Raw genomic sequence first — 56,451 nt, forward strand, 5'->3', positions numbered from 1 at the left:
AGGAGCGCCAGGTCTCGGCAGTCGCCTCCATGGGCGCCCGCGCGCCGGCGACGCGCACCTCGATGCTGCGCGACGGTGTCGGCATGCTCCCGCTGCTGGGCCCGGTCTTTCCGCGCGCCAACATCATGACGGAATATTCCGGCGCGGCATCGCTCGACGTTGCGGCTGCCGATCTGCGCGCGCTGCAGGCCTCGCCTGACGTGCGCCACATCCTCATGGTGATCGACAGCCCGGGCGGCGCGGTTGCGCAGGTGAACGACTTCGCACGCCTGGTCGCGGCCTCGCCGAAGCCGGTGTCGGTTCACATCACCGGCCTGTGCTGCTCGGCTGCCTATTGGATCGGGAGCTCGGCCGCCGGCGGCATGAGCCTCGACCCGACCGGCGTCGTTGGCTCGATCGGCGTGCTGATCTCCACCTCCTACCAGGTCGAGCCGGACGCCAACGGCCGGCGCGACCTCGACATTGCCAGTTCCAACGCGCCGAACAAGCGGCCCGACCTCTCGAGTGAGGAAGGCCAGGCGCAGATCCGCCAGATGCTGGACGCGATCGAGGACGTCTTCATCGCGAACGTGGCGAAGGGCCGCGGCGTGACCGAGGCCGTCGTTCGCAACGAGTTCGGCAAGGGCGGCACCCTGACCGGAAAGGCGGCCAAGGCGGCCGGCATGGTCGACCGCATCGAGCCCGACGGCCTCGATGGGGCGATCCGCCGGCTCGCCAAGTCCGGCCCGGCAACGCCTCGGCGGACGGCCGCGGCGAACACCCTGGCTCTCGCGCAGATCCGCGCGAGAAGCTGAAACCCACCAAGGAGACGTGTCCATGCGCATCACCGCGCTCAAGACCAGCCTGGCGGCCGTCGTTGCATCGATGGACGGCATTCTGGCGACTGCTGCCAACGACAATACTCGCGACCTCACCGCCGAGGAGCAGACCGCGTTCGACGCCAAGGCGGAGGAAGCCAAGGGCCTGCAGGCGAAGATCGCCCGCGAGGAAAACCTGCTGGCGCTGAAGTCGAGCGCCGCGGCGCCCGTCACGATCCCCGGCGCGACCAACACGCCTGGCACCCAGCCCGGGCGCGTGCCCGCGGCCGTTGCCGAGAAGCCGGAGCCCGGCGCGATGGTCGGCCGTGTGGCGCTCGCGATCGCGGCGACCGGCGGCGAGGACCAGCGCCGCATGGCCGACTATTCGCAGCAGGTCTGGGGTGACGAGACCGGCCAGATCGTCGCGAACATGGAGCAGGCGACCAACACCAAGGGCGGCTACCTGGTCGACACCGCGTACAGCCGCGACTTCATCGGCCTGCTGCGCCCGCGTGTCGTGATCCGCGCCGCCGGCGCGCGCTCGGTCCCGATGCCGGACGGCAACCTGACGATGCGCAAGCAGACCGGCAGCACCAACGCGGGCTATGTCGGCGAGCGCACGCCGGCGCCGACCACCGACCTGACCGTCGGCACGCTCAACATGTCGGCCAAGACGCTGCGCGCGCTGGTGCCGATCACCAACCAGCTGATCCGCCGCGCCTCGTACGGCGTCGACGCCATGGTGCGCGACGACCTGATCACCTCGGCCGCGATCAAGGAGGACATGCAGTTCCTCCGCGGCGCCGGCTCGTCGGTGGCCCCGACCGGCCTGCGCTCGCTGATCGTCGCCGGCAACGTGCTGACGATGACGGCCAACCCAACGCTGGTGACGGTGCGCTCGGACATGGCGCGCCTGAAGCTCAAGGTGGTCAACGCCAACGTGCCGCTGTCGAAGTGCGCGTACATCATGTCGCCGACCGTCAAGTCGTTCCTCGAGAACATCACCGACGGCAACGGCAACAAGGCGTTCCCGGAAGTCGCGGAGGGTCGCTTCGGCACCTACCCGATCTTCGAGACCACGTCGGTGCCGGACAATCTCGGCGCGGGCACGAACGAGTCGGAGGTCTACTTCGGCGACTTCGAGCAGTTCCTGATCGGCGACACCCAGCAGGTGACGCTCGCCGCTTCGGACAGCGCCGCCTACGACGACAACGGGACGATGCGCTCGGCGTTCTCCAACGACGAGACGGTGATCCGCCTCATCGAGGAGCACGACACCCAGCTGCGCTACGACGCCGCCTTCGCGGTGCTCACCGGCGTCACCTGGAAGCCGTAACAGCTTCGCCGCCACCCACCATCACCACCCTCGAAGGGCGTCCGTAAGCGGGCGCCCTTCGCGTTTCTGGAGAGCCATCATGGCCGTCAAATTCCTCGAAGCCTGCCAGCAGGGCTCGCTTTACAACAAGGGCGAGATCGCCGGTTTCGACAAGGAAACCGAGAAGCGCCTGATCGAGCAGAAGTTCGCCGAGCCGTACAAGGCGCCGGCGGGCAAGACCGAGCCGGCCGCCTAAGATGGCCGGCGTGGTGGGGAGCGATGGCACCGTGCTGACGCTCGCCGCCGCGCGCGAGCACCTGCGCATCGGCAGCCAGCCGCTGGACGCTGGCCTGTTCGCCGCGGCCGAAGGACGCATCGAAGCGTTTCTCGGCCGCGAGCTGGTCGGTGCTACCGGCTGGGCGACCGCCGAGGAGGTCCCGGCGCTGGTGATCCACTGCGTCAAGCTCGCGCTGTCGGATCTGTTCGTGAACCGCGAAGCGCCCGAGCTTACCGATGACCAGCTGCGCCCGATGATCGGCCGGCACATGGTGATCACGCTCGGATGATCGTCGTGCGCCCCAGCGAGCTGGACACGCCGGCGCGGCTCGAGCGGCCGATCGCCGACGATAGCTTCACCGGTGCCGGCTCCGGCGCATGGGCGCTGGTCGACGAGATCTGGATCGGGATCCGCGACCTGTTGCCAAGCCGGGGCGAGCAGACCGCCAATGGCGCTACCGTTGCCACGCGCCGTTCGCGCGTGCGCATGTATTTCCGCGACGACGTGACGCCAGACATGCGGCTGGTGACCGCCGATCGCACGATGCAGCTGGTATCCGAGCCGGCGATGCTCGGCCGGCGCTCCGGCCTCGAGCTCATGGTCGAGGATTACCGCCCGGCCGGGAACGCCGCCTGATGACCGTGACCGTCAAAGGCTTGGATCAGGTCCAGCGCTATATCAGGAATGCGCCCACCCGCATCACCCGGGTGCTGCAGGGCGCCGGTCGCATTTCAGGCAAGGTGGTCGGCCAAGAGGCGCAGGAAAACGCGCCCTCCGACGAGGTAGAGGTAACCGTCGCCGCCAAGGCCCTCGATGGCCGCATCAAGGTGCGGATCGATGTCGCCAAAGGCTGGGGCCGATCGCTCGCGATCTGGGCCGAATACGGCACCGCGGGCCACTACATCAGCGTCGACGCGCGTCAGTCGGGCGGAAGGACCGCGCGGCGCACCAATAAGCTCGAGCGCGACGGCGTGCTGGTCATCAACGGCCAGCCGGTCGGCAAAACCGTCTGGCACCCGGGCGCGAAGCAGGAAGCCTTTATGCGGCCCGCGCTCGACAAGAAGCGCGCCGAGGCGATCCGTGCCGGGCAGGCCTTCATCAACGAGCAGGTCCGCAAAGGTGCCCTGGCTGGTCGCCCGATCGACGAGGTGGACTGATGACCAGCGTCGAGATCCTCGGGTTGCTCCTGCGCGGTCATGAGCCGCTGACGGACGTGGTGCCGATCGCGCGCATCAAGGCTGGCCGGCTGCCGGAAGACGCCGCCTTGCCATCACTGCTGATCCGCGAGGTCAGCATCGTTGATCGGCACACGCTCAGGCGCACCGGCTGGTCGCGCTCGACCGCGCGCGTGTCGGTGATGGTGCGCGCCGTCTCCTACGCCGACCAGCTCGCGGTGATGAAGCTGGTCCGCGGAATCCCGACCGGCGCGATCGGCGCGGTCGGCGATGCCGGCAGCGTGGTGGTTCATCTCGCCGGCGGTGGCCCTGACGTGATCGGGCCGGCCGACACCTTCGAGAAGACGCAAGATTTCCGGGTGGCCTTCGACACCCTGGACTGACCTTCCGCCCGGCCCCTCCCGCCGTGCGGCTGTTCCCCTGGAGAAACCGCATGAACAAGAAGCATTACGCCGCGCGTGATTTCAGCGACGCGGGCACGCAGCGCAATTTCACCGCCGGCGAGCACGTCGACGTGAGCGCGGCCGAGCTGGCCAACTACCGCGCAGCCGGCCTGGTCAACACCGACGGGCCGCAGGAGCCTGAGGCTGCTGTCGCCGAGGTCACCACCACCACCGCGGCGCCGGCGAAGCCGAAGCGCACGCGCAAGTCGAGCAAGACGCTCAACTGACCCGCCTTGCCCGCATCCGCGGGTGACTGCAGCCGGCAGTTCCGGCTCGCCCACAGGGAGAAAACACCATGGGTTCCACCACCGCGGCGGGCACGGCGCTCGCCATTTCCGCCGGCGCCCCGGCCGCACAGACCGCGGCCGGCTTCGCAGCGCTCGCCTTCACCGAGATCGGCGGCATCGACAAGATCGGCACGATCGGCGCGAGCTTCGGCAAGACCGAGTTCCAGCCGCTCAAGGGGCCGAAGGACAAGCTGAAGGGGGCGGTCGATTACGGCCAGCTCTCGCCGTCGGCCGCTTACGACGAGGCCGACGCTGGTCAGACCCTGCTGCGCACCGCCGCTGAGGACGAGACCAACAAGCTCTACGCCTTCAAGGTCACGTATCCGACCGGCGCAGTCCGCTACTGCCAGGGCCGCGTGTTCGGTGCGCCCGAAAGCGTCGATGGTGCGGAATCGGTGCTGATGATCAACGCCGACATCGGCATCTGCACCAAGCCCATCAAGGCCTGATCCCAACCCCATTCCGGCCCCTAGCCGGATCATGAGCATCGGCCCGCCCTGCGCTTCGCGGGACGGGGCGGGCCGGTGCATCCCGCGAAACTTCCCGCGAAGGAAACATTTGCCATGAAGATTGCCTTGCTCGCCTCGGTTGCGACCGCCTTTTGCCACCTCAAGGGTCCCGACGGGGTCCCGCTCTTCGACGCCGGCGAGAAGGTCGGCATCGACCTGTTCGGCCCGGGCTCGGCCGAGCACGGCCAGATCGAGGAGCGTCAGTCGGCGCGCGTCGTGAAGCGCATGGCCGACAACGAGAACAAGATCGCGCACGTGCCGCTGGCCACCCGCCGCGTCGAGGCGGCCGAGGATCTGGCTACGCTGACCGCCGGCTTCCGCCACATCGAGCATGATGGGCCCGACGGCACCCCGCTTTCCGGCACGGCGCTCTACCACGCGGTCTATTCCGACCCGGCGCTCGGCTGGATCAAGGAGCAGGTCGTCAAGTTCGTTGGTGACTGGGGAAAGTTCACGCCCGGCTCGCCGACGAGCTGATCCTCTGGGTGCGGCAGATGGCGTGGCTCAATGCCACGCCGAAGCCGCCCACCGGATCCAGGCGAGCCGATCCGGAGCGTCAGGTCAGCCGCCTGACGCGGATCGACCAGCTGAAACGGGACAAGCTGCCGATCCCGATGCCGCCGAACCCGGCGCCGCACATCACCGGCTGGCTGATCGCCATGGGCATCGTCCAGCCGACCGGCATGGGGATCGCGGCGCTGGGATGGGCGGAGATCGCCGGCTGGCAGCAGTCGATGTGCATCCGCCTGTCGCCCTGGGAAGCCAACCTGCTGCGCACGCTGTCCTCGGCCTACGTGGCCGAGAGCCGCCGGGCCGAGAGCGAATTGTGCTCCGCCCCGCATCAGGTCGCGGTCACGCAACGCGAAATCGACGTCGAAGTAGCGCGGCTCGAGCAGCTGCTGGGATGAGGAGGTCCGCATGGACGAAGACGGCTCCCCCGGCTTTGGCGTCGGTTTCGACATCGACTTCGGCGACAGCTTCGGCGGGCTCAAGACGCTCGACGATCTGATCGGCTCGACGGCTGCCAACGCGGTGCGCGAATTCCAGCGCATCCAGGGCGCGGTGGTGAGCGGCACCGACCTCAAGCGCGCGGCCGACGAGTTCCGCTCGCTTGGCCGCGAGACCCGCAGCGCCGCGCAGGACTTCGCCCGGGTCGAGCGCGAGACCGAAAGCCTGGTGCGTCAGCTCGAGCGGCAGAACGCCACCTTCGGCATGTCGCGCCAGGAGCTGCAATCGCTCAAGATCGCGACAGCGGCCAAGGCGGCCGAAGACCGCGGCATGGTCGAGCTGGTCGGCCGCCTGCGCACCGAGGAAGCGCTCCTCAACGATCAGCGCGCCAAGGCCGCCGCGGCAACCGCGGCCGAGGCGCAGGCGACGCGCGAGGCAGCGCAGGCCTATCACATGTTCGAGGCGGCCGCCCGGAAGGGCGCCGAGGCGATGCGTGAGGCGGCCGCGGCCGAGAAGGCGTTGGACGCCGAGCGCCATGCGCAGGGGATCCGCTCGGCCGCGCTCGCCTATGAGATGTTCGAGGCCCGGGCCCGGGCAGGCGCGCGGGCGATGCGCGAGGCCGATGCCGAAGCGCGTAAGCTGTCGCTCGAGCAGACCGCCCAGGAGGCGCGCAGCGCTGCGCTCGGCTTCCAGCTCTTCGAGACGCACGCCCGCCAGATGGCGCAGGCCGCGCGCGATGCCGCCCAGGCGGAGGCCACGCTCGCGCGCGAGACTTCCGCGGTTCGTGCGTCGCTCGACCCGATGTTCGCTGCGCAGCGCCGTTTCGACGACGAGATGGATCGCGCCGATCGGCTGCTGGCCGCCGGCGCGATCAGGCAGCACGAATATGCCGCCGAGACGAACCGCGCGCGTGAGGCGCTGGCAGCGCACGCGCGCCAAGTCGCCGGCACCGGCGACGTCGTTGCAACCGGCTCGAAGAAGTTCGCCGCCGGCGTCGACGAGGTCGAGAAGTCGGTTCGTCGGCAGGGCTTCGCCGTCCAGCAGCTCGCGCTGCAGTCGCCCGACATCATCCAGGGCCTGCTCACCGGGCAGAAGCCGCTGACGGTCCTGATCCAGCAGGGCGGCCAGCTCGTGCAGGTGGCAATGATGGCGCAGGGCGGGATCCGCGGCTTTGCCGCCGAGATCGGCATGTTCGCGCTGCGCTTCGCGCCGCTGATCGGCCTCGTCGGCGCCGCGACTGCTGGCTTTGCGCTGTTCAACCGCTGGATCAACCAGGGCGTCACCAACGACGATCTGACCCGTAACCTCGGCAAGATCACCGGCGGCGCGAACGCGACCAAGGCCGAGCTGTTCAAGCTGAAGGACGAGACGGTCACCTGGGCCGACACGTCCAAGGCCATGTTCGATGTGGTTGGCAAGGACGTGATGGCCGTCTTCGTCAACGACGTGAAGTCGATGGGCAAGGACGTGAAGACGCTGCTCGACGATCTCACCTCCTACGGGCGGCAGGCATTGGCAGGCCTGTACGCCGGTCTCGCGGGCACGAAGTCCTATCTCGGCGAGATCGAGAAGGGTGGCTTCCTGGGGCTGGGCAAGATGCTCGTCGGACAGGGCGATCCCAAGCTGCTCGAAAAGACCTATGGCGCTGCGTACAACGCGGCCGATAGCTATCTGACGAAGCTGGGCGGCCGGATCCGCAAGGCGGCCGTTGACAATGCTCGCGACCGGCTCGCCGACAAGATTGGCTTCAATGATCCAAAGTCGCCGAAGGTAGACCGCCACGCCGAGCAGCTCGCGCGCCTGGCCGCGGCCGAAGAGGCGCAGATCGCCGGCCAGTACAAGATCGCGGCTGCGTACCGGGTATCGGGCGCCGCAGCGCTGATCGCCGAGGCCGAGGTGAAGGCTGAGACCGCGGCAATCCTCAAGCGCGGCGAGGCCGAGGCGTTCATCTCGCGCCAGATCCGGCTTGCGGTCGCGCAGCGCGTCGCGGATTCCGCGCGAAGCTCGGCCGCCATGCGGGAGCAGGCCGCGCAGCAGCAGCTGGTCAACGACGACGTTGCCGCCGGCGTCATCCCGGCCGAGCGCGCCGCGGAGCTGCTGAAGGACCGCATGGCGGATCTTCCGCTGCTCGCCGCGCTCGAGGCCGCGCGCACCATCAAGGGCAAGGAGGGCACGCGCGCCGTCGAGGAGGCCAACAAGGCGCTCGCCGACGCTCGCGCGGCACGCGACGCGCTCACCGATGCCGAGCGCCGCGCCGCACTGCAGGCCGCGCAGGGCGGTGCCAACGATCGGCTCGAGCAGCTCCAGGAAGAGATCCGCCTGATCGGTGCGACTGACGCGGCGCGCGCGCGATCGATGGCGATCCTCACCGCGACCCAGGAGGCCGCGCGCCGGCAGTGGACCGGGCCCGATGCGGCGAAATACATCGAGACGCAGGCGAAGATCGCCGAGGGCGAGGTGCAGCGCCAGCTGCTCACCGACGCGCTCAACAACAGCCTCAACCATCAATCCGAGCTGCTCGACGGCATCGCCACCAACGTCACCAACGCTGCGCGCGGCATGGCCGACGCGTTCGGCGACGTCGGGCGTGCGATCGGCGATACCGCCGCGATCTTCGCGCAGTTCCGTGCCGACCAGCAGCGCCTGACCGACGTCTATCGCCAGCAGCTGAAGATCGCGAACCAGCTGCCGGCAGGTGAGGCGAAGACGGCCGCGCTGCGCCGCGCCAACGCGCAGTATGAGGTGCGAACCGCGACCGCCCAGATCGGGCTCTACGGCGACATGACCTCGGCCGCGAAGGGCCTCTTCGATGAGAAGAGCCGCGGCTATGCCGCCCTCATGGCGGCCGAGAAGGTCTACCGCGCCTTCGAGTTCGCCATGTCGGTCCGCGCGATGGTCCAGGACGTCAGCGAGACGATCGCGTCGGTCGCGAACAGCGGCGCCCGTGCTGCGGCGAACGGCGCCGAGGGCGTGTCGGCGCAGGCCAAGCTGCCCTTCCCGTTCAACCTGGCCGCCATGGCAGCGACCGCGGCCGCGCTTGTTGCCGCCGGCGTCACGATCTTCTCGTCGCGCAGCAGCGGCGCGAGCGCGCCGGTGACCAACACCGGCACCGGTACCGTGCTCGGCGATCCCGCCAAGCAGTCGGAGAGCCTCAAGCGCTCGGTCGACAACCTGGCCGGCATCGAATCCGCCACCAGCATCTACACGCGCGAGATGCTGGCTTCGCTGCGCTCGATCGAGGGCGCGATCGGCGGGGTTGCGGCGCAGATCGTACGCGCCGGCGACGTCGACGCGTCGGCCGGCGTGACCGAGGGTTTCCAGAAGAACCTGATCGGCTCTGTGCTCAGCAAGATCCCGCTGATCGGCGGCATCCTGGGCGGGCTGTTCGGCAGCAAGACCGAGGTGACTGGCAGCGGCCTGTTCGCCAAGGATCAGACCCTCGAAAGCATCCTCTCGCGCGGCTTCGACGCGTCCTACTATTCGGACGTCAAGAAGACCTCGAGCTTCCTCGGCATCAAGACGGGGTCGAAGACCTCGACGCAATACACCGGCGCGAGCGGCGAGCTCGAGGGGCAGTTCACACTGATCCTGCGCCAGTTCAACGACGCGATCGCGTCGGCCGCCGGGCCGCTCGGCCAATCGACCGACGAGATCCAGCGCCGGCTTAACGGCTTCGTGCTCAACCTCGGCAAGGTCGATCTCAAGGGCCTGACGGGCGAGCAGATCGAGGAGAAGCTCAACGCCGTGTTCGGCGCCGCGGCCGACAACATGGCCGCGGCCGCGTTCCCGGGCCTGTCGCGCTTCCAGAAGGCCGGCGAGGGTGCATTCGAGACGCTGACGCGCGTCGCCTCGACCGTCGAGGCTGTCACCACCGCGCTCGATCTCCTGGGCGGCAGCAGCCGCGTGCTGGGCATCGACATGAAGGTGGCGCTTGCCGATCAGTTCGACAGCGTCAGCGACTTCACCGGGGCGGTGCAGGCCTATGCCGACGCCTATTACACCCAGGAGGAGAAGCAGGCGGCGCAGGCGGCGCAGATGAACCGCGTGTTCGCGAGCCTCGGCCTGACGGTACCGCAGACGCTCGCCGGCTTCCGCCAGCTCGTCGAGGCGCAGGACCTCACCACCGCGGCCGGGCGCTCGACCTATGCCGCGCTGCTCAACCTGGCGCCGGCGTTCGCAGATCTGAAGACCGCCATGGACGGTGCCAAGAGCGCAGCCGACGTGCTCGCCGAGCGGCAGGATCTCGAGCGCCAGCTGCTCGAGCTGTCGGGCAACACCGCGGCGATCCGCGCGCTCGAGCTCGCCAAGCTCGATGCCAGCAACCGCGCGCTGCAGGAGCAGATCTGGACGCTCCAGGACGCGCAGGAAGCGGTCAAGGCGGCCAAGGAGCTGAGCGACGCGTGGAAGTCGGTCGGCGACACCATCATGGACGAGGTCAACCGGATCCGCGGCTTGAACGAGGCCGACACCGCCGGCGGGTTCGCGGCGATCATGAGCCGCTTCAACATCGCCTCGAACGCTGCGCGAGGCGGCGACCAGGACGCCGCCAAGACCCTGCCGCAGCTATCGCAGGCGCTGCTCGCGGCGGCCGCGAACGCTGCGACCAGCAAGCAGGAGCTCGACCGGGTCAAGGCGCAGACGGCGGCATCGCTCGAGGCGACCTACTCGGCGATCAGCATCTTCGCGGCGAACGCCGGTGGGCCTGGCACGGCCGCGAACGATCAGCTGAGCGCCAGCTCGGCGGCGAATGAGGCGGCGAGCGCATCGCAGCTCTCGGAAGACACGCTGGCCGAGACGCTGGCGCAGCTGCTCGAGGAGACCGTCGGTATGCGTCGCGAGAACAACGCCGGCCATGCCGCCACTGCCGGCAACACCGGTCGCATCGCAAAGAAGTGGGATGCCGTGACCGAGGCCAGCGGCGGCGACGCGATCAGCATGACGCTGGCCGCCGCATGAGGGTCGTCCTGGACAGCGGCGAGTCGATCGAGCTCGGCACGGTCGAGACCGCGCCGACAATCACGATCACCGACTATAGCCGGCGCGTGACCGATGACTTCGGCGTGACGACGGTCGTGGAGCGCGGCTTCTCGCGCCGCATGTCGGTCAAGCTGAAGCTGCCGTTCGCCGACGTCGACGTGCTGCAGCGCAGGCTGGCGAGCCTTCGCGCGACGCCGGCGAAGTGGATCGCGGACGAGCAGATCGCCTGGCTGTCCGCGCGCGGCTTCTTCAAGGACTTCGATCTCGACCTCAACCTTCCGCCGGTCAGCTATTGCACGCTGAGCGTCGAAGGGTTCGCGCAGACCGAAACGGCAGCGGATCCGGGCATCAACCCGACCCTTAGCGGCGGCACCCCTACCCTGCGCCTGCTGCAGCCGGTCGCGCTGGGCGAGGCGATGCTGGCGCAAAGCAGCGTCGCGGAGAACGATGAGGCATCGTGGGCAGCCGCGACCACCTACGCCGCCGGCGTGCGCGTCATGCGGGCGCATGTCGTCTACGAGAGCCTCGTCGCCGGCAACAAGGGGCGCGATCCCGTCAACGATCCGGCGGCCTGGCTCACCGTCGGGCCGACGAACCGCTGGGCGATGTTCGACCAGGCGCTCGGCACCGCGACCACCGCCAGCGGCTCGATCGTGGTCGGCCTCGAGGCAGGCTCGGTCAACGCCGTCGCGCTGCTCGACGTTGCCGGCAGCACGGTGCGGGTGCAGGCAACCGGCTACGATCGCACGGTCGCGGTCGGCGCCGGCGCGATCACGTTCCTCGACCTTCCGACGACGAGCGGCCGGGTCACGGTCACGATCGCCGGCAGCGGGCAAGTTTCCGTTGGCACGCTCCTGGTCGGCACGGTCGTCGGGCTTGGCACCACCGAGCAATCACCGAGTGCTGGCATTACCGATTACAGCCGCAAGGAGGTCGACGACTTCGGCGGCGTGACGGTGGTGCCGCGATCGTGGGCGAAGCGCATGTCGGTCCGCGGCATGCTGCGCACCGATGCAGTCGACGCGGTTGCCAACCGGATCGCCGCCGTTCGCGCGCGTCCCTCGCTGTGGATCGGCGACGCCGGCACCGACAGCCTGACGGTCTACGGCCTCTTCAAGGAATTCTCGATCGAGGTCGGCGAGCGCTACAGCAAGCTGTCGCTGTCGATCGAGGGGCTGAGCGAAGCCGCGCCGATCAACCCGGGCCTGCCGACCGGCGGCAACACGGCCTGGCCGGACGTGACCGATCCGCTCGGCACGAAGCCGACCGACAACGCCGACAAGACGAGCGCCAACACCTCGAAGGACACCGCGGCGGTCGGCGGCAAGCCTTCGGCCGACGTGCTGAAGGAAATCGCGGCAACCACCGCGCAGCAGAAGCAGCTGACGGACGTCACGATCCCGGCCGTTAACAAGGCGGTGGCCGACGCCGGCGACAGGATCACGGCCGCCCAGGCACGCGCCGACCTCGCTATTCAGAACGCCGACACGGTCAACAAGCGCGTCGACACGCTGATCGCCGAAGGGGGCGATGGCAGCGACGGCGTCGACACAGTCGCTCGCGCCGAGATCCAGCGCGTTGATGAGGCGGCAATCAGCCGCGATGCCGCCGCGGCGCGCGAAAGCGTCGCGATCGAGGCGCGGATGAGCGAGCGGGTCAGCGCCAGCGCCCGCGACCTCACAACGGCCTACACCGAAGCGGATCGGGCGCTGGGCAGCCGGTCGACGGTACTCGAAGCCTCGGCAGTCGCGGCGAAACCGGGCTCCCTAGTGGCAAACAGCAACTTCGCGTTTTGGCCCGACGCTGCTGTGATTCCACCGGGTTGGGTCGTGTGGAACCAGCCGATGCAATTGAGCAGGGTTCTGCCGGATGGATCGAGCGCCGGCTGGGCCATGAGAGCTGCCGCACCTGAGGACTATCAAACCGGCATCGCTCAGTTCGCGATGCGTTTCCAGCCAGGCTGGTACGTCATGGAGGCCGACGCGGCTTTGATGGGCGGCGATTGGAGCGGAAGCGGTCTGACGATTCAAGGATATACTTCGCTCGATTTCGCTAGGGAGCCGGATGCATCCGGGGCCGTCGGGCGTAATCCCGCGGGGATTGGCGTGCGACGCCGTTGGTCAAAACTGGTCTATATCGATCAGGCTCTGAACAACTGGCACCTCATGCAGAATTGGTCGTTCTTTGCGCCCATGTCGGCCAAAACGATCGACTGGTATCATTGTGATATTCGCCCCGCCTCCGATGCGGAAGTAGCTGCCCGCAAAGCGATCGACGTCACAATCCCCGCCGTCGCGGCTCGCGTGAAGGCGTCTGAGGATACGCTCGCGGATTTGCCGAACCGGTACTCCGCCGCGTCTCGCACCGCCGCCCTCGAGGCGCAGGTCAACTTCGCGACCGATAGCGGCCTAAAGCGGTCGCTCGAAGCGACTGTCGAGAGCCGGGCAACGGCGATCGCCGACTCCAAGGCGGGGGCGGTTGCGCAGACGGTCGAAACCGTCCGCTCGAACCTCGACGGCCGCGTGGGACAGGTCGAAGTACAGGTCGGAGCAATTTCCGGCATTGATCAGCGGACGTCGGTCTACTGGCGCGTGGTGGGCACAACGCCAGACGGGCAGTTCATGCTCAGCCTGTCGAAATCGGACGGCACCTCGCCCCTGTTCTACGTCGGCGCAAACATGCGGATCGCGGGAGATCTCATCGTCGATGGTGCTGTTACGCTTCTCAAGCTGAACCGCGGCACGATGACCGCTACGACCGAAGCAAGCCGCACAGGGCCTTTTCAGGCACCATTCGGCCCCAACGTTGCTCCGGTCGACGGAGTGACGGGCGACATGCCGATTGGTGAAGGGGGATCGCTCTACTTCACCGTCAACGCAACTCAGATTGGTTCGACCAACGGCGCGGTCACGGCGGCTTACCCATCCGTGCAGCTGCTCGACACCAACAACAACGTGCTGGGCGATTACAGGCTTCCCTTCGCTGACAGCCGCACCGGCGGCCTCGCAAATTACGTCGTGCGTGCAATCAACCTCTGGGGGGCGCGCGTCATCCGCTGGCGCATCGTCAACCGCGGCGCTGACGGTGCGGCAACGAACATGAACAACCCGGCGGTCTCGCTCTACTGGACCGCGCTCTGAGGTGCCTTCCATGGAATATTGGATCTTCTTCGACCTCGCTTCCGGTGCCGAGCTGTGGCGCGGGAGTGGCTCTGCGGGCACCGCTGCGCTCCAGCAGGTGCCCGAAGGCGCAGGAATGGCCGTTGTCCCGCAAGCGGTGATTAGCGGCCCAACAGTCAACCTCCCGTTGTTGCGCGCGGCGGTCTGGTCGGACATCGACACCGCCGCTGAGCGGGTGCGTTGCCTTTTCCTGACCCCGGGTGCTGGCCAGGCGATGACCTATACCCGCAAGGAGAGCGAGGCGCGCGCCTGGGTGGCCGACAATGGCGCCGCGACCCCGTTCCTTGTCGCCGAAGCGACGGCCCGGGGCATGTCCGTTGCGGAGCTTGCCGCCGAGGTGATCGCCCAGGCCGACGCCTGGGTGACGATCGGCGCGGCGATCGAGGCGAGGCGCATGGCGGCCAAGGGCAACGTTGCCGCGGCCGACACCATCGGCGGCATTATCACCGCACAGGCCATCGATTGGAGCGCGATCGGTGCTGCGGCGAGCGCTTGAGGTCGCCCGGCAGCTGCTGGTCTCGATCGACCAGCTCGCGCAGGTCCTCGTCGTCGGGCTGTTCTACATCGCGGGCCTGACTGCCACCTGCCCTTCGGCTGACGAGACGGTCAGCAGCTACGTCGGCCGCGGCCAGCTCCGCGGCGCACGGTGGGCGCGGATCCTCGCGCCTGTGATCGATCGCCTGTTCATCCTCCTCGGCGAAGAGCCCGGCCACTGCCGGCGCAACGTCGAGACGGCCTTCCTGGGCAACGCGCCCACCCCATAGCGCTGCCGGCGCGGAGATCCTCATGACCGACATTCCCACCGCCACGGCTGTCGTCGTGACGCCGACCGCGCGCGCCTCCTGGAAGGATCTGATCCCGGTCCTCGCCCTCCTGATCACCGTGGTCGGTCTGCTGTTGGGCGGCGGCAAAATGCTGGGCAAGGTCGAGGACAACACGCGTCGCATCGAGAAGCTCGAAGGCCGCGCCGACACCCGCGACGTCGAGCAGAGCGAGATGAAGGCCAACCTCGCGGCGATCAACGCCAAGCTCGACCTGCTCATCCGCCGCACCCCGAGCGGCCCTGACCTCACCTCCGAAAGGAACACCTATGTCGCTCATCCTCGAGCGGGCGCGCGCTGCGGCGCACGCCTGGTCCGTTCGCGTGGCCGCTATCGGCGCGATGATCTCCGCCGGGCTGGTCGCGATCGATCCTGCCACGCTGCAGGCCGCGTGGCTCGGCATGCCGACCGACGTGCGCGCGCTCTTCCCCGAGCACCTGCAGTCCTGGATCGGGCTCCTGCTGTTCGTCGGCGTGGCGATCGCGCGCATGGTGCCGCAGCCGGCGGCCGCTCATCGGCTCGGCCTGATCAGCTCGGCCGCGCCCGCGCTAATCGTCGGGCCCGTCGCTATCGCGCTGCTCCACCACTTCGAGCGCTGCCGCCTGGCCGCGTATCTCTGCCCGGCCGGCAAATGGACGATCGGCTGGGGGATGACCTATTATCCCGACGGCCGGCGGGTGAAGGCGGGCGACCGGATCACCCAGGAGCAGGCCGACGCGATGTTCGCGCAGCTGCTCGCGCGCGACTTCGCCGCACCGGTGATGGCGGCGATCGGCCGCACGCCGGTCACCGCGGCGCAGTTCGGTGCGATGGTCGCGCTGGCGTACAACATCGGCATGGGCGCCTTTCGCAAGTCGTCCGTGCTGCGCCTTCACCGCCTCGCGCAGATCGACGCGGCCGCGCGTGCCTTCGCGCTCTTCAACAAGAGCAACGGCCAGGTCTCGTCCGGCCTGGTCCGCCGACGCGCCGCCGAGGCAGCGCTCTATCTGAGCAACTTCGCTGAGCTGAAGGCGCAGACCTTCGGCGAGGTGACCGCGTGAGCTTAGGCGCGGCGCTCGCGCTGCTGCGCCGCTTCTGGCCTGCGCTGCCGATCGGCGCGCTGGCGATCGCCGTCCTCTTCCTGCGCGCCCAGCTCGTCGACGCACGCCATGACCTGGAGCGCGAGCGCAGTGAGGCCAAGTTCGCAACCGAGAAGGCCTCACGTGAGCGCGCCGAGCTGGTCGCCGCGAACGCGCAGCGCGAGGCGAAGGCGACGTCGACCTTCGCGGACCGGCTCGCCGTGCGATCGCCGCTCATCATCCGCTCAACCGACACCGTGAGGGAATATGCCCAGACTGATGCTGGCCGGGCTCTGTGCCTTGGCCCTGACCGCGTGCGCGCCATCGATGCGCTCGATGCCGCCCGTCCCGGTGCGAGTGAGGCCGCCGGCGGCAGCGCTCGAGCCGTGCAGCCTCTCGCCGGTGACGCGGCAGCCCGACGGTAGCGCCACCTCGGCCGATGCCGAGAGCACGATCCGCAACCGCGGCTTCGATCTGTGGAGCTGCGACGACAAGCGGCAGCTCCTGATCGACGCATGGCCCGACACCAGCCTGCCGCAGACCTTCCGCGAGCTGCTCCAGGCGAAGTGATCGCCGGCCGCCGACCACCTGAACAACTGCCGGGCGATCCGGCTCTCTCATCGGGAGACCTCTCATGACCTCGACCACCGCAGCCGGCACCGGCATCGCCATCTCGGCTGGCACGCTCGCCAGCTTCGACGCCGCAGGATTCGCCGCGCTTTCCTACACCGAGATCGGTGGCGTCGATAAGATCGGCCCGATTGGCGGTACCTTCGGCAAGACCGAGTTCCAGCCGCTCAAGGGCGCCAAGGACAAGCTGAAGGGCACTGCCGATTACGGCGCTCTCTCTTTGTCGATGGCCTATGACGAGGGCGACGCCGGCCAGTCGTTGCTGCGCGCTGCGGGTGATGACACCACCCAGCGCCTCTACCCGGTGCGGGTGACCTACCCGACGGGTGCCATCCGCTACCTGCGCGCGCGCGCTTTGGCGCTCAAGAGAGCGTTGACGGCGCCGAGGCGGTGCTCATGACCAACGCGGTGGTCGAGATCTGCTCGAAGCCGGTGAAGGTGGCAGGATCGGGGACCCCCGCACCGTCTCCCTCTCCTTACCTTCAGATCTCGTCGTCGGTGGCGAAGCCGGAGGGAGCGGCAGGTGCGAGCACTGCTTTCGTTTACACGCTCACGCTGGTCCGCGACGGCTCGACCGCCGCATATCCCTTCACATGGGCAGTCACGGGCTCGGGATCGAACCCGGCCAACGCGGCAGACTTCGGCGGCACGCTGCCGTCGGGTAGCGGCACCTTCGCGTCAAACGAGACGACCAAGACCATCACCGTCCTGGTGAGCGGCGACGCGACGGTCGAACCGGACGAGCAGTTCCTGGTGACGGTCACGGCATCGGCGACCGGGCTGTCGCCTGTCAGCTCCACCGGCACGATCCAGAACGACGATGTGTCAGCAACCCCCATGCCGACCATTTCGATCTCGAACCCGGTCAGCAAGGCGGAAGGCAACAGCGGAACGACGAGCTTCGATTACACGATCACGCTCAATCGTGATGGATCAACCTCTGCCTATTCGTTCACCTGGGCCGTGACCGGCAGCGGTTCCAACCCGGCCAACGCATCTGATTTCACCGGCGGCACGTTCCCGTCGGGGTCGGGCACGTTCGCAGCCGGCGAAACGACCAAGACGATCTCGGTTCCTGTCGCAGGCGACACCACGGTCGAGCCCGACGAGCAGTTCGTCTTGACCGTCAGTGTGACGAACGTCGGCACCGTGACGTCGCCCGGCACCATCCTCAACGACGACGTGTCGTCGGGCGTGCCGCCTTCGTCCGCGATGCTGGCGCGATATCGCGCCGATCAGCCGTCGACCGTCACCCAGGATAGCAGCAACCTCATGTCGGCCTGGGCGGACGTCAACGGCAGCGGCGTCAATCTCGCGCAGGCGTCGGGTACGGCCAAGCCGCTCTACGTTGCCGATAGCGGCGATGGTCAGCCGTGCGTTCGCTTGGATACCGGCAAGATCATGCGGTACACCGCGGCCAGCACGACGCAGGCAGAAGACGCGTTCATCATGGTCGTTCGCCTCGGCGATTATGCAACCGGCGCTGACTCGCTGTTCGCTCGTGGTGGTGGCCCTGGCATCTCAGATACCCAAACCAACTGGCAGCAGGGCAACAGCAACGACGGTCAGGGCGCTATCCGCAACGCTGACCCGGTGGTCCGCAACAAGTGGGTCATCCTGTCCGGCCGTCGATCCGCCGTGGTGAACTATTATCCGGGCGGTGGTGGCAACACCGGCACCATGGAGCTGCGAGAGAACGGCGCGATCATCAAGCGCGTGGTGCATAATGTCGGCGACGTTACCGCCACTGTTCTTTCGATCGGTCAGGCCTCGGGCCGTGTCGAGATCAAGGAAGCAATCTGGTTCAACCGCTACATCACCGACAACGAATTGCTCGCGATGGAGGATGAGCTCAACGCCCGCTACAATGTCTATGGGAACGTCGCCCTGCGGCGCACCCTGACCCACGGCGTACAGCGTTGGATGACGAAGACCGGCGCGTCCGCTCCTGCTAGCAGCAAGCCGCTGCATGTGCTCTTCGGGCAGTCGAACGCAATGGGCGAAGGCTTGGTGCAGGATGTGTCGGGCTTGCCAGCTTCGGTCCAGGGGCCGATCGCCAACGGGCTCATCTGGAACCCGACCAACAACGCCTTCGAGAACCTGCAGGCCGGCGTGAACAATCGCCCCAACAGCACGCCGGCGGCACCGCTCATCAAGCATGGTATCGAATTGTCGCTGATGCGCGATCTCTCGATCGATTTCGGATTCGGGTACCTGGTGAAGAGCGGCGTTGGCGGCACGGCGCTATACGATCGGTGGAAGCCAACCCTGCAGCAGACGAACAACCTGTGGCGGTCCTTTGTCGATCAGGTCGAGAATGCTCGCAACCGCGCCGGCTATGACAGCGGGGTAAACCTCACGCTTGGCTATGGCATCTGGTATCAGGGGGAAGCCGATGCGATCCTGAGCCAGGACGCGCGGGACACGTATGCGGTGAACGAGCGCGAAATGCTGGCGACCACCCGTTCGTTCCTGTTCGGGGGGTCGGCGCTCAAGTACATCGTTCCGAAGATCAAGGACGGCAGCCCGGTCGCAGCCAACTACCAGGCCATCACCGATGCGAAGCTGTCGAACGTCGGCGTCATCCCCGACTACCAGGTCATCGAAGGCTGGGAGAGCAGCGCAGGCGTCTCGGGGCCGCACGGCAACAGCACATCGATGCTGAAGCTCGGCAACACCGTCGCGGGCCTGATCGGCGCGACGACAACCACCCCCGTCGCTTGATCGTCATTGCGACCAAAGCCATAATTTTTATCTATCGAGTTTAGGGCGTCGCAGCTGACGATCGTGGGGTATCGCCCGGGTATCGAGCCTGGCCGAGCCTTCGTAAATGATGGATTTCCGCAGGTCCGTCAGCACTGAGGCGGAGGGCCCCTCCGCCTCAATGACCGAGATTGGTGGTTAGCGAACGTTCGCGGGATCGCATGATCGAGGTCCGCTAGAGACGGATGCGACGCCGTGCCGGACGGATCAGGCAGGGAAATGAATTCCGCACAATTTGTTGCCGTCAGGGTCACGAAAATAGGCCAATTCGATGGTGCCCATGGAGGCAGTTTCGCGTGGTCCGGGCGGAGCTTCGATCGAGGTGCCGCCAGCGGCAATGGCGGTGTCGTGAAGCTTCTTCACCTGCTCGGGCGAGTCGCAGGAGAAAGCGACGGTGCTGCCGTTGGCGACGCTTGCCGGTTCGTCGTTGATCGGCTGGCTGACGATGAAGTTCGTCCCGTTGCCGTTATTGTAGATCAGACGTGTATGGCCGCTGTCGGCGATGTTCCGCGTCCCCTCCCTGCACCCAAGGTGCCGAGCACCGTGTCGTAGAAGCGCTTGGACCGTTCAATGTCGTTCGATCCGACCATGGTGTGAAAAAGCACGTTTACTCTCCTGAAGGCTGATCGCCTTCCGATCGCCATTATCGGTCTCATCTAACCGGTACATAACCAGCGGTCACTCCCCGGCTCTCAAAGCGTCCGCTCGTGAGCGAAAGCCGACATCGGCCTGCGGGTACAAGGTTGGGTACGAGCGGCTTCGCCACGGCCGCACGGCGGATAGGAGCAGCCGACCGCGGCGGAGGGTACCTCCGCCACTGTCTTCATATGAAATCGATAATTTCGAGATTGATCTGGAACGAGGCTTCGCGCCGACTTCCAATCTCCTCAATCCGGCAATCCGCTACGCGCTTTCCTTCGAGGGTTTCCTCTTCAAGCAGCATTTGCACGGCGGAGCGCGCTACTGCACTTCGCGCCATGCTCATGGAGGAAAACTCCTCGACCCCCTTGTAGGTGTTCCCATCTACGATAACGATTGCAAACTTCGGCATGGACGCCTTCTGAACTAGATCAGAAACGGCGCAATCGTATAATCTCCCGTAGTGATCCCGATATGGTACTAAAGGGGGAGCAGAGAAAAGGGCCTCTTTGCTTCGCCTCCGCTAACGATCGTGCGGTGGCGCTTGCATCCTAAGCAGAAGCTTATGCGCCTCCTGCTTCAGCTCTGCCATCTCGCGCCAGTCGCGGCCGCGCTCGCCGGTCTCAGACCAAGCTAGCAGCCGCTCGGTGAGCGCCACAAAGTGTGCGTGTCGGACCGCTGAAAGCGACGCGGCCGCTTCGTCGATATAGCTCTCCCACATCGGTCGGCCTTCGAAGCGGGTATTCTCCGGACGGCCGGCGAGGCGACATAGCGCCCGTGCAGCGCGCTCGATCGGTGACACTTTCCCTCCACTGTCCTGAGGCGGTTCTCCGCCCGAAAGCACGAGTAACGCTATGCTCACCAACGCTGCCGTCAAGGCGGCGCGCGCCCGCGCGTCCGCGTACAAGATCGCCGACGAGCGCGGCCTGCACCTGTTCGTTGCTCCGACCGGCCGCAAGTCGTTCCGGTGGCGCTTTCGGTTCGCCGGGCAGGAGCAGCTGCTGACGATCGGCCAGTGGCCGGATATCTCGCTTGATGCCGCTCGGGCCCGGGCTGAAGCAGCGCGTGAGCGGCTCGGTCGCGGCATGGATCCACGCACGGCACCTGCGGTGATGACCTTCGAGCGCGCCGCGCGCGCCTGGCACGCGCAGCAGCTCGCCGGCTGGACTGCGGTGCACGCGGCCGACGTGATCGCCAGACTTGAGGCCGACGTATTCCCAGCGATCGGCAACAACGAGCTGGACGCGATCGACGCGCCAGCGGTGCTCCGGATCGTGCGGGCTATCGAGCAGCGCGGCGCTATTCAGACCGCGCGGCGCGTCCGCCAGCGGATCTCCGATGTGTTCGCGCTCGCGGTCAGTGAGGGCTGGGCCCAGACGGATCCGGCGGCGATCGTCGGCCGCGCGCTCGCGCGCGCCCCGGCCGCGCGCCATCACCCGGCGCTGACGACGGTTGAGGACGCGCGCGCGCTGCTCGCCGCGGCCGAGCTGGTCGACGCCAGCGCCGCGGTGAAGCTCGCGTCCCGCTTCCTCGCGCTCACCGCGGTGCGCCTCGCCGCGGTGCGCGGCGCGCGCTGGTGCGAGATCGAGGATCTGTACGGCAACGCGCCCGTTTGGCGCATCCCCGCGGTGCGGATGAAGCTGGCCGCGACGAAGAAGCTCGACGCCGGCAACGATCACCTGGTGCCGCTCGCGCCGGCGGCCGTGGCAGTGCTGCGCGCCGCGCGCGCTCTCAGATGGGGGTGGACTAGTTTTCCCCGGCCGCGACGGATCTAGTCCGCTTGGCGAGGGCACCATCAACGCGCTGTACGGGCGAACGCGGTTTGCCGGGAGCCACGTCGTGCACGGCTGGCGCGCAACATTCTCAACGGTGATGAACGAGCGGCGCCCGGACGATCGCGGCGTGATCGACCAGGCGCTCGCGCACGTGCTGAAGCACGAAGACGGGACCACTGCGAAAGTCGAGGGGGCGTACAACCGAGCCCAGCATCTGGCGCCGCGTCGCCGCATTTTCGAGGAATGGGCCGAGATCCTGATTGACTGACCGCGCCGCAAGCGCCGCGGTCGGGAGCGGATGGCACGGTCCGTGCTCATCCCCCCAGGCAGCCCGGGGCGGCGCAAGCCGCCACGCTCAACCGCCGGGTCTTAGCGGTCGAGGGGATGTGGCGGGCCTTGTCGGCGTGGGGGGATCACAAATTGATGTATGGGATCGCCTCAGCGATCCCATTCCTTTTATCCTTCAACCCCTGAGAGGGGATACTGGCCGCATGGTGGACTCGCGTTCACCCCGTCATCGCGGCGTGCGATCCCAGCCTTAATCCGAGCGAGCGTGTCGCGCAGATCCAGGCACGAGGGCTCAGCCGCAGCTGCTGGCGAGACCGCTGGGGTGGTGCCTGTTCGTCGGAGCCGCTTCCGTGCGAGCAGATCCCGCAGCCGCTGGGCGACGCGTGCAGGCAGCTCGTGGGGCGTGAAGAAGTAGGCGTTGGACACCTGCCGACGTTGGGGACCGAAGACACCGTCGTTGCCGGTCCGCTCGGAACGGCGGATCCAGTCCAAAATCTTCAAGTCCTTCATTCGCGCAAGCGCACGCACAACCGTGGTCTTCGTAACGCCAGCGGCGCAGGCGATCGTGTCGAGTGCGGGATCCAGCCGACCGCTTTTGAAGTCGAGCGCGACCTTGCCGTGCCGGCCGAGCAGCGCCTCGAGCACCCGCAGGCCGTGCAGGCCGAGAGGGCGAGCCCCGCCCTTGGCGCGCTGCTCATTGTCCCACTCGGCGACTACCTTCAGCATGCAGTCGATCCAGCCCATCGCGCCGGCCGTCGTGCCATCGCCGATGGGCCGGAAAACCCGCGAGCGGCGGTCCTCGACATCGATGCTTCCGCGGCGCACTTTGCGGTCAGCGCCACGCTCGGCCTTACCGGTGAGGCGGGCCGTAAAACCCTTGGTGACCTGGCGCGCCTGGCGCCCAATCGAAGCCGCGGTCACGCGCGGCCTCCGATCGTCAGCCGTGCTGGCGCTTGCCCTCGAGCAACGACGCCGGCGGGACCAAACCGTCGGTCAGCAGATCCGCCCACTCCTGCGCCAGCTCGCGCCGGCGTGGCATGTACGCGGCTCGATTGTAGTCGCCCTCCACCCCCGCCGGGATGTGAGCGAGCATAAGGTCGATCACAGCGCGATCGTCGCCCCTGCCCTGTTCTTTCACCAGCTCGTTCATCACCGTCGAGAAGGTCGCTCGCCAACCGTGCGGAACGTGCACGCCCGAAAAGCCCGCCTTCCGATACGCCTTGCTCAACGTGCTGTCGCTGATCGGGCGGCGCGAGTTGCGAACGCTGCGGAAGATCAGCCCCGTCGCATCCTTGCCCGAGAAGCCGATCGCCACCTTCACTGTCTCGACGGCCTGCCTCGACAAGGGCACGATGAACTCGAACGCTGCGTCCTGCTTGCGCTCCACGCCGAGTTTCATCTTTGCCGCCGGCACGCGCCAGATTGGCGCCGGGCCGTCCAGGTCCTCGAACTCGCTCACCTCCGCGTTGCGCAGCGTAGCTGAGCGAACCGCGGTCAGTGCCAGCAGGCGCGATGCTAGCTTCGTCAGCGGCTGGCCGGGTTGCCTCTCCGACTCCTCGAGCACCGCCTGCGCGAGCTTGACGGTTCGCGCGGCTGGGAACTTGCCCTTTGTTTTGCGGGCTAACGCGCGCTTCGTCACAGCCGACGGATCCGCCGGTGCGATCCCCGCGCCGATCGCGCGCGCAAAAACCTCCGAGATCCGCTGACGCACACGATGCGCCGTTTCGACAGCGCCGCGCGCCTCGATCGGCCGCAGCACTTCCAGCACCAGCGGCGTCGTGACCGCCGTGATTGGCAGCTTGCCGATCCGTGGGAAAACGTCGTTCTCGAAGCTGTTCAGCACGATCGCGGCGTAGCGCGCCGACCAGCCTGCTTTCTGGCTGGCATGCCACTCCCGCGCAATTTTTTCGAAGGTGCTGCCGACCAGCGCCGTCTGCTCGGCAGCTCGTTGTCGCTTGCTCACCCCCGGGTCGACTCCCTCGCGCAACACACGCGCGGCCTCCTCCCGCATCGCGCGCACCCTCGCCAAGGTGATGGTTGGATAGGGGCCGAAGACCAGCCTCTTCTCCTTGCCACCCACGCGGTACTTCCAGCGCCACGACTTGAAGCCGGACGGCAGCACGTAGAGGTAAAGCCCGTGCGCATCGGCTAGCTTGTAAGGCTTGTCTTTCGCCGGCGCTTTCCGGCACGCGACATCCGTCAGCATCCGGTGCCCCCAGCCAATCTGAGCCGTGCCCCCAAAATGCCCCCAGAATCACTGTGCTGCATGCGTTCCATCTGGAACCATGTGGGACAACGCACAAGCCTTCCCACGAGGGGAAAGGGGCACTGCGGGGCTGTTCGGGTACCCTTTGGAACAAAGGGTTGGTGGAAGGGGCTGGATTCGAACCAGCGTACACTTGCGTGGGCAGATTTACAGTCTGCTGCCTTTAACCACTCGGCCACCCTTCCACGAGCGGCGCTGTCAAAGCGAGGGCGCGCAATGCCCGCGCATCGGCGACCTGTCAACGCCTGTGTCGCGATGCCGCAACAATTTGCACCGCGGTTGCGCCACGCCGCCGCCGCGCATAGCGTCCGCGTCGACAAACCCCATCGAACAACACGGACCCGACCCGTCATGCGTTTCTCTCCGCCCTCCCCCGCCCCGCACTGCCGGGGCCTTCGCTGATGGCACGGCGCGGTCATCGCCCGAGCCAGCCGCAGGGCAATCGTCCCCGGCTATGGGGTCGCCACGCGGTCACCGCCGCGCTCGCCAACCCGGAGCGCGTGGTGCGCAAGATCTGGGGCACGCGCGAGGCGCTGGCCTCGCTGAACCTGCCGCCGGTGTTGCCGGTGGTGTTCGCCGACGTCGCCGATCTCGGGCGGCTGGTCCCCGGCGACGCCCCGCACCAGGGAATGGTCGCGGAGGTCGATCCGCTCGAGGACGTGTGGCTGGGCGATCTGCTCGAACAGGGCACCACCGACGATCCCGAGCGTCCGCGCCCGTTGGTGGTGCTCGATCAGGTGACCGACCCCCACAACGTCGGCGCGATCCTGCGCTCGGCCGCGGCGTTCGACGCGCTCGGCATCGTCACCCAGGATCGCCACGCGCCGCCTGAATCGGGCGCGCTGGCGCGCGCGGCGAGCGGGGCGCTGGAGACGGTGCCCTGGGTGCGCGTCGTCAATCTGGCGCGCGCGCTGGAGGAGATGGCCGAGGCGGGGTGCTGGCGGATCGGGCTGACCGGCCATGCGACGCAGACGCTCCAGCAATCGGTCGCCGACATCGGCGCCAGCCGCCGGATCGCGATCGTGCTCGGCGCCGAGGGCGAAGGGATGCGCCAGAACACCGAGACGCATTGCGACGAATTGGCAAAGCTGCCGATCTCGGGCAAGGTCGAGAGCCTCAACGTCTCGAACGCCGCCGCGATCGCGCTCTATGCGGTAACGGCGCGATAACGTCCGCGCCCATCCGCTACCCTGCCGTCATCCCCGCGCAGGCGGGGATCCAGACCCCTGAGGCCTGCGCCTCTATCGAAAGACCTGCGCGTCTGGATCCCGCCTTCGCGGGGATGACGGTGGTGCGATCAATCCTCCGCGGCGATCCGCACCCGCAGGCCGTCCAGCGCCGGGCCGAATTCGATCTGGCACGACAGCCGCGATGTCGCGTCGCGGTCCAGCGAGGCGTCGAGCAGGTCGTTCTCGTCCTCGCTCATCGGCGGCAGCTTGTCGGCGAAGGCCGGGTCGACGTGGATGTGGCAGGTCGCGCAGCTGCAACAGCCGCCGCACAGCGCCAGGACCTCGTCGATCCCGCCGTCGCGGATCACCTCCATGACCGAAAAACCCGCCTGTCCTTCGAGTTCGCGTTCTTCCCCGTTGCGGGTCTCGACGATAAGCTTGGCCATATGAACTCCACCGATATCCGCCCCGCCCATGGCGGCAAGCCGAAGCCCGCGCAATGGGGCTGAGCGCCGCCGACCTGAACGCCGGGCTCGACGCGCTGGCCGCCCGCGAGCCCGCCTTCGCCGCCGCGCTGGAGCGGGTCGGCTATCCCGCCCCGCGCATCCGCGCGCGCGGCTATGCCACGTTGCTGCGCACGATCGTCGGCCAGCAGGTGAGCGTGAAGGCCGCCGATGCGGTGTGGCGCAAGCTGGAGGTGCTCGGCGATCCGACCGATCCGGCGATCGTCGCCGCGCTCGACGACGATTCGCTGCGCGCGTGCGGCTTCTCGCGCCAGAAGACCGGCTATGCGCGCAGTCTGGCCGACGAGGTGCTGAGCGGGCGGCTCGATCTCGACGATCTGCCCGCGGATGACGAGGAAGCGATCGCGCAGCTCGTGCGCGTGAAGGGGATCGGGCGCTGGTCGGCGGAGGTCTATCTGCTGTTCGCCGAGGGTCGCCCCGATATCTGGCCGGCGGGCGATCTGGCGGTGCAGATCGAGACCGGACGCATCCTCGGCCACCCGGAACGCCCCAGCGAGAAGCTGACGCGCGACCTCGCCGAGCCATGGCGGCCGTATCGCGGCGCAGCGGCGATCTTCACCTGGCACCATTATGGCGCCGGCGCGGACGCCGCCCCGGTGTGATCCGGCCGCCGTTTACGCACCTTTAAGGTCGCGCGCCGCATAAACGCGCGACGCGACGCGAGGAAGCGGAACAAGGGGCGATGAGAACACCGTTCGACCGCGCACGCGGCGCGATCAACTTCCTGGAACTGCATCAGCTCGATCCGTCGCCATCGCACTACGAGCTGGCGCTCGCGGTGATCAGCGCGCCGGGATCGAAGCTGTCGGAGGCTGTCGCCGAATACACCGATGGCGGGCTGCGCCTCTCCGCCGCCACCGTCCAGTCGCTCGTCGAGGACTTTCTCTCCCCGCCGCGCGAGCAGACGCTCGACCGGCGCGAGCGCACCGTGATGCGGCAGGCGCAGGAACTCGGCACGCTGACCAGCGACGCGCACCACCTGACCGAGGCGCTCGGCCGCGACGTCGGCGCCTTCGTCGACGCGGCGAACAGCGATCCCGTCACCACCCTGCCCGCCGCCGCGACCGACTTTGTCGATCGCCTGTCCGATGCCGAGCGCGAATTGGCCGCGCTTCGCTCCGAGGTGGTCCGGCTGCGGGACAACATCGTGCCCGGCCTGCCGCCCGCGGACGCCGACCGCGACGACCTGACGCAGGCGCTCAACCGCAGCGGCGCGCGCGAGGTGATGGCGCGTGCCGACGCGGGCGGCGAGGCGCATGTCGTGGTGGCGTTCAGCGTCGACGCACTGGACACGATCAACGATCGCTACGGTCGCGCGGTCGGCGACAACGTCCTCAACGCCTTCTCCGCGACGCTGCACCAGACATTTCCCGATGAGGAACTGATCCGCTGGAGCGGCAATGAATTCGTCTTCATCACCCGGGGCTTGCCGGTCAGCGGCGCGCGATTGTTGACCGAGCGGGCCTTGTCGGCGTTCGCGGCACGCCGCCTGCGGCTGCGCGGCACCGGCGAACCGATCGGCAGCGTCACCGCCTCGGCCGGCATCGCGACCGGCGCCGCGGGCGGACAGGAAAGCTCCCTGATCGCCGCCCGCGCCAACGCCGCACTCGCCGCCAGCCACGGCGGAAACCAGATCGAGGGGTGATCGGATCAAGCCCCTCCCCTTCAGGAGAGGGGTGTGATATTCCTTACTTCGCCGGCCGCCACGTCTGCGTCTGGCAGAAGAAGGCGATGCAGCCCTTTACCGCCAGCGTGCCGTCGGCGTTCTTCGCGACGATCGACTTATAGGTCTTGCCGTTGCGCGGATCGTAGATCTTGCCACGCCAGTCCTTGCCCGCATCCTTGAACTCCGACAGGATCGGCATTCCCAGAACGGGACGGGTCCGCAGGCTCGCATCGCTGTTGTTGACGTCGGTGTCCGGGGCACCAGGGCGCTTCTTGAGGATCGTCGTCAGCTTGCCGCAGGTCACGCTGCCGCACGGGCCGACCGTGATGACGCCCGCGCCATCCTCGGTGACGTAGCGTCCGGCGATCGGGGTGGCAGCGAAGGCGGTCGCGGGGACGGCGGCGGCGAGCAGCGCGAGCGCGGCGGGGAGCATGATACGCATGTCGGAAACTATCGGAGATCAGTGATGAACACGCAATGGACCATCGGGATCATCGGCGGCTCCGGCCTGTACGCGATCGACGGGCTGGAAGAGGCCGAATGGCGCACGGTCGAGACGCCATGGGGCACCCCCAGCGACCAGATCCTGTTCGGGCGGATCGGAGATGTCGCGATCCGTTTTTTGCCCCGTCACGGCCGCGGGCACGTCCATCTGCCCGGTGACATTCCGGCGCGCGCCAATATCGACGCGCTCAAGCGCGCGGGCTGCACCGACCTGCTCGCGATCTCCTCGGTCGGCTCGCTGCGCGAGGAATTGCCGCCCGGCACGTTCTCGATCGTCGACCAGTTCGTCGACCGCACCGTGCAGCGCCCGGCATCGTTCTTCGGCGGCGGGCTGGTCGCGCATGTCTCGCTCGCCGATCCGACCTGCGAGCGGTTGAGCGCGTTCGCCGCGGCGGCGATCACCGCGGCGGGCGGCCGGGTCGCCGAGCGCTCGACCTATCTGGCGATGGAAGGTCCGCAATTCTCGACCCGCGCCGAAAGCCGCCTTTACCGCGACTGGGGCTGCGACGTGATCGGCATGACCGCCATGCCCGAGGCGCGGCTCGCACGCGAGGCGGAGCTGCCGTACGCGCTGGTCGGGATGGTCACTGATTACGATTGCTGGCGCGACGATCGCGCCGCGGTGGACGTGGCCGAGATCGTCGCGCAGATGGCCGCCAATGGCCGGATCGCACGCGCGGCGGTGGCGCATCTGCTCCGGCACCTACCGCCCGAGCGCACGCCCTCACCGATCGACACCGCACTGGACGGCCCGATCATGACCGCACCGGCGCATCGGGATGCGGGGATGATTGCGCGGAATGAGGCGATCTTGGCGCGGGTGCTGGGGCTGAATCTGACGGCGGGGTGATCGTCATTGCGAGCGAAGCGAAGCAATCCAAGGTCGGACCAGGACGCCCTGGATTGCTTCGCTTCGCTCGCAATGACGGAGATTAGGGTCGCCACTTCCCGTCATCCCGGACTTGATCCGGGATCCCGCTTCTTCTTCAATCGCCGGCAAGAAGCGGGGCCCCGGATCAAGTCCGGGGCGACAGAGTGAGTGGGTCGAGAAAAGCAGATCCACCCCAGACGGTTGAAACCGTCGCCCTTCTCCCGCATTCCTCCCCGCACATGACCCTCACCACCCGTTCGCTCGGCGACAGTTTCGCCTCCGTGCCCGTGCCCAAGGGCGCGGGCTTCTGGCGCAAGTTGCTGGCGTTCGTCGGTCCCGGCTGGCTGGTCGCGGTCGGTTACATGGACCCCGGCAATTGGGCGACCGACATCGCCGGCGGCTCGGCGTTCGGCTATACGTTGCTCAGCGTCGTCTTGCTGTCGAACCTGATGGCGATCGTGCTGCAATCCCTGTCGGCGCGGCTCGGGGTCGGTGCCGGGCTCGATCTGGCGCAGGCATGCCGGCAGCATTCGACGCGCCCGGTGGCGTGGCTGCTCTGGGCGCTCGCCGAGATCGCGATCGTCGCCTGCGATCTGGCCGAGGTGCTGGGCACCGCGATCGCGCTGAAATTGCTGTTCGGAATGCCGCTGCTCTACGGCGTGCTGGTCACCGTGCTCGACGTGTTCCTGATCCTCGCGCTCCAGCGCTACGGCTTCCGGCGACTGGAGGCGTTCATCGCCGCGTTGCTGATCATCATTGCCGCGTGCTTTGCATTCGAGTTGTTCTGGGCGCGCCCGGACTGGAGCGCGGCGGCGATCGGGCTGGTGCCTTCGGCCGAGATCGTCCGCAACCCGGCGATGCTCTACATCGCGATCGGCATCCTCGGCGCGACGGTGATGCCGCACAACCTCTACCTCCATTCGTCGATCGTCCAGACCCGCGCCTATGGCAGCGACGAAGGCGACCGGCACGAGGCGCTGAAGATGGCGACGATCGATTCGACCGTCGCGCTGGGGCTCGCCTTCTTCATCAACGCGGCGATCCTGATGCTGGCGGCGGCGGCGTTCCACAGCGCGGGGCGGTTCGAGGTCGCCGAGATCGAGGACGCGCACCGGCTGCTCGCGCCGATGCTCGGGGTCGGCGCGGCGAGCGTGCTGTTCGCGGTCGCGCTGCTCGCCAGCGGGCAGAACTCGACCGTCACCGGCACGCTCGCCGGGCAGATCGTGATGGAGGGCTTCCTCGACATCCGGCTGGCGCCATGGCTGCGGCGGCTGATCACGCGCGCGATCGCGATCGTGCCGGCGGTGGTGGTGGTCGCCTCGGCCGGCGACCGCGGCGCGACCGACCTGCTGGTGCTCAGCCAGGTGGTGCTGAGCCTACAACTGCCGTTCGCGGTGATCCCGCTGGTGCTCTACACCTCCAACCGCCGGTTGATGGGCAGCTTCGCCGCGCCGCGCTGGCTGGCGGCGCTGGCTTGGGCGATCGCGGCGGTGATCGTGGTGCTCAACGGTTACCTGCTGTGGGGAATGGCGGTGGGGTGAGCCCCTCCCCTAGCCACGGCGCGCGCGCTGGCCTATCTGGCGCGCTTTCCTCATCACACAGGTTTTCCCCAATGGGTTTCCGCTGCGGCATCGTGGGCCTGCCCAACGTCGGCAAGTCCACCCTCTTCAACGCGCTGACCGAAACGGCCGCGGCGCAGGCGGCGAACTATCCGTTCTGCACGATCGAGCCGAACGTCGGCAACGTCGGCGTCCCCGATCCGCGCCTGTCGAAGCTGGCGGCGATCGCCGGCTCGGCCAAGATCATCGAGACGCAGCTCGGCTTCGTCGACATCGCCGGGCTGGTGCGCGGCGCCAGCAAGGGCGAGGGGCTGGGCAACCAGTTCCTCGGCAACATCCGCGAGGTCGATGCGATCGTCCACGTGCTGCGCTGTTTCGAGAATGACGACATCCAGCACGTCGACAATCGCGTCGATCCGATCGCCGATGCCGAGACGGTCGAGACCGAGCTGATGCTTTCCGATCTCGAAAGCCTAGAAAAGCGCGTCCCCAATCTCGCCAAGAAGGGGCAGCAGGGCGACAAGGAAGCCAAGCTCGGCGCGCTGGTGCTGGGCCGCGCGCTCGACCTGCTGCGCGACGGCAAGCCCGCGCGGCTGACCGAGGCCAACGACCCCGACGAGCAGCGCGTGCTGGATCAGGCGCAATTGCTCACCGCCAAGCCGGTCCTCTACGTCTGCAACGTCAACGAGGAGGACGCCGCGAACGGCAATGCGCTGTCGCAGAAGGTGTTCGACAAGGCCGCTGCCGAGGGCGCACAGGCCGTGGTCGTCTCCGCGGCGATCGAGGCGGAGATCGCGACGATGCCGCACGAGGATCGCGGCGAATTCCTCGCCGAACTGGGGCTGGAGGAAACCGGCCTCACGCGCGTGATCCGCGCCGGCTACGAACTGCTCCACCTGCTGACCTTCTTCACGGTCGGCCCGAAGGAAGCGCGCGCCTGGACAGTCGAGGCCGGGTCGAAGGCACCGCAGGCGGCGGGCGCGATCCACTCCGATTTCGAGCGCGGCTTCATTCGCGCCGAGACGATCGCCTTCGACGATTACGTCGCGTTCAACGGCGAAGCCGGCGCGCGCGAGGCGGGCAAGCTGCGGCAGGAAGGCAAGGAATATGTCGTCCACGACGGCGACGTGCTGCTGTTCCGCTTCAACGTCTGATATTTGGCCGTCGCCCCGGACGTGATCCGGGGCGCTGCTTCATCCGAGCGGTCGCCGGTTGAAGCAGCTTCCCGTTCGCACGCCCTTCGACAAGCTCAGGGCGAACGTCAGGGCGAACGGTAGAGTATAGCGCTGGGTGACTCCGCAAGGTCGCCCATGCACCGCGCGGCCGGCTCTTCCAAACCGTTCGTGCTGAGCTTGTCGAAGCACATGCCCCATCCCCTGCCGTTCGACATGGGGAGGCGTTGCCAAAAGTCGTTTAGCTCAACGTCCGCCTTCCACCACCGGCCGGTCGAGCGTGCCACCATAAGGCGCACGCACCGCCGCTCCCTCATGCGGACGAGCCTTCAACCAGGCCGGCGTAGCCCCCGGCGCCGGCGTGATCTGCATTACCGGCGTCCGCGGCGCGGGTGCGGTTGCGGTCGGAACCGGCGCGGGTGGGGGCGCCTTCTCCTCGTCGCTTTTGCCGCAAGCCGCGACCGAGAGGCACAACAGGGGCAGCAAGACGCGGATCATGCGATCAGAAAGCGCGAACCGGCACAGGCGTTCCGCAACGCTGCGACAGGTCTTTGTTCTGCAAGATCGCGCGCGTAAGGGCCGGGCATGTTGTCCCGCGTTCCCCTGCTCGCCGCGCTGGCCGCCGTGTCCGCCTGCGCCTATCGCTACGATCCCCCCGCGCTGCCGCCGGTCGCCCGCCCCGCTCCGCCGACGAGCTATGCCGCCGCCGCGCCAACCGGTCTCGCTGCCAGCGAGCGGCGCGCGCCGGTAACGAACCTCGTTTCGATCGACGGCTTCCGCCCAGACTATCTCGAACGCGGCGTCACCCCCAACCTGTCGCGGCTCGCCGCCACAGGCGTCAGCGCGGCGATGCGCCCGTCGTTTCCGTCCAAGACCTTTCCCAACCATTGGACGCTCGTCACCGGGCTGGTCCCCGATCGTCACGGCATCACCGCCAACAGCATGGAAGATCCGCAGCGCCCCGGCGAGACCTTCACGATGGCGACCGACGATCCGTTCTGGTGGAACGCCGCCGAGCCGATCTGGGTGACCGCCGAGCGCGCGGGGGTGCGTTCCGCGACGATGTTCTGGCCGGGCTCGAACGTCGCATGGGGCGGGACGATGGCCAAGGATTGGCCGCACGAGACGACCGGCGGCATGCGCCCGCACGACTGGCAGCAATATGGCGAATCGGTCGACAATCGTCAGCGCGTCGATGCGCTGATCGACTGGCTACGCCGGCCCGCGGCGATGCGCCCGCACTTCCTGACGCTCTATTTCGATGCGGTCGACACGGCCGGGCATCAGTTCGGCCCCGCCGACCCGCGCACGATGCAGGCGGTCGCGCAGGTCGATACCGCCATCGGTCAATTGATGAGCGACCTCGCCGCGCTGGGACAGCCGGCGAACCTCGTCATCGTCGCCGATCATGGCATGGCCGCGACCGATACGCGCCGCACGATCGCGCTCGACACGATCGTCCCCGCCACCGACGCGCGTGTCGTGGAGAGCGGCCCCTATGCGACGCTCGCGCCGCTGCCGGGGCGCGACGCCGCGGTCGCCGCCGCGCTGTTGCGCCCGCATCCGCACATGCAATGCTGGCGCAAGGAGCAGATCCCGGCGCGCTTCCACTATGGCCGCAACCCGCGCATCCCGGCGTTCCTGTGCCTCGGCGAGGACGGCCCGGGCGGCGGGTGGTCGATCGCGAAGACTGCGCCGACCCGGCAGGAATCGACCGGCAGCCATGGCTTCGACAATGACGCCGCCGACATGCGCGCGCTGTTCATCGCCAACGGTCCGGCATTCCGCGCCGGCAAGCATCTGGCGACGTTCGACAATGTCGACGTCGCCCCATTGCTGCGCGATCTGCTCGGCCTGCCCGCCGGTCAGGGGCTCGACGGCGACGATCGTCCGTTCCGCGGCGTGCTGATCGCTGGACCGCAGCGTTCCGCCCTGCCAAACGGGGCGCGATGAACGCAACGATCCTCCACAATCCGCGCTGCTCGAAGTCGCGCGCGGCGCTGGCGCTCCTAACCGAGGCCGGCGCCGAAGTGACGGTCGTCGAGTATCTGAAAACGCCCCCGTCGCGCGACGAACTCGCGCTGTTGTGCGCCCGCGCCGGGATCACGCCCCGCGCTGCGCTACGGGCCGATGCCTCGGCGACGACCGACGACGACCCGCTCGACCTGATGGCACGCGATCCCGCCACGATCGAGCGGCCGTTCGTGGAGACCGACAAGGGCGCGCTGATCGCCCGCCCGCCCGAACGCGTGCGCGACCTGCTGTGAAGCTGCCCGTCGATACCCGCTGGCGCGTCGCCCGCGCGACGCGCGCCGCCGCCGTCGTCGATGCCGACAATTACTTCCGCGCCGCGCGGCAGGCGATGCTCAACGCGAAGCATCAGATCCTGCTGGTCGGCTGGGACTTCGACGCGCGCATCCGGCTCGCCTGGGACGACGACCATCCCGAGGCGCCCGCGGATGTCGGCGCGTTCATCACCTGGCTGGTGAAGCGCACGCCCGGATTGCAGGTCCACATCCTGCGCTGGGACACCGGCGCGATGAAGACGCTCACACGCGGCAAGACGCTGTGGACGTTGCTCAATTGGCGGTGGCGCCAGCCGCGCATCCACCTGAAGCTCGATGGCCACCACCCGATGGCCGCGTCGCAGCACCAGAAGATCGTCGTCATCGACGACTGCCTCGCTTTCTGCGGCGGGATCGACATGACCGACGAGCGTTGGGACACGCGCGAGCATCTCGACGACAATCCGCACCGCCGCTCGCCCAACGGCTTCAGCTACAAGCCGTGGCACGACGTCACCACCGCGTTGCAGGGGCCGGTCGCGAAGGCGCTCGGCGAATTGTGCCGGACGCGCTGGGAAATCGCCGGCGGCGCGCCGATCACCCCGCCCTCGCCCGCGCCGGGCAGCGATTGCTGGCCCGAAAGCCTGCCCGCGCAATTCACCGACGTCGAGGTCGCGATCTCGCGCAGCCAGCCCGAGCATGAGGGGCAGGAAGAAGTGCTCGAGATCGAGCGCCTCTATCTCGCGCTGATCGCGGGCGCGAAGAAGCGCATCTACGCCGAGAGCCAGTATTTCGCCTCGCGCCGGATCGCCGAGGCGATCGCCAAGCGGCTGGTCGAGGCCGATCCGCCCGAGATCGTCATCATCAACCCGGTCTCCGCGCAAGGCTGGCTGGAGCCGATCGCGATGGACACCGCGCGCGCACGGCTGGTCGCCGAGCTGCGCAAGCGCGACCGCCACGGCCGCTTCCGCATCTACCATCCGGTCACCGAGCGTGGCGAGGCGATCTATTGCCACGCCAAAGTGACAGTGATCGACGAGGTGGCGATCCGCATCGGCTCGTCGAACTTCAACAACCGCTCGCTGCGGCTCGACACCGAATGCGACGTGACGATCACTGACGAGCCGGAGACGATCGCCGCGATCCGCGCCGACCTGCTCGCCGAGCATCTCGGCGCAAACATCGACGAGGTTTCGGCGCGCATCGAGCGCGACGGACTGATCGCGACGATCGAGGCGCTGCGCGGGTCGGGCCGGACGCTGATACCGTATGAGATCGACGACCTGAACGGCGTCGAGAAATGGCTCGCGGACAATGAGGTGCTCGACCCCGAAGGGCCGGGCGAGATGTTCGAAAGCTTCGAAAAACGCGGCCTGCTCCGGCGCTTGCGGCGGCGGCACCGCTGAATTCGTCATTCCCGCGCAGGCGGGAATCCAGAACCTCTGACCTTTCGGCCCTTGCGAGAACCTGCGCGTCTGGATCCCCGCCTGCGCGTGGATGACGGGGTTAAACGCGGCCAGCCCGCCCCTTTTCCATCGCCCCTGCGCAGGCAGGGGCCCATGTCTGTATCGTTCATCGATCGGCCTGACACACGCCCGACGCGCTTGTGTCAGCCCTTTCACCACTAAGGCAAAACCACAGCCCCTGTGACGGTGAACGCGGAACCTGCTGTCCTACATCCTCCAACATTTGCTATCCTTGAGCCATGCCGAAACCCCGCGCCCCTTGGCACGGACCGCGCGTAAACCCCGTTCGGCGCAAACATCGCCAACTTGCCGCGCCGCACGCCGCATCTGGCATCGCGGCCCCCGGCCCGCTATGCGCGCGGGCATGACCGTCATCACGCCCCAGATCGTCGCCGACCACGGCCTGTCCCCCGAGGAATATGACCGCGTGCTCGGCGCACTCGGTCGCGAGCCCAATCTGGTCGAACTCGGCATCTTCTCGGTGATGTGGTCCGAGCATTGCAGCTACAAGTCGAGCCGCATCCACCTGAAGAAGCTGCCGACCGAGGGCCCGCAGGTCATCTGCGGCCCCGGCGAGAATGCCGGCGTGGTCGATATAGGCGACGGGCAGGCGGCGATCTTCAAGATGGAGAGCCACAACCACCCCTCGTACATCGAGCCCTATCAGGGTGCGGCGACCGGGGTCGGCGGAATCCTGCGCGACGTGTTCACGATGGGCGCGCGGCCGGTCGCCAATCTCAACGCCTTGCGCTTCGGTCGGCCCGACCATCCGAAGATGCGGCACCTGATCTCGGGCGTCGTCCACGGGATCGGCGGCTATGGCAATTGCGTCGGCGTCCCGACGGTTGGCGGCGAGGTCAATTTCCACCCCGCCTATGACGGCAACATCCTCGTCAACGCGATGACGGTCGGCGTCGCCGAAACGAACAAGATCTTCTATTCGGCCGCCAGCGGGATCGGCAACCCGATCGTCTATGTCGGGTCGAAGACCGGGCGCGACGGCATCCACGGCGCGACAATGGCTTCGGCGGACTTCGGCGAGGATGCCGATGCCAAGCGCCCGACCGTACAGGTCGGCGACCCCTTTACCGAAAAGCTGCTGATCGAGGCGTGCCTCGAACTGATGGCGTCCGATGCGATCGTCGCGATCCAGGACATGGGCGCGGCGGGCCTCACCTCCTCGTCGGTCGAAATGGCGTCGAAGGGTGGCGTCGGGATCGAGCTGGTCATGGACGACGTGCCGCAGCGCGAAACCGGCATGACGCCGTACGAGATGATGCTCTCCGAATCGCAGGAGCGGATGCTCATGGTCCTGAAGCCCGGCCGCGAGGATTTCGCACGCGCGATCTTCGAGAAGTGGGAGCTGGACTTTGCGGTGATCGGGCATGTCACCGACACCGGGCGCATGGTGCTGAAGTTCAAGGGCGAGACCGTCTGCGATATCCCGCTCGGCCCGCTCGCCGACGACGCGCCGCTCTACGATCGGCCGCACGTCCCCACTCCCGCCCCGAAGGCGCTGGTCGACGTGCCGGAGAGCAAGGATCCTGCCAAGGATCTGCTCGCCTTGATGAGGTCGCCCGACATCGCCAGCCGCCGCTGGATCTGGGAGCAGTACGACCACATGGTCGGTGCCGACACCGTGCAGCGCCCCGGCGGCGACAGCGCGGTGGTGCGCGTCCACGGCACCGACAAGGCGCTGGCGATGACCACCGACTGCACCCCGCGCTATTGCTTCGCCGATCCGGTCGAGGGCGGAAAGCAGGCGGTCGCCGAGGCGTGGCGCAACCTGACCGCGGTCGGTGCGACCCCGCTGGCGATTACCAACTGCCTCAACTTCGCCAATCCGCAACGCCCGGAAATCATGGGCCAGATCGTCGGCTGCCTCGACGGCATGGCGCAGGCGTGCCGTGCGCTCGACTTCCCGATCGTGTCGGGCAACGTCAGCCTCTACAACGAGTCCAAGGCGACCGGCGGCGGCTCCGCGATCCTGCCGACCCCCGCGATCGGCGGCATCGGACTGCTCAAGGATTGGCAGAAGAACGCGACGATCGCCTTCAAGCAGACCGGCGACATCATCGTCGTCGTCGGCACGCGGTCGGGGCACCTCGGCCAGTCGTTGTGGCTGCGCGAACTCCACGGCCGCGAGGAAGGCCCACCGCCGCGCGTCGACCTCGATCTCGAGCGCCGCACCGGCGACTTCATCCGCGAACAGATCGCCGCCGGGCATCTCGGCGCGGTGCATGACGTGTCGGACGGCGGGATCGCGGTGACGATCGCCGAAATGGCCCTGGCCGGCGGGATCGGTGCGATGATCGACCGTGCCCTCCCCTATGACACCGCCGCATCGCTGTTCGCCGAGGATCAGGGCGTGTACGTCGTGACGGTCCACGATCACGCACTGCTCGACTTCCTGCAGGCCGCGCTGGACGCCGGCGTCGAGGCCGAGCCGCTGGGCCGCACGATCGGGACGCGGATCATCTTCGAACTGGCAGGCGGCGATTTCTGCGTCCCGCTGGGCGAATTGCGCGCGGCGCACGAGGGCTTCTTCCCGAAGCTGATGAGCACCGAAGCGGCGCTATAGAGACTGCCGCACGATTGCTCAGCGGCAAGCACGCGATTGCTTTGGTAATAGAGCGGCACCCCGGCGGAGGCCGGGGCCCGGTTGGGGGCGCCAGTGAGGCGTGTCTCGCTTCATCTCGCCGGCCTTCCCGACTGGACCCCGGCCTTCGCCGGGGAAGCGACAAGGAGTGGGTGATGGATCAAACCGCGACGCGATCTCACCGCCCGACGTCCCGCATCGTCGCGCTCGATCATCTGCGCGGTGCGGCGGTGCTCGGCATCCTGATCGCCAACCTCCCCGGCTTCGCGCTGCCCGTCGCCGCCTATTTCTCACCCGCGGCATGGGGCGGAACTGGCCCCGCCGACATCACCGCCTGGGCGTTCACCTATGTGTTCGTCGAGGGCAAGATGCGCGGGCTGTTCGCCGCGCTGTTCGGTGCGTCGATGCTGCTGGTGATCGACCGCGCCGACGCGCGTGGCGGAAACGGTGCGGCGCTCCACTTGCGCCGCATGGCGACGCTGTTCGTGATCGGCTGCGCGCATTTGTACTTCGTGTGGAGCGGCGACATCCTCAGCCTCTACGCGCTGGTCGGCTGCGTCGCCTTGCTGTTCAGCGCCGCGCCGCTGCGGCTCCTGCTGTTCGCCGCTGCCGCTTGCCTGATGCTCGCGCTCGCCAACGGGCTGGCGGTCGCCGGGCTCGGTGCGGTCGTCGAGCGGGTGTTCGGCCGGTCGGTGCCCGCCGATCTGGCGCGTGAGATCGCTGCGATGCGCGGCGGCTGGCGCGCAAACGTCACATGGCGGTGGCGCGAGGAAGCCGGACCGTTCACCGCCTTCCTCGCCAACGGTCCGGAGACGCTCGCTTATATGCTGCTCGGCATGGCGGGATTGCGAAGTGGCTTTCTGACCGGCGCATGGCCACGTCGCCGGTACGTGATGATCGCGGCGGCGGCGCTACTCACGACGCTCCCGATCTTCGCCCTGATCGCGGCGCACACGATCGCGCGCGACTTCGATGCGCACATCGTCGTCCTCGCGAGCTTCGTCGTCGCGCCGTTGCTCCGTCCGGTGACCGTCATGGGCTATGCGGCGCTCCTGCTGCTGACCGTGCGCGACGGTCGCGTCGCGGCGGCAGGCCGGGTCGCGCTCAGCAACTATCTGGCCTGCAGCCTCGCATTCACCGCACTGTTCTACGGCTGGGGCAGCGGGCAGTTCGCGCGCTGGGACCGCGCGGCGCTCTACCTCCTGCTCGTTCCCGCCTGGGCGGCGATGCTGTTGTGGCCACAATGGTGGCTGGCGCGCTTCACCCACGGCCCTGCCGAATGGCTGTGGCGCTGCGCAGCCCGCGGCACATGGATACCACTTCGTCGCGCAACTTGCGAACGCGACGCAAATTAGCTTGCGATCCATTCGCATTATCCGTACCACGGCGACGTCGGTTAGGGAGCGGTTATGGTCGTTTGCGTCTGCAATGCGATTCGTGAATGCCAAGTACGCGAGGCGGCCCGCGCGGGAGCGACCACAGCGTGTCAGGCCTATCGCTGCTATGGGCGGCAGGCAAAATGCGGGCAGTGCGTCGCGTTCGCACGCGAGATCATCAATGAGGAACGTGCGGCTGCGTAGCGCTCTCATCTTGCGCGAATAGAGTTTTCAGGCTTCCGTTCAAGCACCCGCCTCTGTATCTCGCCTCCATTCCAGTGGAGGAAGAGACGATGAAGGGTGACCCGAAAGTCATCGAATTTTTGAACGAGTCGCTTCGTAACGAACTTACGGCGATCAACCAATATTGGTTACATTACCGTCTCTTCGACCACTGGGGCGTCTACAAGCTCGCTGAGTTCGAGCGCCACGAATCGATCGACGAGATGAAGCACGCCGACTGGTTGGCGGAGCGGATCCTGTTTCTCGACGGGCTGCCCAACTTCCAGCTGCTCGGGCGGTTGCGGATCGGCGAGACGGTCGAGGAAATCCTCAAGGCCGATCTCGCGATGGAGATCGAGGCAGTCGCGCAGCTCAAGGCCGCGGTCGCCTATTGCGAGGAAGTGAAGGACTTCGTCAGCCGCGAGCTGTTCGCGCGCATCCTCGCCAGCGAAGAAGAGCATGTCGATACGCTGGAGCGTCAGTTCGAGATGATCGAGCGGATGGGCATCCAGAACTATATCCAGCTCAACTCGATCAGCGAACACGACAAGCCGGCCAGCGGCGCTGCGCCGTATCTGAAGGGTTGATGCGAAGGGGCGGTGGGGCTCGATAAGGTCTCCCCGCCCTTTCTCCGTCACCCCGACGTGAGCCGGGGGCGAGAGCTGTTGTTGGCAGCGTATCCGCCCTTCGTGCTCGGCTTGTCGAAGCACGCGCGATTGGGCCGCCTTTCGGCAAACTCAGGGTCAACAGCGATTGTTGATCAAACCGCCGGCAGGACGCGCGACCTCAGCCGATCTTGCGCCCGAACCCACCCGGCGCGCGCGGACGCCCGGCGAGCGGCGGCGGCGTGAACGCCGGTGCGACAGGCGCTGGTGGGGTGACCGCTGGCGGCGGCGTCACGGCCACTCCCGCCTCGCGCTCGAGCAGCGCCAGCGTCTGCAGCAGCACCGGGCGTAGGGCTACCACATCCTTGATCGCACCATCGGGCGCATCGTGATGCTCGATGCACAACCGCGCATAATTCTCGATCTTCTCGGCGATCGCCGCCAGCGCCAGCGCGCCGAATTGCTGCGCCTCGCCCTTCAAGGTATGCGCCGGGATCACCATCGCGACGGCATTGGACTTGCGGACGGCTTCCTCAAGCGTGGTCAGCGACTTGATGCCGTCTTCCCGGAAGTAGCCGAGGATGCGGGCGAAGCCGGTCCCCAGCTCGGCACGCGCGCGCGCCAACGCCAGATCATCGACCAGTTTGCTCGTTTCCACCGACACCAACGTCTCCCGCCACCCTCCGGATACCTGGCCACGAAAGTAGCCCTGACTGGTAAACGGGACGTAAGCGGGCGTTACTTTCCGAAAGGATTCTTCGGCGCGCGCAGCATCAGCCGTACGGGCACCGCGCCGAAGCCGAGATCGCGACGGATGCCGTTGACGAGGTAACGCTGATAGCTGGTCGGCAGCTCGTCGACGCGCGTGCCGAACAGCACGAAACCCGGCGGCCGCGTCTTCGCCTGCGTCAGATACCGCAACTTGATCTCGCTTGCCGCCCGGCGCTGGCGGCGGATTGGCCTCGATCGCACGCTCGAACCAGCGGTTGAGCTCGCCGGTGCCGACGCGCCGCGACCAGGCCTCACGCGTCTCGAACGCCGCCGCGATCAACTGATCGATGCCCTTGCCGGTCGCCGCCGACACCGCGAGCAGCGGCACGCCCTTTACCTGCGCCAGCCCTTCGTCGAGTGCCTTCTTGACGCCGTTGAACAGGCTGGAGGCATTCTCCGCCACGTCCCACTTGTTGAGCGCGATCACCAGCGCGCGGCCTTCCTCGAGCACGCGATCGGCGATGCGCAGATCCTGCGATTCGAGCCCGAGCGTAGCGTCGAGCAGCAGCACCACCACTTCGGCGAAATCGACCGCGTGCAGCGCGTCGGCGACCGAAAGCTTCTCCAGCTTGTCCTGCACCTTGGCGCGCTTGCGCATCCCGGCGGTGTCGATCAACCGCACCTGCCGCGGACCGTCCGGGCCTTCCCAGGTCCAGTCGATCGCGATCGAGTCGCGCGTGATCCCCGCCTCCGGGCCGGTGATCATCCGGTCCTCGCCGAGCATCTGGTTGACGAGCGTCGACTTGCCCGCGTTCGGGCGCCCGACGATCGCCAGCTTGAGCGGGGCGTCGGGGCTTTCGATGTCGATCGGCTCTTCGGGCTCGGGTTGCAGCGGATCGAGATGCGGCAGCAATGCCTCGAACAGCTCGACGATGCCCTCGCCATGCTCGGCGGAGAAGGCGACCGGATCGCCGAAGCCGAGCGCCATCGCCTCGTAGAAGCCGCCGTCGCCCGCGCGCCCTTCGGCCTTGTTGGCCATCAGCACGATCGGCGTGTCCGATCCGCGCAGCCAGCGCGCGATTTCCTCGTCGAGCGGCACGACGCCGGCGCGCGAGATCGACCACGAACAGCGCGACATCGGCGGCATCGACCGCGGCCTGCGTCTGCTGGCGCATCCGGCCGGGCAAGGTGTTGGGGTCCTCCTCCTCGTACCCCGCGGTGTCGATGATGCGAAAGTCGAGCCCGAGCAGATGCGCGTCGCCTTCGCGCCGGTCACGCGTCACGCCGGGGCGGTCGTCGACCAGCGCAAGCTTCTTGCCGACGAGACGATTGAACAGCGTCGACTTGCCGACGTTGGGGCGGCCGACGATCGCGACGGTGGGAAGGCGGGACATGCGGATGACCTAAAGATTTATCGGCGCGCGCGATAGTGGTGGGAGGTGCGGGGTGCGTCGGAGGCCTCGCACTTGCACGTCGCCCCGGACTTGTTCCGAAGCCCCGCTTCTTCCCTGCCCGAGGCGGAAAGCGGGGCCCAGGAACAAGTCCGGGGCGACGAAGGCTGTTCGGATCGCCGGCGTTAGCGCCAGGCGGTGATCACACCCTTTTCGTCGAGCGTGTAGAGCGTCTGGTTGGCGATGATCGGCGCCATCGAGAATTGATCACCGGCTTCGATCGTCGTCTGCACGCTGCCGTCGGTCGTCGAGGTGCCGACCAGTTCACCGCGCGAGTTGGTCAGCCACAGCTTGTCGCCCGCCAGCACCGGCCCGAACCAATTATAGGGATCGTTGCGCTTTTCCTCGTTCTTGAACGCGCGCAACTGGCTGACCCAGCGCAGCTTGCCATTGGCGCGCGACAGGCAGACCAGCCGCGCATCGTCGGTGACGAGGAAGATCCAGTCGCCGACGACCCAAGGCGTCGAGATGCCGGCAAGGTTCTGTTCCCAGGTCCGCTGCCCGGTCGCGATCTCCAGCGCGACCATCCGGCCGCCCTCGCCGATCGAATAGACGCGGCCATCGTCGATCACCGGATCGGCGTCGATATCGGCGAGACTCGACACCGAGGTGGTAATCGAGGTGCGCGACAGCGCATCCTGCCACAGGGTGCGCCCGTTCTCGTAGCGATAGGCGTTCAGCTCGCCGCTCGAAAAGCCTGCGATGACCGTGCCCGAGCTGGCGGCCGGCGCGGCGACGCCGAATACGCCCTGCGTCTCCAGGCTCGCCGACTGCGTCCAGACGACCTTGCCGTCGCCCTGATCGAGCGCGAAGATCTGATTGTCCTGGCTCAGCACATAGACCTGGCCGTTGGCGACGGTCGGTGCGCCACGCAGCGGGCCGCCCGGCTTCGCGCGCCACAGCACCGCGCCGTCGGCGGCGTTGACCGCGACGACGTCACCCAGCCCGTCGGTGGCGTAGAGCTTGCCCTCGTCATAGCTGACGCCGCCGCCGAAGCGCGCGTTCTTGTTTTCTTCGTTGTCAGGCAGCACGCGCGTCCACAGCTTCGTGCCGGTGTCCGCGGCGAAGGCGTGCAGCGTCGCGTCGACATCGACGACGAACAGCTTGTTCTCGGCGACGACCGGTCCGGCGGCGAGGCGCGCGCGGTTGGTGCCACCGTTGATCTGCGCGGTCCACGCCTTGGCGGGCGTCGCGGAGCCAAGCAGCAGATTGCCCATCGACTTGGCCGCGTTGCCGCCCGGCTGCGTCCAGGCATCGTTGGCGACACCGACCGGCAGCGTGACCGGCACGCTTTCCAGCCCCTTGTCGACCGTCGCCTGATTTTCCGACATCAGGATCGGAACGCGCTGCCCCACGGTCGGGGTCTTCTTGGGCCCGCCCTTGAAGATGCCGCAGCCGCTCAACCCCACCAGCGCGGCGAGCGCCAGGCCGGTCGCCACCCGTGTCGTCATCGCGTCGTGTTACCTTCGTTCTTGGCCGGCGCAGCGGCACCGGCAGCCGTCGGCGACGCGGGCGTCGCCTTTTCATCCAATACGCCCGACATCTGAACCGCACGTTGACGCAACGAGGACGGCACCTGCGTGTCGGCGGCGATCCGCGCGAACACCTGCCCGGCGAGATCGCGGCGGCCTTGTTGCAGATAGGCGGCGGCCATCAGCTCGCCCGCGCTGCCCAGCCACGGATTGCCCGCGACCGCCAGCGGACGCATCCGCTCCGCAACGACCTCAGGCTTGAGCGTGTCGAACTCGGCGCTGGTCTGGCGGATCATCGCGAGATCGCGGAACGGCTGCGCTACCGACGCATCCTGCGCGACGCTGGCGAACTTGGCCGCCGCACCTTTCAGGTCGTTCTTTTGCAGCAGCACATCGGCCTGCGTGAACGTCGCCAGCACGCGATAGCCGTCGCGCTTCGACTGCGTCAGCTTCGCGAGCGTGTCGCTCGCCGACTTGGTGTCGTTGGCGGCAAGCGCGTCATAGGCGGTCTGCAACTGCTCGCCTTCGCGCCCGGCGGCCTGTTCCTGGCGATGCTGCCAGAACAGATAGGCGCCGAACGCCGCGAGCGCGACCACGACGGCGGCGATCAGCGCGACGCCGTAGCGGCGCCAGACGTGCAGCGCCTGATCGCGACGCAGCTCGTCGTCGACCTCACGCAGGAACGCTTCATTGTTTTGCGGCGTCAGGGCCACCGAATACTCCGGGCTTCACGGAAAAACGCCCGGCGTGTAGCGGTTCGCCGGGATAAACGGAAGGGCTGGCGAATGGGCCGGTCGAGACACGTCTCGCTTGGTACGTTGTGCCGGGCTCGATCCGGGGCGACGGGGAAGCTGATCCCCGCCTAGTCCTTTGCGGGATAGAGCTGCTCCGGGCCGGGGAAGGCGCGCGAGCGTACCTCGGCGGCATATTGCCCGGCGCGCTCGGCGACGAAGGCCGCCATGTCGCCATAGCGCTTCACGAAGCGCGGCGTCCGCTCGAACAGGCCCAGCATGTCCTCGGCGACCAGCACCTGCCCGTCGCACGCCGCGGACGCGCCGATCCCGATCGTCGGAATGTCGATCGTGCGCGTGATCTCGACCGCGATCGGCTCGACCACCCCCTCGATCACCAGCGCGAACGCGCCTGCCTCGGCGACCGCACGCGCGTCGGCGACGATCTTGCGCGCCTCCGCCGGGCTGCGCCCGCGCGCGCCATAGCCGCCCAGCGCGTTCACCGCCTGTGGGGTCAGCCCGATATGCCCGACGACCGGGATGCCGCGTTCCGACAGGAACTGCACCGTCGGCGCCATCGCGGTTCCGCCCTCCAGCTTCACCGCCGCTGCACCGGTCTGCTTCATCAGCAGCGCCGCGCTTTCGAACGCCTGCGCGGGCGACGCCTCGTAACTGCCGAACGGCATGTCGATCACGACCGTCGCGTGATGGCTGCCGCGCACCGCCGCCGCGCCATGCGCCGCCATCATCTCCAGCGTAACCGGCACCGTCGAAGGCAGGCCGTAGATCACCTGCCCCAGGCTGTCGCCGACCAGCAGCATGTCGCAATGCGGGTCCATCAATTGCGCCATCCGCACGGTATAGGCGGTCAGCATGACGAGCGGCTCGCCCTTGCCTGCCGCGATCGCCGCCTTGCGCGCCCGGATCGCCGGAACGGTCAGACGCTTCATCGGCGCGGCGACCGGAGTCGCGCGGCTGGTCGCGGTGTCGATGGTGAAGGTCGTGGACATCGCGCCCTGCTACGCCACGCGCATCAAACGATCCAGCCGCGTCGACGCGCGACATGGCCCAACTGGAGCGCCAACGCGCCGACCCCGAGGATCAACAGCGGAAAATAGAGCACGTACGGCCCTTTGACCGCGATGATGTCGGTCATGGCGAACATCCACCCGAACTGGATCATCACCGCCACCAGCGACACGGTCAGCAGCGCGACCGCGTGACGTGATCGCGCCAGCAACGCCAGTGCCCCCGCCAGCATCGTCGCCGTACCGATCGCGTAATCGGCCAGATACCAGAGCGGCAGCCCCGCGAACAACGCGCGATCGTAATCGCTCGCCATCGGCATCGCATCCGCCCCGTGCGTCAACTGGCCGATGCACGCCCACACGCCCATCGCGCCCCACAGCACCAGCGCGATCGCCAAAAGGCGAAACCACCATGGCACACGCGTCCTGTTCTCGTTCGTCATCGCTTAGCCGTTAGCGATCGGCTGTCCGGGCAGCGACGGATAATCCGCCATCTGCGCGAGTTTCGCCGGCAGCAGCAGCGCCACCTCGCGCCCCTCCAGCTCGATCAGCTGTTGCTGCCGCATCATCTGCAGCGTGCGATTCACATGAACGCTGGTCAGCCCGAGCGTATCGGCGAGCATCTCCTGCGTCAGCGGCAGCCGAAAGTGCGTATCGCTCGCCAGCCCGACATTCTTGAGACGATCGCGCAATTCGAGCAGCAGGTGCGCGAATCGCTCGATCGCGACCTGTCGCCCTAGCCGCGCCGTGGCGTCGAGCAGGTGATGCAGGGTCGTCAGCGTATGCCGCCGCAACGCGCCGTCGAGTAGCGCAGGATCCGACAGCCACGGACCGTCGAGATCGACCATGGTCACCGGGGTCAGCGCGACGATCGTCGCGGGATAGTAAGCGTCGCGATCGAGCGGCAGCGGATCGCCGGGCAGCAGCAAATGTTCGATCTGGCGGCGGCCGTCCGCGAAATGCCGCACCAGCGCCGCCCACCCGGCCCGGATCATCCAGACACCGGAAACCGCCTCGCCTTCATGCACGATCTCGCGACGCGAACGAACGACGCGCGGCGAAAAGCGCCGGCTGTGCAGTCCGATCGTCGCGGCCACACCGGGCGCGAGTTGTTCCAGCCGGCGATGCACCGGATCGCTGCGGTCGATCGTGACGCGCGGTGGCGACGGGGTCAAGCCGGGCGTGTTGCTCATGGCGACGCGCGCGCTCGATCCACGCAACGGGCGAGAACGGCTTCCGCGGCTGCTGTCACCATCTGACCTCCCCTCGCGCCGCAGGCACGAGAGCCAGCCTCGAAGGACTGGAGTCGCGCCAATCAGTGCGGCAAGGATCATACCAGCCGCGCTGCCGACAAGGAACGACAAATCAATGATTTAAATGCTTGGTCGGGGCGACAGGATTCGAACCTGCGACCCCCACACCCCCAGTGTGATGCGCTACCAGGCTGCGCTACGCCCCGACCGAGGGGCGCCTCTACGCTTGGTCGCAGCGCGATGCAAGCGGGTTGGCCGCATGTTGCGCGCGACGCGCCGCAATGATAGCGGCAGCCACTTCGCGCGGCCGTCTCCCGGCCGCCCAACGGTCATGCACGGAAACCGATGCTCATCTCTCCCGCTTATGCGCAGACCGCCAGCGGCGCCGCCCAGGGCGGCGGCCTCGCCGGCTTCATCAGCCTCGCGCCGCTGCTCCTCGTCTTCGTCGTCTTCTACTTTCTAATGATCCGCCCGCAACAGCGCCGCATGAAGGCGCTCCAGAGTGCAGTCGCCGGTGTCAAGAAGGGCGACTCGGTCGTCACCGCCGGCGGGCTCGTCGGCAAGGTGACCAAGGTCGAGGACGACTTCGTCGAGGTCGAAATCGCACCGAATACGCGCGTGCGCGTCGTCAAGGCGACGCTCGCCGAGGTCACGCCGCTCGGCGGCAAGCCGGCGAACGACTGACATGCTGGACTTTCCCCGCTGGAAGGTCGCCGGCATCTGGCTGCTGCTCGCGGCATTGGTGTCGCTGTCGATCCCGACCTTCATTCCCGAGAGCGTGACGCAAGGGTGGGGGATCAACCTTCCGCGCGTCAACAAGGGGCTGGATCTGGCCGGCGGCAGCTATCTGCTGCTGGAGGCCGACACCAACGACGTCGCCGCGACTCGCGTCGAGGCGATGCGCGAGCAGGTGCAGACCGAGATGCGCCGCCAGAATCCGCGCATCGAGGTCGGCGAGATCTCCAGCCGCGGCGGCCAGCTGTCGTTCCTGCTGCGCGATCCCGCACAGGTCGACGCCGCGCGTGAGCGGCTGCTCCAGATCACCGGCACCGGCGCGGGGATGACCGGGCAGCGCCAGTGGGATATCCAGGTTGTCGACACCAGCCGCTTCGTGCTGACGCCGACCGCCGAGGGACTGAAGCAGGCGGTCGAAACCGCGATGGGCGACGCGACCGAGGTCGTGCGTCGCCGCATCGACGAAATGGGAACGCGCGAGCCGACGATCATCCGTCAGGGCAGCAACCGTATCGTCGTGCAGGTGCCGGGCCTCCAGGACCCGCAGGCGCTCAAGGACCTGCTCGGCAAGACCGCCAAGCTCGAATTCAAGCTGGTTGACGTCAACGCCGATCCGCAGGCGCTCGCCAAGGGTCAGGCGCCGGCCGGCGACCAGATTCTGCCCTATCCGAACAATCCGTCGGGCATTCCGTTGATCGCGGTCAAGCGGCAGGCGATCATCACCGGCGACATGCTGAGCGATGCCCGGCAGGAGTTCGAGCCGCAGACCAACGCGCCGCAGGTGTCGATGACCTTCGACAGTCAGGGCGGCCGCCGTTTCGCGCGCACGACGCAGGAAAACGTCGGCAAGCCGTTCGCGATCATCGTCGATAACAGCGTCATATCGGCCCCGAACATCAACGAGCCGATCATCGGCGGCCGCGCATCGATCAACGGCGGCTTCACGGTCGAAAGCGCCAACCAGCTCGCGATCGCGCTGCGTTCGGGCAAGTTGCCGGTCGACCTGAAGATCGTCGAGGAATCGACGGTCGGGCCGGACCTCGGCGCCGACTCGATCCGCGCCGGCATCCTCGCCTCGGCGGTCGCGGTCGCGCTGGTCGTCGCGTTCATGCTGGTCACCTACGGCCGGTTCGGCGTCTATGCGAACCTCGCGGTCGTCATCAACGTGTTCGTCATCCTCGGCGTGATGGCGCTGCTCAAGGGCACGCTGACGCTGCCGGGCATCGCCGGCTTCGTGCTGACGATCGGTACCGCGGTCGATGCTAACGTGCTGATCAACGAGCGAGATCCGCGAAGAACGCCATCGCGGGCGCAACGTGGTGCAGGCGGTCGAGCTGGGCTATAAGGAGGCCAGTCGCACGATCTTCGAGGCGAACGTGACGCACGCGATCTCGGGCATCATCATGTTCGTGCTGGGCTCCGGCCCGGTGAAGGGCTTCGCGGTCGTGCTGTTGATCGGCATCGCCACCAGCGTGTTCACCGCCGTTACCTTCACGCGCATGCTGGTCGCGGGCTGGCTGCGTCGCGCCAAGCCGAAGACGATCAACATATGATCGCGCCGACCGTTCTTTCCCTAACCGGACCCCGGCTGCGGCCGGGGCGGCGAGGCCGTCATGAAACTGCTCAAGCTCGTCCCCGACGACACCAATATTGATTTCGTCCGCCTGCGCGGCTGGGCGTTCGGCCTGACGCTGCTGCTCAGCGTGCTCGCAGTGGGGCTGACCCTCTACAAAGGGCTCAACTTCGGCGTCGACTTCGAAGGCGGCCTGATGATCGAGGAACGGTTCGCGCAGGAACCGGATCTCGGCCGCGTTCGCGCGGTCGTCGATGCGCAGGGTGTCGGCGAGGCCGCGCTCCAGCCGTTCGGCGACAAGCGCAACATCACGATCCGCCTGCCCGTTCAGCAGGGCGGCGACGAGGGCGCGACCAACACCGCGGTCCGCAAGGTCGAGGGCGCGCTGGCCAAGGCGTTCCCGGGCACCGAGTTCCGCCGCTATTCGACGGTGTCGGGCAAGGTGTCGGGCGAGCTGATCCGCAACGGCGTGCTCGCGGTGGTGCTGGCGATCCTCGGCATCGGGCTGTTCGCGATCTTCCGGTTCGAGTGGCAGTTCGGCGTCTCGACGATCGTCGCGATTGTCCACGATCTGTTGATGACGCTCGGCTTCTTCGCGCTGACGCAATTCGAGTTCGACCTGAACATCGTCGCGGCGGTGCTGACGATCATCGGCTATTCGATCAACGACAAGATCGTGATCGACGACCGCATCCGCGAGAATATGCGCCGCTATCGCAAGATGGACATGCGCGAGATCATCAACCTGTCAGTCAACGAGACGCTGCCCCGCACCGTCATGACCTCGGTGACGATCCTCCTCGCGCTGCTCGCGTTGCTGTTCCTCGGCGGGCACGTGCTGCGCGGCTTCACCGCGGCGATGACGCTGGGCATCATCGTCGGCACCTATTCGTCGATCTACGTCTCGTCCTCGCTGCTCATCACCCTCGGCCTCCGTGCCGAGCCGGAAAATGAGAAGCCGGCGCGCGGCGGCAGCGTCGCCGACAATGCGGAGCGCGTCGGGCCCCGCGCCTGACCTGCGACCGGGAGCACGCACGATGAGGATGGACCGCGAGCGCGACGCCGCCGGCCCGCTGGTGCGCGGCTTTGGCCCGGCCGGCTTCAAGGTCGACGCGCCGGACGGAACGATGGGCGTCTATCCGGCACTGCTGCTGACCGCGACGCGCGCCGACGGCTGGACCCCGCCGCCGTTCGAGACGCTCGACGAAGCGGCGCTCGCACCGTTGCTGGGCGAGTCGATCGAGTTCGTGCTCCTCGGCACCGGCGCCGACCTGCGCCGGCCACCGCGTGCCTTGGTCTCGGCGCTGGAGAAGCGCGGGATCGGGATCGAGGCGATGGACAGCCGCGCCGCCGCACGCGCGTGGGGCGTGCTGCGCGCCGAGGAACGCCGGATCGCGGCGGCGCTCTACCCGCTGGAGGGTGAGCGTCCGCGGCGCGCTCACTCTTCCTTGATCAAGCGCCCTTCGCGCGCCTTGAAGTAGAATTGGCTCGCGACCAGCCAGCCCTTGATCGGCCGCAGCGGCAATACCGTGCTGGCCAGCAGCACCGGCAGGCTGACCAGCACGTGTATCCACCACGGCGGATCAGCGAGGATCTGCAACATCAGCGTGAAAATCACGCCGGGCAGACACGCGAACAATTGCACGAACACCGCCGGGCCGTCCGCCGGATCGGCATAGGAATAGTCGAGCCCGCACACCGGGCAGCGATCGCGAATCGTAAGGAAGCCGCGGAACAGCGCACCCTTGCCGCAGCGCGGACAGCAGCCACGCACCCCGGTATGGAGCGGCGATAAGCGCGGCCAGACATGGCCGGCGTCGTCGACGAGGCGCGGATCACTGGCGTCGGTCATCATTACCCTTTGCACCGCCCTGCTACGCACCGCCACAACCCGCCTCACTCGATCGCGTTCGCCACGTCCATGACGTCGAGCGACTGCGCGGTCACCCAGCCAAACTCATAATTGGCGACGAACAGCGCGAACAGCGCCGTCGCGACGATCGTCGTGCGGATGATGATGCGCTTCAGCGAGAATTCGTGCGGTGCGCTCTCGGCGGTGCCGGGCATGTGCGCCTCCCCGCCTCCGCGGAGGTGCGCACGCCGAACGGCAGCACCAGAAAGACCGAAAACGCCCAGAAGAGGACGTAGATCGCCAACAACGATGTCCAGCGCATCCTGCGTCCTCCTGCCGGGCGCGCCCGATCAGACCTCTACGATCACGACATCGACGATCGGCTTCTTGCCGGTCCACCGCGTCGCGACCTTGCGCACCGCCAGCCGCACGTCCTCGCGCAGCCGCTCGCGGTCACGCGGCCGCCCGGCCATCGCCTCGGCCGCTGCCTCGATCGCATCGGCTAGGAACGGCTCGCGCTCCTCCTCGACCGGCACGCCCTGCACACGCACATCGGGCGTACCGCCCGCGCGACCGTTGCGATCGACCGCGATCCCGACCGAGATCTGGCCGTTGACCGCGACGCGCCGCCGCTCGTTGATCGTGCTGCCGTCCGCCGGCAGGATCACGTCGCCGTCGAGCACCAGCCGTCCGACCGGCACGTTGCCGATCTTCTTCGGCGCGCCCGGTGCCAGACGCACCATATCGCCGTTGGTCTGCACCACCGCGTTGGCGATCCCCTGCGACAGGCCGTAGCGCGCGTGCTCCATCAGGTGCCGCATCTCGCCGTGCACCGGCACCAGCGAAGTGGGACGGAGCCAGCCATACATCTTCGCGAGTTCCGGCCGCCCCGGATGCCCCGATACGTGCACATGCGCCTGCTTTTCCGTCACCATCTCGACACCCTTGGCGGCAAGTTGGTTCTGGATACGGCCGATCGCGACCTCGTTGCCGGGGATCTGCTTGGACGAGAAGATCACCATGTCGCCCATGTCGAGCGCGACCGGGTGGCTGCCCGCCGCGATCCGCGCCAACGCCGCACGCTCCTCGCCCTGGCCACCGGTGGCGACGATCAGCACGCGGTTCTTGGGCAGCCGCATCGCAGCGTCGACGTCGATGGTCTGCGGGAAGTTCTTGAGATAACCGGTCGCCTTGGCGACGCGGATGATCCGGTCGAGCGAGCGCCCGGTCACGCACAACTTGCGCCCGGTCTCCTCGGCAACCTGCCCCAGCGTGTGGAGCCGCGCGGCGTTCGACGCAAAGGTCGTCACCACCACGCGACCGCGCGCGCGCGCGACGCTCTTGGCCAGGCCTTCACGGACGGTCGCCTCGCTCGGCGAGGCTTCGGCATTGAAGACGTTGGTCGAGATCGCAGACGAGCACGTCGATACCCTCGGCCCCGATCTCGGCGAGTTCCTCAGGCGTCGCGGGCTGGCCGATCACCGGGGTCGGATCGAGCTTCCAGTCGCCGGTGTGGAACACCTTGCCCGCCGGCGTGCCGATCACCAGCGCGTTCGCCTCGGGGATCGAGTGCGACAGCGGCACGACCTCGACCTCGAACGGGCCGACCTTGAAGGACTTGCGGGCCTCGACCAGACGGATCTTCACCCGGTCCTCGATCCGCTCCTCTTCCAGCTTGCCGCGCACCAGCCCGGCGGTGAACGGCGTCGCGTAGATCGGCACGCCAAGGTCCTCAGCGAGGTACGGCAAGGCGCCGATATGATCCTCATGCCCGTGCGTCAGCACGATCCCGACCAGATCGTCGATCCGCTCCTCGATGAAGCGCAAGTCTGGCAGGATCACGTCGATCCCGGGATACTGCGCATCGGCGAAGGTCACGCCGCAATCGACCATCAGCCATTTGCCGGCATGGCCATACAGGATGACGTTCATGCCGATTTCGCCGGACCCGCCCAGCGCGCAGAAGAGCAGCTCGTTATTCTTCGGTGTCATTATATTCCTTTGAGTGCCGGCACCTCGGCCCGCCCGCATCATTGCGGCAGGCATGGAAGACGGACGATCGCGCCGGCAAAGCGGTCATGCGTCGATATGGGCGCGCGCGTACATGATCGCCAGACCCTGAATCGTCAGGTCGGGTTCGATCGCGTCGAACGCGTTGGTATGTTGTTCGAAAAGCGTCGCGAGGCCGCCGGTCGCGATCACCTTCACGGGGCGCGCGATCTCGCGTTTCATCCGCGCGATCAGCCCCTCGATCATCGCGATATAGCCCCAGTAGATGCCGATGTTCATCTGATCGACGGTATTGCGGCCGATCACGTTTTCGGTGGCGGGCGCCTCGATCGCGATCCGCGGCAGCTTGGCGGCGGCCATCACCAGCGCATCCAGCGACAGGTTGATCCCCGGCGCGATGATCCCGCCCTTATAGGCCCCGTCGAAGTCGGAATGGTCGAAGGTCGTGGCTGTCCCGAAGTCGATCACGATCAGGTCGCCGGCATGGAGCGCGTGCGCGGCGATCGTGTTGACCGCACGGTCGGCACCCAGACTGCGCGGCTCGTCGACGTCGACCGACAATTGCCACTCGACCGGCGCGCGCCCGGCGATCAGCGCCTCGGTACGGAAATATTTGCTGGCGAGCACTTCGAGATTGTGGAGCGCACGCGGCACGACGGTGGAGATGATGACCGCCGTCACGTCCTCGCGCGTGTATCCCTCGAGCTGGAGCAACTGGCTGAGCCACACCGCATATTCGTCGGCGGTGCGCCGCGGGTCGGTGGCGATTCGCCAGCGCGCGCGGATCTCGCGCGTCTTCGGCTGGACCAGCGCGAAGACGATATTGGTGTTGCCGGCATCAATCGCGAGCAGCATCGCCTTCCTCTCCCTTAGACCACGAACACGTCGCCGGCATGGATGACATGCCGCGTACCGTCCGCCAAGCCGAGCAGCAGCGCCCCGCTCGTATCCAGGCCGAGGAACCGCCCTTCCAACGCCGTCTGACTGGGCAGCCGCACTTTCAGCGCGGTGCCGACCGCATGCGCACGCTCGCTCCAGCGTGCGGCGATCGGTGCCATCCCCTGCCCGCGCCAGACCGTCAGCCACGCAGCGAAGCGATCTGCGAGGTCGCCGAGCAGCGTGGCCGCGTCCACCGTCGCACCAGCGGCGTGGAGGCTGGTCGTGGCGCGGTCGGCAAGCGCCGGATGGTGCGCGACATTCACCCCGATCCCGACCACCACATGCGCGGCACCGCGCTCGAGCAGGATGCCCGAAAGCTTCGCCCCGTCGAGCAGCAGGTCGTTGGGCCATTTCAGTCGCAGCGCGCGTGCGTCAGGCAGGATGCCGCGCACCGTCTCCTCCAGCGCAACCGCCGCGACCAACGCCAGACCGGCCGCCGATGGATCGCCCGGGCGGATTGCGACCAGTGTGCTCGCGTAGAGATTGCCGGCGGGCGAGTCCCAGACCCGCCCTTGCCGGCCGCGCCCGGCGGTCTGCTGCTCGGCGCGAAGCCATGTTCCTTCGTCGACCGCGCGGTCGCCCGCCAGCGTCAGCAGGTCGGCGTTGGTCGACCCGGTCGCCGGGACCGTCAGGATCCGGGGCAGCGCCGGCGCCTTAGAAGAGGCTGTTGGCGGCAGCGAGCGTCCAAGCCGACAGCGCCGGGATGGCCAGGTAACCGAGCGGTGAGACGAACACCGCCGCGACCGCGATCAGCCCGCCCTCAAGCTTGTCGCCCTCACCGAACGCCCCGGTCGGCTCGTCGAAGTACATCGTCTTGACGAGGCGCAGGTAATAATAGGCACCGATCACGCTGAACACGACGCCGATCACCGCCAGTGGGAACAGCCCCGCCTGCACCGCGGCGTAGAAGACCGCGAACTTGGCGTAGAAGCCGAACAGCGGCGGAATACCGGCGAGCGAGAACATGAAGATCGCCAGCGCCGCCGCCAGACCCGGCCGCGTCCGCGACAGGCCGGCGAGGCTGGCGATCGTCTCGATCGGCTGCCCGTCCGCATCGCGCATCTGGAGCACGACCAGGAAGCTGCCCAGCGTCATCGCCAGATAGATCGTCATATAGGTCATGACCGACGCGACGCCTTCCGGCGTTCCGGCGGCAAGACCGATCAGCGCGAAGCCGACGTTGTTGATCGACGAATAAGCGAGCAGTCGCTTTACGTTCTGCTGCCCGATCGCCGCAACCGCGCCGAGCAGGATCGAAGCGAGCGACGCGAAGATCACGATCTGTCGCCACTGGACCTCGGCCGGCCCCATCGCCTCGATCGCGACGCGGACCGCGAGCGCGATCGCCGCGACCTTGGGTGCCGAGGCGAAGAAGGCGGTCACCGGGGTCGGCGCGCCTTCGTAGACGTCGGGGGTCCACATGTGGAACGGCACCGCCGAGATCTTGAACGCGAGGCCAGCGAACACGAACACCAGCCCGAACAGAAGGCCCAGCGAGCGCCCGCTACCCGTCAGGGGCGCCGCGGCATAGGCACCTGCGATCTCGTTGAACAAGGTCGAGCCGGTGAAGCCGTAAACGAGGCTGATCCCGTAGAGCAGGATACCGCTGGCCAGTGCACCGAGCACGAAATACTTGAGCCCTGCCTCCGCCGAGCGCGTGTCCTGCCGCATGAAGCTCGCCAGCACATAGGCGGCCAAGCTCTGCAGCTCGAGCCCAACATAGAGCGTCAGCAGATCGCCCGCCGACACCATCATCCCCATACCGCACGCCGACAGCAGGATCAGCACCGGATATTCCGGGCGCAGATCCGCACCGGCGGTGCGGCGGAAGAAATCGGGCGCCATCAGGATCGCGACCGCGGCACCGACGTAGATCAGCACCTTGGCAAAGGCGGCGAACGCATCGGCACGGTACAGCCCGTAGAAAGCGTCACCGCCGGACGACGCCGGCCCGGTCAGCGCGATCAATGCGCCGCCCAACACCGCGACCGCTACCCACGACACCGCTTTGGTCGAGGCCGGGCCACCCCAGGCAGCGACCAGCATCAACGCGATCGCTCCGACCGCGAGCACCAGCTCGGGCAGCGTCATCGCCAGATTGGCGGCGTAATCCATCAGTGTGCGCTCCCATGCGCAGAAGTTTCGGCATGTGCGGCCGGGACGATCCCCTTGCCCTTGGTGGGCAGCGAGTCACCGGCCGGGCGGGCGCGGTCGATCCGTGCCAGCAGGATCTGCGTATCCTTGCGCATCGGCGCGAGGAAGCTCTCCGGATAGACGCCCATCCACAGCACCGCCGCCGCGATCGGGACCAGCAGCCACAACTCGCGCGGCGTTAGGTCCGACATCGCGCGGACATCGTCCGACTTGATCTCACCGAACACGACACGCCGGTAGAGATACAGCATATACGCCGCACCCAGGATGATGCCGGTGGTGCACAGCAAGGCGATCGTCGTCGACACCTGGTAGGTGCCCATCAGGCTCAGCAATTCGCCGACGAAGTTGCTCGTGCCGGGCAAGCCGATCGAGGC

Annotated in this window: 56 protein-coding genes, 2 tRNA genes and 5 pseudogenes (2 of these 63 running past the window's edge); 39 read left to right on the forward strand and 24 right to left on the reverse strand. The window is 67.6% G+C overall.

The annotated features are described in order from the left end of the window. From QP166_RS14560 to QP166_RS14655, 20 genes are all read left to right on the forward strand, one after another. Positions 1–794 carry the 3' portion of a S49 family peptidase gene (locus QP166_RS14560; RefSeq protein ID WP_333916561.1) on the forward strand. It extends 136 nt beyond the left edge of the window, so only the last 794 of its 930 coding nucleotides appear in the window; the start codon falls outside the window, past its left edge; the stop codon is at positions 792–794. Between the two features lie 22 nt (positions 795–816). Next, a complete protein-coding gene (locus QP166_RS14565; protein ID WP_333916562.1) occupies positions 817–2,133 on the forward strand; it encodes a phage major capsid protein in 1,317 nt (438 codons plus the stop codon). Positions 2,134–2,212: 79 nt separating this feature from the next. Then, on the forward strand, positions 2,213–2,368 hold the full coding sequence (locus tag QP166_RS14570) for a hypothetical protein (RefSeq protein ID WP_333916563.1): 156 nt from the start codon (positions 2,213–2,215) through the stop codon (positions 2,366–2,368). 1 nt (position 2,369) lies between these two features. Continuing rightward, positions 2,370–2,678 carry a head-tail connector protein gene (locus QP166_RS14575; RefSeq protein ID WP_333916564.1) on the forward strand — a complete coding sequence of 103 codons (309 nt, stop codon included), beginning with the start codon at positions 2,370–2,372 and terminating at the stop codon, positions 2,676–2,678. Next, positions 2,675–3,025 (forward strand): head-tail adaptor protein, encoded by a 351-nt coding sequence (locus QP166_RS14580; protein ID WP_333916565.1) that lies wholly within the window; start codon positions 2,675–2,677, stop codon positions 3,023–3,025. Before QP166_RS14575 ends, QP166_RS14580 begins: the two co-directional genes overlap by 4 nt. Continuing rightward, complete coding sequence (locus tag QP166_RS14585; RefSeq protein ID WP_333916566.1) at positions 3,025–3,546, forward strand: HK97 gp10 family phage protein; 522 nt, start codon at positions 3,025–3,027, stop codon at positions 3,544–3,546. Before QP166_RS14580 ends, QP166_RS14585 begins: the two co-directional genes overlap by 1 nt. Then, positions 3,546–3,947, forward strand: coding sequence for a hypothetical protein (locus QP166_RS14590; protein ID WP_333916567.1), 402 nt, complete (start codon positions 3,546–3,548; stop codon positions 3,945–3,947). The genes QP166_RS14585 and QP166_RS14590 overlap by 1 nt, the downstream gene beginning before the upstream one ends. Positions 3,948–3,997: 50 nt before the next feature. After that, on the forward strand, positions 3,998–4,234 hold the full coding sequence (locus QP166_RS14595) for a hypothetical protein (RefSeq protein WP_333916568.1): 237 nt from the start codon (positions 3,998–4,000) through the stop codon (positions 4,232–4,234). Between the two features lie 68 nt (positions 4,235–4,302). Continuing rightward, on the forward strand, positions 4,303–4,743 hold the full coding sequence (locus tag QP166_RS14600) for a hypothetical protein (RefSeq protein ID WP_333916569.1): 441 nt from the start codon (positions 4,303–4,305) through the stop codon (positions 4,741–4,743). Positions 4,744–4,818: 75 nt separating this feature from the next. Next, positions 4,819–5,280 (forward strand): hypothetical protein, encoded by a 462-nt coding sequence (locus tag QP166_RS14605; RefSeq protein WP_333916570.1) that lies wholly within the window; start codon positions 4,819–4,821, stop codon positions 5,278–5,280. A gap of 17 nt (positions 5,281–5,297) precedes the next feature. Further along, complete coding sequence (locus QP166_RS14610; protein ID WP_333916571.1) at positions 5,298–5,711, forward strand: hypothetical protein; 414 nt, start codon at positions 5,298–5,300, stop codon at positions 5,709–5,711. A gap of 10 nt (positions 5,712–5,721) precedes the next feature. Continuing rightward, on the forward strand, positions 5,722–10,707 hold the full coding sequence (locus tag QP166_RS14615; protein ID WP_333916572.1) for a phage tail length tape measure family protein: 4,986 nt from the start codon (positions 5,722–5,724) through the stop codon (positions 10,705–10,707). Then, complete coding sequence (locus tag QP166_RS14620) at positions 10,704–13,868, forward strand: hypothetical protein (RefSeq protein ID WP_333916573.1); 3,165 nt, start codon at positions 10,704–10,706, stop codon at positions 13,866–13,868. The genes QP166_RS14615 and QP166_RS14620 overlap by 4 nt, the downstream gene beginning before the upstream one ends. A 10-nt stretch (positions 13,869–13,878) precedes the next feature. Further along, positions 13,879–14,403, forward strand: coding sequence for a hypothetical protein (locus QP166_RS14625; protein ID WP_333916574.1), 525 nt, complete (start codon positions 13,879–13,881; stop codon positions 14,401–14,403). Continuing rightward, a complete protein-coding gene (locus tag QP166_RS14630; RefSeq protein WP_333916575.1) occupies positions 14,384–14,671 on the forward strand; it encodes a hypothetical protein in 288 nt (95 codons plus the stop codon). The genes QP166_RS14625 and QP166_RS14630 overlap by 20 nt, the downstream gene beginning before the upstream one ends. Positions 14,672–14,997: 326 nt before the next feature. Continuing rightward, positions 14,998–15,768: a lysozyme gene (locus QP166_RS14635; RefSeq protein WP_333916576.1), complete on the forward strand. Its 771-nt coding sequence runs from the start codon at positions 14,998–15,000 to the stop codon at positions 15,766–15,768. Beyond that, positions 15,765–16,211, forward strand: coding sequence for a hypothetical protein (locus QP166_RS14640; RefSeq protein WP_333916577.1), 447 nt, complete (start codon positions 15,765–15,767; stop codon positions 16,209–16,211). The genes QP166_RS14635 and QP166_RS14640 overlap by 4 nt, the downstream gene beginning before the upstream one ends. After that, positions 16,189–16,356: a hypothetical protein gene (locus QP166_RS14645; protein WP_333916578.1), complete on the forward strand. Its 168-nt coding sequence runs from the start codon at positions 16,189–16,191 to the stop codon at positions 16,354–16,356. The genes QP166_RS14640 and QP166_RS14645 overlap by 23 nt, the downstream gene beginning before the upstream one ends. Before the next feature lie 64 nt (positions 16,357–16,420). Further along, a complete protein-coding gene (locus QP166_RS14650; protein ID WP_333916579.1) occupies positions 16,421–16,816 on the forward strand; it encodes a hypothetical protein in 396 nt (131 codons plus the stop codon). Next, positions 16,813–19,140, forward strand: coding sequence for a sialate O-acetylesterase (locus QP166_RS14655; RefSeq protein ID WP_333916580.1), 2,328 nt, complete (start codon positions 16,813–16,815; stop codon positions 19,138–19,140). Before QP166_RS14650 ends, QP166_RS14655 begins: the two co-directional genes overlap by 4 nt. 246 nt (positions 19,141–19,386) lie before the next feature. On the opposite strand, the pseudogene QP166_RS14660 reads toward QP166_RS14655, so the two are convergent. The 3 genes and pseudogenes from QP166_RS14660 to QP166_RS14670 form a co-directional block, all read right to left on the reverse strand. Then, positions 19,387–19,769: pseudogene (locus QP166_RS14660) on the reverse strand (VOC family protein). A gap of 233 nt (positions 19,770–20,002) precedes the next feature. Then, entirely contained in the window at positions 20,003–20,230 is a 228-nt protein-coding gene (locus QP166_RS14665) for a hypothetical protein (protein WP_333916581.1), read from the reverse strand. A 111-nt stretch (positions 20,231–20,341) separates the two neighbouring features. Continuing rightward, positions 20,342–20,620 (reverse strand): hypothetical protein, encoded by a 279-nt coding sequence (locus QP166_RS14670; RefSeq protein WP_333916582.1) that lies wholly within the window; start codon positions 20,618–20,620, stop codon positions 20,342–20,344. 52 nt (positions 20,621–20,672) lie between these two features. Between QP166_RS14670 and QP166_RS14675 the strand changes: the two genes are divergently transcribed. Together QP166_RS14675 and QP166_RS14680 are read left to right on the forward strand one after the other, a co-directional pair. Next, entirely contained in the window at positions 20,673–21,593 is a 921-nt protein-coding gene (locus QP166_RS14675) for a tyrosine-type recombinase/integrase (RefSeq protein WP_333916583.1), read from the forward strand. A gap of 64 nt (positions 21,594–21,657) precedes the next feature. After that, complete coding sequence (locus QP166_RS14680; RefSeq protein WP_333916584.1) at positions 21,658–21,861, forward strand: hypothetical protein; 204 nt, start codon at positions 21,658–21,660, stop codon at positions 21,859–21,861. Between the two features lie 188 nt (positions 21,862–22,049). On the opposite strand, the gene QP166_RS14685 is transcribed toward QP166_RS14680, so the two are convergent. The 3 genes from QP166_RS14685 to QP166_RS14695 form a co-directional block, all read right to left on the reverse strand. Continuing rightward, on the reverse strand, positions 22,050–22,802 hold the full coding sequence (locus QP166_RS14685) for a hypothetical protein (RefSeq protein WP_333916585.1): 753 nt from the start codon (positions 22,800–22,802) through the stop codon (positions 22,050–22,052). Between the two features lie 16 nt (positions 22,803–22,818). Continuing rightward, positions 22,819–24,087, reverse strand: coding sequence for a tyrosine-type recombinase/integrase (locus QP166_RS14690; protein WP_333916586.1), 1,269 nt, complete (start codon positions 24,085–24,087; stop codon positions 22,819–22,821). Positions 24,088–24,246: 159 nt separating this feature from the next. Further along, positions 24,247–24,332, reverse strand: a tRNA-Tyr gene (locus QP166_RS14695). Between the two features lie 216 nt (positions 24,333–24,548). Here QP166_RS14695 and rlmB point away from each other — a divergent pair. Further along, a complete protein-coding gene (gene rlmB / locus QP166_RS14700) occupies positions 24,549–25,316 on the forward strand; it encodes a 23S rRNA (guanosine(2251)-2'-O)-methyltransferase RlmB (protein WP_333916587.1) in 768 nt (255 codons plus the stop codon). Between the two features lie 128 nt (positions 25,317–25,444). On the opposite strand, the gene QP166_RS14705 is transcribed toward rlmB, so the two are convergent. Beyond that, positions 25,445–25,762, reverse strand: coding sequence for a ferredoxin (locus QP166_RS14705; protein ID WP_333916588.1), 318 nt, complete (start codon positions 25,760–25,762; stop codon positions 25,445–25,447). A gap of 53 nt (positions 25,763–25,815) precedes the next feature. Here QP166_RS14705 and QP166_RS14710 point away from each other — a divergent pair, with 53 nt between their 5' ends. Next, complete coding sequence (locus QP166_RS14710) at positions 25,816–26,442, forward strand: DNA-3-methyladenine glycosylase family protein (RefSeq protein ID WP_333916589.1); 627 nt, start codon at positions 25,816–25,818, stop codon at positions 26,440–26,442. Between the two features lie 80 nt (positions 26,443–26,522). After that, a complete protein-coding gene (locus QP166_RS14715) occupies positions 26,523–27,485 on the forward strand; it encodes a GGDEF domain-containing protein (protein WP_333916590.1) in 963 nt (320 codons plus the stop codon). Positions 27,486–27,528: 43 nt separating this feature from the next. Here the strand turns inward: QP166_RS14715 and QP166_RS14720 are convergent, their stop codons facing one another. Next, positions 27,529–27,948, reverse strand: a complete 420-nt coding sequence (locus tag QP166_RS14720; RefSeq protein WP_333916591.1) for a DUF2147 domain-containing protein — start codon at positions 27,946–27,948, stop codon at positions 27,529–27,531. A gap of 24 nt (positions 27,949–27,972) precedes the next feature. Here QP166_RS14720 and QP166_RS14725 point away from each other — a divergent pair, with 24 nt between their 5' ends. The 3 genes from QP166_RS14725 (at position 27,973) to ychF (ending at position 31,594) form a co-directional block, all read left to right on the forward strand. Beyond that, a complete protein-coding gene (locus tag QP166_RS14725; RefSeq protein WP_333916592.1) occupies positions 27,973–28,860 on the forward strand; it encodes a phosphorylase family protein in 888 nt (295 codons plus the stop codon). A gap of 260 nt (positions 28,861–29,120) precedes the next feature. Then, positions 29,121–30,422, forward strand: a complete 1,302-nt coding sequence (locus tag QP166_RS14730) for an Nramp family divalent metal transporter (RefSeq protein ID WP_333916593.1) — start codon at positions 29,121–29,123, stop codon at positions 30,420–30,422. Positions 30,423–30,493: 71 nt separating this feature from the next. Beyond that, the gene (gene ychF / locus QP166_RS14735) at positions 30,494–31,594 is read left to right on the forward strand and encodes a redox-regulated ATPase YchF (protein ID WP_333916594.1); all 1,101 of its coding nucleotides are present in this window, start codon (positions 30,494–30,496) and stop codon (positions 31,592–31,594) included. Between the two features lie 264 nt (positions 31,595–31,858). Here the strand turns inward: ychF and QP166_RS14740 are convergent, their stop codons facing one another. Continuing rightward, positions 31,859–31,984, reverse strand: a complete 126-nt coding sequence (locus QP166_RS14740; RefSeq protein WP_333916595.1) for a hypothetical protein — start codon at positions 31,982–31,984, stop codon at positions 31,859–31,861. A gap of 213 nt (positions 31,985–32,197) precedes the next feature. Here QP166_RS14740 and QP166_RS14745 point away from each other — a divergent pair, with 213 nt between their 5' ends. From QP166_RS14745 to bfr, 7 genes are all read left to right on the forward strand, one after another. Next, positions 32,198–33,565: an alkaline phosphatase family protein gene (locus tag QP166_RS14745; RefSeq protein WP_333916596.1), complete on the forward strand. Its 1,368-nt coding sequence runs from the start codon at positions 32,198–32,200 to the stop codon at positions 33,563–33,565. Next, a complete protein-coding gene (locus tag QP166_RS14750) occupies positions 33,562–33,879 on the forward strand; it encodes an arsenate reductase family protein (protein WP_333916597.1) in 318 nt (105 codons plus the stop codon). The genes QP166_RS14745 and QP166_RS14750 overlap by 4 nt, the downstream gene beginning before the upstream one ends. Then, on the forward strand, positions 33,876–35,303 hold the full coding sequence (locus QP166_RS14755) for a phospholipase D-like domain-containing protein (RefSeq protein WP_333916598.1): 1,428 nt from the start codon (positions 33,876–33,878) through the stop codon (positions 35,301–35,303). The genes QP166_RS14750 and QP166_RS14755 overlap by 4 nt, the downstream gene beginning before the upstream one ends. 424 nt (positions 35,304–35,727) lie before the next feature. Then, positions 35,728–37,944, forward strand: coding sequence for a phosphoribosylformylglycinamidine synthase subunit PurL (gene purL, locus QP166_RS14760; RefSeq protein WP_333916599.1), 2,217 nt, complete (start codon positions 35,728–35,730; stop codon positions 37,942–37,944). Positions 37,945–38,117: 173 nt separating this feature from the next. Next, on the forward strand, positions 38,118–39,317 hold the full coding sequence (locus QP166_RS14765; RefSeq protein WP_333916600.1) for a DUF418 domain-containing protein: 1,200 nt from the start codon (positions 38,118–38,120) through the stop codon (positions 39,315–39,317). Between the two features lie 54 nt (positions 39,318–39,371). Then, positions 39,372–39,542 carry a (2Fe-2S)-binding protein gene (locus QP166_RS14770; RefSeq protein ID WP_333916601.1) on the forward strand — a complete coding sequence of 57 codons (171 nt, stop codon included), beginning with the start codon at positions 39,372–39,374 and terminating at the stop codon, positions 39,540–39,542. An 89-nt stretch (positions 39,543–39,631) separates the two neighbouring features. After that, complete coding sequence (bfr, locus tag QP166_RS14775) at positions 39,632–40,147, forward strand: bacterioferritin (RefSeq protein WP_333916602.1); 516 nt, start codon at positions 39,632–39,634, stop codon at positions 40,145–40,147. Between the two features lie 199 nt (positions 40,148–40,346). On the opposite strand, the gene QP166_RS14780 is transcribed toward bfr, so the two are convergent. From QP166_RS14780 to QP166_RS14815, 8 genes and pseudogenes are all read right to left on the reverse strand, one after another. Next, positions 40,347–40,829 carry an Hpt domain-containing protein gene (locus QP166_RS14780; protein ID WP_333916604.1) on the reverse strand — a complete coding sequence of 161 codons (483 nt, stop codon included), beginning with the start codon at positions 40,827–40,829 and terminating at the stop codon, positions 40,347–40,349. Between the two features lie 74 nt (positions 40,830–40,903). Beyond that, a pseudogene (gene der, locus QP166_RS14785) lies at positions 40,904–42,270 on the reverse strand (ribosome biogenesis GTPase Der). A 182-nt stretch (positions 42,271–42,452) separates the two neighbouring features. Beyond that, positions 42,453–43,778 carry a PQQ-like beta-propeller repeat protein gene (locus tag QP166_RS14790; RefSeq protein WP_333916605.1) on the reverse strand — a complete coding sequence of 442 codons (1,326 nt, stop codon included), beginning with the start codon at positions 43,776–43,778 and terminating at the stop codon, positions 42,453–42,455. Next, a complete protein-coding gene (locus tag QP166_RS14795; protein ID WP_333916606.1) occupies positions 43,775–44,512 on the reverse strand; it encodes a tetratricopeptide repeat protein in 738 nt (245 codons plus the stop codon). The genes QP166_RS14790 and QP166_RS14795 overlap by 4 nt, the downstream gene beginning before the upstream one ends. Before the next feature lie 149 nt (positions 44,513–44,661). Beyond that, on the reverse strand, positions 44,662–45,540 hold the full coding sequence (gene panB, locus QP166_RS14800; protein WP_333916607.1) for a 3-methyl-2-oxobutanoate hydroxymethyltransferase: 879 nt from the start codon (positions 45,538–45,540) through the stop codon (positions 44,662–44,664). 23 nt (positions 45,541–45,563) lie between these two features. Continuing rightward, the gene (locus tag QP166_RS14805) at positions 45,564–46,001 is read right to left on the reverse strand and encodes a hypothetical protein (protein ID WP_333916608.1); all 438 of its coding nucleotides are present in this window, start codon (positions 45,999–46,001) and stop codon (positions 45,564–45,566) included. Positions 46,002–46,004: 3 nt separating this feature from the next. Further along, on the reverse strand, positions 46,005–46,751 hold the full coding sequence (locus QP166_RS14810) for a Crp/Fnr family transcriptional regulator (RefSeq protein WP_333916609.1): 747 nt from the start codon (positions 46,749–46,751) through the stop codon (positions 46,005–46,007). Between the two features lie 189 nt (positions 46,752–46,940). Next, a tRNA-Pro gene (locus tag QP166_RS14815) sits at positions 46,941–47,017 on the reverse strand. A gap of 139 nt (positions 47,018–47,156) precedes the next feature. Between QP166_RS14815 and yajC the strand changes: the two genes are divergently transcribed. The 4 genes and pseudogenes from yajC (at position 47,157) to QP166_RS14835 (ending at position 50,600) form a co-directional block, all read left to right on the forward strand. Next, on the forward strand, positions 47,157–47,495 hold the full coding sequence (yajC, locus tag QP166_RS14820) for a preprotein translocase subunit YajC (protein ID WP_333916610.1): 339 nt from the start codon (positions 47,157–47,159) through the stop codon (positions 47,493–47,495). 1 nt (position 47,496) lies between these two features. Further along, positions 47,497–49,099 (forward strand): annotated as a pseudogene (gene secD, locus QP166_RS14825) (protein translocase subunit SecD). A gap of 60 nt (positions 49,100–49,159) precedes the next feature. Then, complete coding sequence (gene secF, locus QP166_RS14830; RefSeq protein WP_333916611.1) at positions 49,160–50,134, forward strand: protein translocase subunit SecF; 975 nt, start codon at positions 49,160–49,162, stop codon at positions 50,132–50,134. Positions 50,135–50,156: 22 nt separating this feature from the next. Beyond that, a complete protein-coding gene (locus QP166_RS14835; RefSeq protein ID WP_333916612.1) occupies positions 50,157–50,600 on the forward strand; it encodes an Mth938-like domain-containing protein in 444 nt (147 codons plus the stop codon). On the opposite strand, the gene QP166_RS14840 is transcribed toward QP166_RS14835, so the two are convergent. From QP166_RS14840 to QP166_RS14870, 7 genes and pseudogenes are all read right to left on the reverse strand, one after another. Continuing rightward, positions 50,558–50,971: a DUF983 domain-containing protein gene (locus QP166_RS14840; RefSeq protein ID WP_333916613.1), complete on the reverse strand. Its 414-nt coding sequence runs from the start codon at positions 50,969–50,971 to the stop codon at positions 50,558–50,560. The genes QP166_RS14835 and QP166_RS14840 overlap by 43 nt on opposite strands. Positions 50,972–51,015: 44 nt before the next feature. Then, positions 51,016–51,293: pseudogene (locus tag QP166_RS14845) on the reverse strand (DUF1467 family protein). 28 nt (positions 51,294–51,321) lie between these two features. Beyond that, a pseudogene (locus QP166_RS14850) lies at positions 51,322–52,963 on the reverse strand (ribonuclease J). Positions 52,964–53,047: 84 nt separating this feature from the next. Continuing rightward, complete coding sequence (locus QP166_RS14855; protein ID WP_333916614.1) at positions 53,048–53,836, reverse strand: type III pantothenate kinase; 789 nt, start codon at positions 53,834–53,836, stop codon at positions 53,048–53,050. Positions 53,837–53,850: 14 nt separating this feature from the next. Next, positions 53,851–54,597 (reverse strand): biotin--[acetyl-CoA-carboxylase] ligase, encoded by a 747-nt coding sequence (locus tag QP166_RS14860; protein ID WP_333917352.1) that lies wholly within the window; start codon positions 54,595–54,597, stop codon positions 53,851–53,853. Beyond that, a complete protein-coding gene (gene nuoN / locus QP166_RS14865) occupies positions 54,575–56,035 on the reverse strand; it encodes an NADH-quinone oxidoreductase subunit NuoN (protein ID WP_333916615.1) in 1,461 nt (486 codons plus the stop codon). Before nuoN ends, QP166_RS14860 begins: the two co-directional genes overlap by 23 nt. Beyond that, a protein-coding gene (locus QP166_RS14870; RefSeq protein ID WP_333916616.1) for an NADH-quinone oxidoreductase subunit M crosses the window boundary here: on the reverse strand, positions 56,035–56,451 show its 3' portion. 1,122 nt of this gene lie beyond the right edge of the window; the window shows 417 of its 1,539 coding nt (coding positions 1,123–1,539); the start codon falls outside the window, past its right edge — the gene reads right to left on this strand; its stop codon occupies positions 56,035–56,037. The genes nuoN and QP166_RS14870 overlap by 1 nt, the downstream gene beginning before the upstream one ends.

The sequence above is a fragment of the Sphingomonas sp. LR60 genome, from assembly GCF_036855935.1.
Taxonomy (GTDB): Bacteria; Pseudomonadota; Alphaproteobacteria; order Sphingomonadales; family Sphingomonadaceae; genus Sphingomonas.

Coding starts and splice junctions, on each gene's coding strand:
- QP166_RS14565 (WP_333916562.1), top strand. CDS start 817: ATGCGCATCACCGCGCTCAAGACCAGCCTGGCGGCCGTCGTTGCATCG.
- QP166_RS14570 (WP_333916563.1), top strand. CDS start 2,213: ATGGCCGTCAAATTCCTCGAAGCCTGCCAGCAGGGCTCGCTTTACAAC.
- QP166_RS14575 (WP_333916564.1), top strand. CDS start 2,370: ATGGCCGGCGTGGTGGGGAGCGATGGCACCGTGCTGACGCTCGCCGCC.
- QP166_RS14580 (WP_333916565.1), top strand. CDS start 2,675: ATGATCGTCGTGCGCCCCAGCGAGCTGGACACGCCGGCGCGGCTCGAG.
- QP166_RS14585 (WP_333916566.1), top strand. CDS start 3,025: ATGACCGTGACCGTCAAAGGCTTGGATCAGGTCCAGCGCTATATCAGG.
- QP166_RS14590 (WP_333916567.1), top strand. CDS start 3,546: ATGACCAGCGTCGAGATCCTCGGGTTGCTCCTGCGCGGTCATGAGCCG.
- QP166_RS14595 (WP_333916568.1), top strand. CDS start 3,998: ATGAACAAGAAGCATTACGCCGCGCGTGATTTCAGCGACGCGGGCACG.
- QP166_RS14600 (WP_333916569.1), top strand. CDS start 4,303: ATGGGTTCCACCACCGCGGCGGGCACGGCGCTCGCCATTTCCGCCGGC.
- QP166_RS14610 (WP_333916571.1), top strand. CDS start 5,298: ATGGCGTGGCTCAATGCCACGCCGAAGCCGCCCACCGGATCCAGGCGA.
- QP166_RS14615 (WP_333916572.1), top strand. CDS start 5,722: ATGGACGAAGACGGCTCCCCCGGCTTTGGCGTCGGTTTCGACATCGAC.
- QP166_RS14620 (WP_333916573.1), top strand. CDS start 10,704: ATGAGGGTCGTCCTGGACAGCGGCGAGTCGATCGAGCTCGGCACGGTC.
- QP166_RS14625 (WP_333916574.1), top strand. CDS start 13,879: ATGGAATATTGGATCTTCTTCGACCTCGCTTCCGGTGCCGAGCTGTGG.
- QP166_RS14635 (WP_333916576.1), top strand. CDS start 14,998: ATGTCGCTCATCCTCGAGCGGGCGCGCGCTGCGGCGCACGCCTGGTCC.
- QP166_RS14650 (WP_333916579.1), top strand. CDS start 16,421: ATGACCTCGACCACCGCAGCCGGCACCGGCATCGCCATCTCGGCTGGC.
- QP166_RS14655 (WP_333916580.1), top strand. CDS start 16,813: ATGACCAACGCGGTGGTCGAGATCTGCTCGAAGCCGGTGAAGGTGGCA.
- QP166_RS14665 (WP_333916581.1), bottom strand. CDS start 20,230: ATGCCGAAGTTTGCAATCGTTATCGTAGATGGGAACACCTACAAGGGG.
- QP166_RS14675 (WP_333916583.1), top strand. CDS start 20,673: ATGCTCACCAACGCTGCCGTCAAGGCGGCGCGCGCCCGCGCGTCCGCG.
- QP166_RS14690 (WP_333916586.1), bottom strand. CDS start 24,087: ATGCTGACGGATGTCGCGTGCCGGAAAGCGCCGGCGAAAGACAAGCCT.
- rlmB (WP_333916587.1), top strand. CDS start 24,549: ATGGCACGGCGCGGTCATCGCCCGAGCCAGCCGCAGGGCAATCGTCCC.
- QP166_RS14705 (WP_333916588.1), bottom strand. CDS start 25,762: ATGGCCAAGCTTATCGTCGAGACCCGCAACGGGGAAGAACGCGAACTC.
- QP166_RS14710 (WP_333916589.1), top strand. CDS start 25,816: ATGGGGCTGAGCGCCGCCGACCTGAACGCCGGGCTCGACGCGCTGGCC.
- QP166_RS14715 (WP_333916590.1), top strand. CDS start 26,523: ATGAGAACACCGTTCGACCGCGCACGCGGCGCGATCAACTTCCTGGAA.
- QP166_RS14720 (WP_333916591.1), bottom strand. CDS start 27,948: ATGCGTATCATGCTCCCCGCCGCGCTCGCGCTGCTCGCCGCCGCCGTC.
- QP166_RS14725 (WP_333916592.1), top strand. CDS start 27,973: ATGAACACGCAATGGACCATCGGGATCATCGGCGGCTCCGGCCTGTAC.
- QP166_RS14730 (WP_333916593.1), top strand. CDS start 29,121: ATGACCCTCACCACCCGTTCGCTCGGCGACAGTTTCGCCTCCGTGCCC.
- ychF (WP_333916594.1), top strand. CDS start 30,494: ATGGGTTTCCGCTGCGGCATCGTGGGCCTGCCCAACGTCGGCAAGTCC.
- QP166_RS14740 (WP_333916595.1), bottom strand. CDS start 31,984: ATGCAGATCACGCCGGCGCCGGGGGCTACGCCGGCCTGGTTGAAGGCT.
- QP166_RS14745 (WP_333916596.1), top strand. CDS start 32,198: ATGTTGTCCCGCGTTCCCCTGCTCGCCGCGCTGGCCGCCGTGTCCGCC.
- QP166_RS14750 (WP_333916597.1), top strand. CDS start 33,562: ATGAACGCAACGATCCTCCACAATCCGCGCTGCTCGAAGTCGCGCGCG.
- purL (WP_333916599.1), top strand. CDS start 35,728: ATGACCGTCATCACGCCCCAGATCGTCGCCGACCACGGCCTGTCCCCC.
- QP166_RS14765 (WP_333916600.1), top strand. CDS start 38,118: ATGGATCAAACCGCGACGCGATCTCACCGCCCGACGTCCCGCATCGTC.
- QP166_RS14770 (WP_333916601.1), top strand. CDS start 39,372: ATGGTCGTTTGCGTCTGCAATGCGATTCGTGAATGCCAAGTACGCGAG.
- bfr (WP_333916602.1), top strand. CDS start 39,632: ATGAAGGGTGACCCGAAAGTCATCGAATTTTTGAACGAGTCGCTTCGT.
- QP166_RS14790 (WP_333916605.1), bottom strand. CDS start 43,778: ATGACGACACGGGTGGCGACCGGCCTGGCGCTCGCCGCGCTGGTGGGG.
- panB (WP_333916607.1), bottom strand. CDS start 45,540: ATGTCCACGACCTTCACCATCGACACCGCGACCAGCCGCGCGACTCCG.
- QP166_RS14805 (WP_333916608.1), bottom strand. CDS start 46,001: ATGACGAACGAGAACAGGACGCGTGTGCCATGGTGGTTTCGCCTTTTG.
- QP166_RS14810 (WP_333916609.1), bottom strand. CDS start 46,751: ATGAGCAACACGCCCGGCTTGACCCCGTCGCCACCGCGCGTCACGATC.
- yajC (WP_333916610.1), top strand. CDS start 47,157: ATGCTCATCTCTCCCGCTTATGCGCAGACCGCCAGCGGCGCCGCCCAG.
- secF (WP_333916611.1), top strand. CDS start 49,160: ATGAAACTGCTCAAGCTCGTCCCCGACGACACCAATATTGATTTCGTC.
- QP166_RS14835 (WP_333916612.1), top strand. CDS start 50,157: ATGAGGATGGACCGCGAGCGCGACGCCGCCGGCCCGCTGGTGCGCGGC.
- QP166_RS14840 (WP_333916613.1), bottom strand. CDS start 50,971: ATGACCGACGCCAGTGATCCGCGCCTCGTCGACGACGCCGGCCATGTC.
- QP166_RS14855 (WP_333916614.1), bottom strand. CDS start 53,836: ATGCTGCTCGCGATTGATGCCGGCAACACCAATATCGTCTTCGCGCTG.
- nuoN (WP_333916615.1), bottom strand. CDS start 56,035: ATGGATTACGCCGCCAATCTGGCGATGACGCTGCCCGAGCTGGTGCTC.